This is a genomic window from Streptomyces sp. NPDC007896, from assembly GCF_042959425.1.
In the GTDB taxonomy this organism is placed as follows: domain Bacteria; phylum Actinomycetota; class Actinomycetes; order Streptomycetales; family Streptomycetaceae; genus Streptomyces.
Genome location: NZ_JBIBKX010000008.1, coordinates 401,357 through 459,027, shown reverse-complemented (window position 1 = coordinate 459,027; position 57,671 = coordinate 401,357). Strand labels below are relative to the sequence as shown.

Here is a 57,671-nt window from a genome sequence, read left to right as displayed (position 1 = left end):
GGCCATCTGCCGCAGCACGGCACGGCGCCGCCCCAGGTGGACGGGCTGATACTGTGCGACCCGGCCCCCGAGGACCCGGTGGTCCGGCACCTGATGAACACCGGGCTGCCGGTCGTGACGGCCGAGCGGTACGCCGGTGACCAGCAGCCGACCGGGGTGGTCCGCTCCGACCACGAGGCGTCGACGACCGAACTGCTGGACCATCTGCGCGACTCCGGTGCCCGGCGGCCCGCGCTCATCGCCTCCGGAGCCACCTCCGACTGGTCCCTCACCCTCCAACGGACCCACGCCCGCTGGTGCGCCGACCACGGCGTCCCCCTCGTCCTGCGCAAGGCACCCGTCGGCGCCACCCCCGAGGTGCTGCGGGGTATCGCGCGGGACCTGCTCGCCCAGGAACCCGGGACCGACGCCGTCGTGTGCGCTCCCGACGGCGCCGCCGCGGCCGTGCTGCCCGAACTGCGTGCGGCAGGCCGCACCGTGGGCGGGGACCTGCTGCTGGCATCCTGCGTGGACTGCTCGGCGATGCGGACGGCGGAGCCGCCGATCACCGCGATCGACCTGCGCCCCCGCTCGATGGGAGCCGAATGCGCCCGCCTGCTCTGCGAGATCCTGTCCGGCCAGACGCCACCGGGAACCGTGCGCACCCTGCCCGTCGAACTGAAGGTGCGGGCGTCGACCCGCGCTTAGCGATGCGGTGGCAGCGACGAGGGCCGCGCCGCTGCCACCGATACCAGTACTCCTGAGCTTCCCGCAGGGGCGCTCAGCGATCCTGGGAGAGGGCCAGCAGTTCGGCGAACAGACCCCCGGCGCCGGCGAGCTCCTCGTACGTCCCGTGTTCGGTGATCCGGCCGTTTTCCATCACGATGATCCGGTCCGCGATCTTCGTGTTGGCCAGTTGGTGGGTGACCACGAGGGTGATGCGGTCGGCGGCGATGGCCTTGATCTGTTCGAGGATGGCGTGCTCGCCGCGGGCGTCCATCTGGGAGGTCGGCTCGTCCAGGATCAGCAGGTCCGGCCGCCGGTACAAGGCGCGCGAGCACACCAGGCGCTGCCACTGCCCGCCGGACAGCTCGGTCCCGCCGAACAGTTCACGAGCCAGCAGCGTGTCCAGCCCGTGCGGAAGCCCTTCGACCGGCTCCCGCATGCCGACGGCGTCCAGGGCCTGCCAGACCAGGGTGTCGTCGAGGGCGCGCGGCTGGCCCAGCGTGACGTTCTCGCGGACCCGGAGCGGCCACTCGGCGAACTTCTGCGGCACCAGACCACAGCGCTGCCACACCTGGTCGGGATCCAGTCCGGCGAGGCCGGCGCCGTTCCAGGCGACGTGCCCCGCGTCGGGGAGGAAGATCCCGCACAACAGCCGGGTGAGCGTGGACTTCCCGGATCCGTTCTCCCCGACCACGGCCCAGATCTCGCCCCTGCGCAGGGTCAGCGAGACTCCGTCGAGGGCCGGAGCGGTCCTGCCCGGATAGCGGTAGACGACCTCGTCGAGACGGATCTCCTCGAGCGGCCCCCCGATCACCGACACACCGCGCTTCGGGGCCCGTTCGGCGGCATGGGTGAGGAAGGTGTCCATGTCCGCCAGATACAGAGCCGTGTGGAACATCGCGGCACCGTGGATGACCAGCTGACTCAGAGCGGCGAGCGTGCTCTGTACGGCGACCACCGCGGTCGCCGCGACGGCCGGCTCGACCTGGCCGGTGGCGGCCAGCCATGCCAGCACGGCCCAGGTCGCCACGAGGAACACACCGCCGATCGCCGAACTCGCCAGCACGATCCGCAGCATCCGCGGCGCCGCGTCGAGCACACGCCGGTCGATGCGCTCGGAGATCGCCCGGTACCAGAACAGCAGATACCCGGTCATGCTGTTGGCGCGGATCTCGTCCGTGTACTTCGGGGTCGTGGACCAATAACGCATCATCTGCCGGACATTGCGGTCGCCGACGTTGGCGTAGTGCGTCTCGTACGTGACCTTCGCGTGCAGCACCGCTCCCACCGCGGCCGGCACCACGGCCAGCAGGAGCAGCGGCAGCATCAGCGGGTGCAGTACGGACAGTACGCCGCCGGCGGTGACCATACGGACCGCGGCGGCGGTCAGCCGGGTGGCGTCCTGCACCATCACATGGCTGCGGACCACCCCCATCTCGGCGGCCTCCTGCCGGTCCGCGAACCCGTCGTGCGCCCGCGCCGCCGCTTCGACCCGGCAGACCGCCTCGACCAGCGCGCTGTCGGCGGCCGTGGTCAGTCGGGGAGTGATCAACCCGTCCGCATACGAGGCGAGCGCACTCGCCACCCGCCCGGCACCGAACGCGACGGCGATGACCACGAGCGCGGGCAGCGCCTGCTGCAACCGCTCCGACACCGCCCCTTCGGCCAGGATCGGACGCATGGCTCGCGCCGTGTTGGCCAGCAGTACGGCGGCAGCCGCACCGGTCAGCAACTGGCAGGCCAGCAGGAGAAGGACAGCCCGGCGGTCGATGGCCCACGCCATCCGGGCGGTCTGCGCCAGCACCCGCGGCAACCTGGCGCACATCGCGCCGAAGGCCACCTCGTCGAGCGGGTTCCTGGCGTGCCGGCCCCCGTAACGGAGTTCGGCGGGCGGTGGGGGCGACGGCCTTCCGGTGGCCGTGACGGGGGACGGCACGGTCTCGGGGGGAGTGCCCTGCGGAGGTACGGTGCCATCTTTCACGGCGCACCCCCGCCCGCGGGGGTGCCCCGCATGAGGTATCCGCGACGGAGACGGCCACGGCGTCAACACCGTGCACAGTGGGCGTCACCACGGTCCGGGGCGCGGCGCCGGGCTGTTCGAAAGCGGGCTGGGCAAGGGCGGGAGCGGGGATGGGATTCACGGTTCCTCCTACAGTGACGGCGATGAGGGGGTGCCTCAAGAACGCACCTGATCAAGAAGCCGTCACGGGTGTAGGAGGGCGAATCTTCAGACGAATGTTCGAGCGACTGTGCTGGGCCTAGGGGGCGTTGGGTGATGCGGTCGTGATGTGGTGTTCGATCCACCCGCCCGAGGTGAGTCACCCGACCGAGGGATTGCCCCGGTCGGGAACGTCACTTGTCGCTCGTGACCCGGGCGAGCCAGTCGATCAGGATGCGGTTGACGTCCTCGGGCCGTTCCTGCTGGATCCAGTGGCCGCAGTCGTCGAGGAGGTGGGAGGAGAGCAGACCGGGCAGGGTGGTGGGGTAGGCCGCGATCGCGTCGGCCAGCCAGGTGGTGGAGGCGTCCCGACCGCCGCCGATGAACAGCGAGGGCTGGGCGATGGGCGCACCGTCGTGGTCGGCCAGGTCCTCCCAGTCCCGGTCCATGTTCCGGTAGCGGTTCAGGGCCCCGGTCATGCCGGTCCGCTCGAACTCTCCCGCGTAGAGGTCGAGGTCGTGCTCGTCGAGCCAGTGGGGGAGCCGCCCCCTGGGAAAGCGGTCGCGCTGGGCGCCCCCGGGGCTCACGAAGTGCGGGTCCGGAGCGCCGGGTGCGGGCATGGTGTCGGCGGACAGCGCCGCGTACAGGCCCGCGAGCCAGCCGCGGACGTCGGGCTCGATCTCGGCTTCGGCCCGGCCGGGCTCCTGGAAGTAGGAGACGTAGAACTCCTCGTCCCCGCCCATCTGCGCGAAGATCTCACTGGGACGCGGACCGCCGCGCGGGGCGTAGGGCACGCTGAGCAGTCCGACCGCGCGGAACATGTCGGGGCGGACGAGGGCGGAGACGCCGGCGATGTTCGCACCCCAGTCGTGTCCGACGACGATCGCGGACTCCTCACCCAGGGCTTCCACCACGGCGACGTTGTCCTCCACCAGCTCGAGGATCCGGTACGCGGTCGGCGCCTCGGGCCTGGAGGAGCGGCCGTAGCCGCGGACGTCGATGGCGACCGCCCGGTAGCCGGCCGCGGCGAGTGCCGGAAGCTGGTGGCGCCAGGAGTACCAGGACTCCGGAAAACCGTGAACGAGCAGGACCAGCGGGCCGGTTCCCTGCTCCACCAGATGGGTCCGCCCGGCGGGCGAGGGGACAAGACGGTGGATGCGGTCTGTTGTGGACGGCGGCACGGATCCTCCCAGAGGGCTCAACGCGTGGCCGGTGCGGTGAGCGGGCCGAAGCGGCCCGCTCACCTGCGGCCTCCGGTACTACCGTCGATCTTGCGGCGGTCGGCGCGGCGCGTGCCAAGCCTGTTGCCGATTCGGCAAAACCGACCCCGTGCTCACGTGGTCACGAGGCGCGTCGGTGATCGACCGAACGCGCCCTAGGAGCCCTGCGCGGCGGCGCGCCGCTGCCGTTTGCCGAGTGGGGCCTGGGACAGATCCTCGGCTTTCGACCTGAGGTTCTTGTATCCGTAGCCACGCTCGGTCAGCCACGCCTCCGCGGCGGCCTCGGCGCGCTCGGTCGCCTCCAGGATGTCCTCCTCCGCCTCTCCCGAGTCCAGGAACCGGAAGGTGAAGGCGGGCCGGGCGGTGAGGTCGTAGCTGAGGTGGCCCTCGGGGGTGAAGGCGGCACGCAGCACGTCGTGCTCGGACGCGCGGGCCAGGAGCTCGGCGCGTTGCTGCGCGCCGAGCCCGTCGAAGACGCCACGGACGGTGACGCGGAAGGTACGTGTGCTCATCCGGCGACCCTAACCAGCGGGTTCGGTGGGGCACCACCGCGTTTTCCGCGAGGCGGCCCTCAGCCGAACATCACGCTGTGCGCAATGGGCTCGCCGAAAGCGCGCGGCTCGCAGGGTGCTGGCCTGGTCACTCGCCACCGCCGCTTCGGCGCCGAGGTCACGTGGCGTCGTGGAAGACCAGGCCCAATGTATGACGCTGCCCGGAACGGACGGTGCTCACGCCGTGCCGCATCGGTCCGGTCGACCAGCCGCGCCGGGAGGCGACGGGCCGGTCGCGGGTGGTGAAGATCAGCCCGTGCCCCTGCGGGAGGGTCGTGGACGATCCCCGCGACTGTGCCCGGGGCCGCTGCTCGGTCATGATGAACTCGCCGCCGGTGAAGTCGACTCCGGGGGCGTCGAGGCCGATGACGACCTGGAGCGGAAACACCATCGTGCCGAACACATCGCGGTGCAGCGCGTTCCAGTCGCCGGGCCCGTAACGCAGCAGGATCTGAGCGGACTTGGACTGCCCGGCCGTGTGGCACATCGCCAGCCACTCCTCCAGGTCCTCGGGCCAGGGGGCGGGCTGCCGGAGCTTGTCGGCCCAGTCCCGGGCGACGGGCAGCAGCCGCGGATAGAACGCCTCGCGCAACTCCCGTACTACTTCCGGTAGTTCATGGGTGAAGTAGCGGTACTGGCCGGAACCGAAGCGATGGCGGGCCATGTCGACGGTGGTGCGGAAGCGGTCGGTCTCGTCGTAGAGCGCCCTGATCCCGTGGCATTCGTCGGCGGTCAGCAGCGGAGCGGTCAGCGCGTGTCCGTGCTCGTTCAGCTCGTCGGTCAGTGCGGTCCAGTCGTCGGCCGCGACGCGGTCGGCGACCGGACCCGCCAGGTGGGTGGTGTCGAGCGTGTTCATGATGGCGACGTTCCTCAGGTGGCCGGGCGTGCGTGCTCCAGGTCCAGGAGCTGCTGCTTGCGCTCCAGACCGGCGGCGTACCCCGTGAGGGAGCCACTGGCGCCGATCACGCGATGGCAGGGGCGCACGAGCAGCAGCGGGTTCGCGCCGATCGCTGTGCCCACGGCGCGCACGGCGGCCCGCGACGCGCCGATCCGCGCGGCGATCTCTCCGTAGCTGACGGTCGTGCCGTACGGGACGGTCTCCACCGCCTTCCACACCCGCTGCTGAAAGTCGCTGCCCGCGCCGCTCGCGTATTCGATGTCGAAGTTGGTCAGCACCCCGTCGAAGTACGCGCGCAGCTGCGAGACGATCTCGGCGAACGCCTTCTCGTCCCTGGTCCAGCCGTCCTGGACGACGGCGCCGGACTTCTGACCGGGCATGGACAGCGAGACCAGCGCCGTGCCGCCCTTCGCGGTGACCGACTCCTCGCCCACCAGCAGCAGCACGCCCAGAGGGCTGTCGATCGTTGTGTACACCGGCATCGGTCATGTCCTTTCGAAGTGTGTCTCCGCTGTCCACTCTGCGCCATGGCCGCCACCACGGCTGGCGGAAATCGGACGCGGCGCACGGAACGAAGGCACACGGAACGAAGGCGCACGGGTCCGGCGCACGAGAACGAAGAGGACCCGTGGACCGTTCACGCACGGTCCACGGGTCCTGTCGCTCAGCTCGTCCCCGGGGCGGGGATCAGTGCCGTACGAGTCGTACGGACAGCCCGTCCACCGAGTACACGGGCACGGCCCGGTATCCGTCGGCCTGGACCGTGATCCGGGCGAACTGGCCTCGCAGCGACGACGTCCGGAGCACCGGGACGGTGGTGCCGGGGACCGGCGGGCGGTCGGCGTCCAGCCGGAGCGCGAGCGCGCTGTCCCGGCTCAGTACCACCCGTCGCTCCACCGTCAGCGCGGGCACGCGGCCCGCACGGAGCGTCGCCTCCAGGCTCGCGCCGGACGCCTGCGTGTAGCTGCCGCGCACGTGAACGGACGACGCAGCACTCACCCGCAGGGTCCCGCCGTCCACCCGCACGTCGCCGCAGCCCAGCGCACCCGACGAACCGGCCGTCAGTACGCCCTCCTCCAGCACGGTGCCGCCCGTGTGGGCGTTGTGGCCCGTCAGGGTCAGCGCACCGGTGCCGCGCTTGACCAGCCGGCCGCACCCGGAGATGTCGTTGCGCCAGGTGTCGGCCGCGCTGAAGCCCCCGTCGGCGCCGTTCATCGTCACGTTCACGTCGGACTCGAAGGCCCCGTACCCGTCCGCGGCGGCGAACAGGTTCAGCCGGCCCCACTGCTCGAAGCCGTCGAGCAGCACGTACCCGGAAGGCAGGGCGGTCGTGCGGAGCACCTCGCGGCGCTGGGCGGCGTCGAGGTAGGGCAGCCGCGTCTCCAGCAGGACCTCGGCGCCCTTGGGCACGGTCATGCCCTCGGAGCGGCCGTGCCGGGTGAGGACATAGGTGAGCCGGGGCGTGAGTGCGCGGGCGTTGGCGGCCCGGTCGGCGTACGGGTCGGTGGCGACGCCCGCCGAGTGCGCGTAGGCGTACAGGGTGTCCGCCGTCGAACCGGTCTGCTGCTGGAAGTACGCGGCGGCCTGGGCGCGCGCCGCGGCCTTGAGGGCGGCGTTGGCAGGGTCGGCCAGCGTGGCGGCGGCCAGGGCCGTGGCCATGATCCGGCCGCCGATGACGTCGACGGTGGAGTGCATGCCCGCCATGATCCGGGTGTGGCTGAGCTCGTAGGCGCGCGCCACCAGCTCCTGGAAGCGCTCGGGCACCGCGTACGCGTACGCGAGCCCCGCCAGGTGGAAGGCGTTGGTGTGGCCGCTGGGGAAGCCGCCGTCGTCGACCGCGGTCGTGCCGCGCTGCCACAGCAGTTGCGGGGCGACGATCACGTCGGAGTCGTAGACCGGGAAGCCGAGCGCGTCGACCTTCCCCGTGTCGACGACCTCGCTGTTCTCGTTCATGCGCCACGGACGCGGGTACTGGAAGGCGTACTTGGCCGGGTTGCCGGAAGCGTATGGGCCGCGCACCGTGTCCACCAGCTCGGCGACCTTGCCTAGCGCCGAGTCGTGCGAACCGGCGCCCTGCGCGGAGCCCGCCGGAGCGTCGGCCGGCACGGCGTCGCTGATCTTGCCGGAAGGAGTGCCGTCAGGAGCGCTCGTGATGGAGGTGACCGCCTTGGCGCCCGCCCTGTACAGGTCGGCCAGCGGGCCCAGGCCGGCGATCATCGCGTAACTCTGGTGCTGCCGGTCGTAGATGAACGCCTCCTTCGCCTGCGCGTCGGTGCGGGCGTGCGTGATGCGGGCGCAGTAACGCATGTTGGCGCGCAGCACCTCGGGCATGAGCGGCGTGCCCGTGTTCCAGGCACCACCGGTCTTCCACACCTTGCTCATGCCACCGAGGATCCGGACCACCGCGTTGGTCTCGGGCGTCAGGTTGGTGAGGAGGTTGGTGGTGTAGTCGTCCACGAAGGCGGCGGGGCTCGTCGCGGCCTTCGCGTCCGCGGCGGCGAGCCAGGTGACGACGGTCGGAGCGGCCAGCAGTCCCGCCGAAGCGCCGAGCGAGTTCCGCAGGAACACCCGTCGGTTCAGGGCGCGTTCACGGACGGGGACCGAGGTGACGGACTGCTGCCCGGCTGGTGACGGCATGGATGTGCCTCTCCTGAGTGGAATGGGGTCCTCCGACAGCCGGGTGAAGTCGTGAAGCGACTGTGCCCCTGTGGTGAGGACGAGTCATACGAGCGAAGATCTACGGCTGATTCATGTCACGCTTGCGAAGCGCGGGGGGCGGCGAAGTGTCGTACGGACGAATGCGCCGACCCTGTGAGCCCGCTGTACGGGCGAACGCGGCTTCGGCGCACACTACTTGTCCGGCGCTGACACCGCGGCAACGCGCGCTGCCCCGCGGGGTGTCGGTCGCCCGCGAGCAACGCGCCACCTCGTCCCCTCATATGAGGGCACGGGCCAACGCCACGGCGCCCTCGACCGGCGCCGCCCGCAGCGGCCTGGGCCGTGCCCCGGGTACGGACTCGGTGAGTGATGTCGTGAAGGAGGTGTACAGGGCGGGTTGGGAGAGCACGGTGCTGCCGGCGACCACCACGTCGTCGACGGCGACTCCGCGCTCGGCGAGCCGCACGACGAGCGCGGCGAGGGACCTGCCCCCGTCCGCGATCACCGACCGCGCGATCCGGGAACCCCGCTCCGCGGCCGCGAACACGACGGGCGCGTGCCGACCCCACTCGGCCGACACATCCGTGGCGCTCTCCAGGGCGGCGCCCAGGGCGGGCACCTCACTCACCCCGAACGCGGCGATGAGCCCCTGGGCGAGTTCGTCCGGGGCTTCACCACGGTCGTGCGCCGCCCACGCGGCGCGCGCCGCTTCCCGTACGAGACCGGCGGAGCCGCCCTCGTCACCGAGTGCCGCACCCCAGCCGCCGACCTGTACGGCGCTGCCGTCGGCCAGTCGCCCCACCGCCACCGAACCGGTGCCGGCCACGAGACCGACACCCTTGTCCAGCCCCGCGGCGGGAACGAGGAGTTCGGCGTCGCCCACCACCAGGATCGGTATGTCGAGGACCTCTCGCAGCGCGGCGGCGATGGCGGCGCACTGGCGGGGGGTCTCACAGGCGTGCCCGCCGACGGCCAGTGCGGCTGGGCGGGTGTCGACGGGCAGGGCCTCGTGGACCAGTGCCGTCAGCCAGCGGGCGGCGGCGGCCGGTTCGTGCGGCCGCCAGCCGCTGCTCGGCCGGACGTGATCGGCGACCGGTTCCGCGCCGACGAGGGCGCGGAGATGGGTCTTGGTGCCACCCACGTCGATACCGACTATGAGCGGGGAAGAAGGAGTGTCCTGCACGGATCCTCTTTCGTCGTCTGGGCGAAGAGCGCCGAAGCACATGGCGCTGTGCTGAGACGGCGGGCGAACCGTGTCTGGTCGAACAGGAGTTGAGCGAGTCGGGAAGCCCCGGGACGGGCTTCTTACGGAGCACGGCAGGCGAGTACCGGACTTCGTTAGGAAGTTAACTAACCAAGTACAGTGCGTCAAGAGTTGTCGCGCAGTCGATCAACGGGACGCCGCCGGAGGGCGGGACCGCGCGGCACGAGGGCATCGCATCGCCGCATTCCGTCACCCGGGGAGCGCGGCCCCTGACCCATGGGGGAACTGTGGAACACGTCGTGACTGAAGCCCCCCGCCTCACCGAGAGCGCCAGCGCGGTGTTCGCCGTCCTGGCCCAGGCCGGCAGCGCCACCCGGCCGCAGCTGGCGAGCCTCGCGGGGCTGTCCAAGCCGACGGTCTCCGCCGCCGTCGCGGAACTGGAGAGCGCCCGGCTGGCCACCCACTCCGGCACCGCGTCCAGCGGCACCGGCCGCTCCGCCGCCGTATACGGCCTGGGGCCCGCCTCCGGCTCGGTCCTCGCCGTCGACTTGGGCCCGGCCCGCACCCGGGTGCGCGGCTGCGCCCTGGACGGCACCCTGCTCGCCGAGGCGGACACCCCGCGGGCCCGGGCCGCCGACGCCGTCCGCGAGGCGCTGGCCGCGCTGCCCGCCGGCGCCCCGCTGCGGGCCATCGTGGTCGCCGTCGGTGACGTCACCGAGACCGACCGTGCGGGCACCGGCATGCGCCCGGCGACCGCCAAGGCCGGGCCCGTCTTCGACGCCGTGTCCGTCGCGCTGCCGCCGGGCGTGCCCGTCCACCTGGAGAACAACGTCAACTGCGCGGCCCTCGCCGAACTGCAGGAGGGCGCCGCGCGGGGCCGTCGTACCTTCGGCTATCTGCGGATCGGCGTCGGTGTCGGTCTCGGCATCGTCATCGGTGGCCAGGTGCTGCGCGGCGCCAACGGCGCGGCCGGTGAGCTGGCCCGGCTGCCGTATCCCTGGGACGACGACCGGGAGCCGCATCAGGAGGCTCTGGAGGCCTATGTCGGCTCGCACGCCCTGCTGCGCCGGGCTGCCCGGGCCTGGCGGGCCGGTGACGGCCCGCGCCCCCGTACCGCCGAGCGGCTTTTCGCGCTGGCCGCCGAGGGCCGGGAACCCGCCCGTGGGCTCGTCGCCCGGCACGCCGTCGACGTGGGCCGGCTGGCCGCCGCCGTGACCGCCGTACTGGACCCTGGGCTGATCGTGCTGGGCGGCAGCACGGGCGCCGATCCGCAGCTCCTGCCGGGCGTGCGGGCCGAACTGGGCCGGCTCAGCTGGCCCACCGAGGTGGTCAGCAGCCAGATCGGGGATCTCGGTACCGTCGTGGGTGCCGCCCGGCTCGCCGTGGCCAAGGGAGTCCGAAACGTGACCGAAGGCGCGCAGGCGAAGGATTGACGGCTTCCTTATCGGTCTGCCAATGTCCGGACAAGCGCTTTCTAAGTCGGCCGGGACGTCGGCTTGGGGTGAGCGTCCCGGCCGTACGCAGACGTACGGCAGCCCGGCGAGGGCGTGCTCGCGGGCGGCGGCCGTCGAGGCCGGGGACCCCACCCGTCAAGGCGACACGGCCGGGCGAGGCCGTGCCCCCGGAAAGCGAAATCTCCCGCGAAATGCACCCGTGCCGCCTCGGCTGGCGCCGTGCTTCTTCCGCTACGACGAAAAGGGATTGAAGATGACCAGTGTGGGTGTGCGGCGCTCTCGCCGACTCGGCCGCGGCGGCATGCGTCGCCTGGTTCCTCTCGCTGCCGTGGCCACGGCAGGAGCCCTGCTGCTCTCCGCCTGCGGGTCGGGGTCCGGCTCGGGCGGGACCTCCAAGTCGCTGACGTTCTGGATCTCCACGGTTCCGGGGCAGGACGCGGGCTGGAAGAAGCTGGTGGCGCAGTACAAGAAGGAAACCGGCGTCAACGTCAAGCTCGTCAACATCCCCTACGACGGCTACCCGACAAAGCTGCACAACGCCGCGCAGGCGAACTCTCTGCCCGACGTGGCGGACGTGCCGGCGCTGGACCCGATCTGGTCGAGCAAGCTGATCGACCTCAGCTCCATCGCCAAGAACAAGACGAACAACATCAACGCCAACTTCCTCGCCAAGGACTCGTCCGGGAAGGTGCTGTCCATCCCCTCGGACGTCACCGCGTCCGGCCTGTACATCAACGAGACGCTGTTCAAGAAGGCCGGCGTCGCCGTCCCGACCTCGCCCCAGAACACCTGGACCTGGACCGACTTCATCAAGGCGGCGAACAAGGTCCGGGAGAAGACCGGCGCCAAGTACTCCCTCACGTTCGACCAGTCGCCGTCCCGGCTGCGCGCCATGGTGTACGAGATGGGCGGGCAGTACGTCCACGCGGACTCCTCCGGCAAGTTCTCGGTGGACGCCGCGACCAAGAAGGCCGTGAACTACTTCGTCGGACTCAACGACGACAAGACCATGCCGAAGTCGGTGTGGACCAGCGGCGCCGACCCGTCGGCCATGTTCCAGAGCGGTGATGTGGTCGCCTACTGGTCCGGCGTGTGGCAGGTGCCCGCCTTCGCGACGAGCATCAAGAAGTTCGACTGGGCGAGCGTCCCGACTCCCGCCGAGCCGGTGCAGGCCAGCGACGTCAACAGCGGCGGCATGATGGTGGGCTTCAACAACAACGGCGCCGCGGCCACCGCCGCGCAGAAGTTCCTGTCCTGGGTGTACGAGCCGGACCACTACCGCGAGCTGTGCGAGGCGTCCGGGTTCCTGCCCGTCGAGAGCGGTCTGAACCCGAAGTACCCCTTTACCTCCGAGGCAGCGCAGGCGGCGTTCAAGCTGTACAACGAGGAGATCCCGCTCTACGCCCCGATCTCGGGTTACTTCAACGGCGCGCAGACCAACTGGGTGCTGAAGGGCAAGAGCCTCACCACCGACCCGACCAAGACGGAGCTCGGCAAGGCGATCAATGGCCAGCAGTCGGTCGACAAGGCCCTGGAGAACATCGTGGCCGGCTACAACCAGCAGGTCGGCGGCGGATCGTAGGCCAGAGGGCCGGGCGGCGGGATCGAGACACCGCCGCCCGGCCCTGGGCGCTCACGTGATGCCGGGCCCATGAAGTGAGCCCGCAGCAATCCATTCCACCAGCACGGAAGTCAGGAAGATGACAAAACGCGCCGCGGACGTGTCCGTGAGCCCGCCCAGGCGACGACGCAGCACCTACACCCTCGCGCCGCTCGTCCTCATCGCGGCCAATGTCGTGCTCTTCGCGCTGTTCTTCGTGTGGCCGGCGGTGATCGGGCTCGTCTACTCCTTCACGAACTACACGGGCGTGGGGGTGTTCCAGTTCATCGGACTGGACAACTACCACAACCTGTTCGGGGACTCCGCCTTCTACGACGCGCTGACCCGGACGCTGCTGTACACCGTCCTCTTCGTTCCGCTGAACTTCGCGCTGTCGCTGCTCGCCGCCAACCTGCTGGTGAGCAAGCACGCCAAGGGCGCGTCCGTCGCCCGTGTCATCTTCTTCATTCCGTGGCTGCTGTCGCCCATCGTCGTGGGTGTCCTGTGGCGGTGGCTGTTCGGTGAGAACTTCGGACTGGTCAACTACGTCATCGAGAAGTTCGGCGGGTCCGCCGTTCCGTGGCAGTCGAACGCGGACCTGTCGCTGGTGGTGGTAGTGGTGGCGGCGTCCTGGGCCTGGACGGGCTTCTCGATGCTGCTGTTCATCGCGGCGATCAAGAACGTACCGGTGTCGTACTACGAGGCGGCCTCGCTCGACGGCGCCGGTCCATGGCGCCAGTTCATCAGCATCACGCTGCCGAGCATCGCGCCCACCTCGTTCATCGTGATCCTGCTCAACACGATCAACGCGATGAAGGAATACCCGCTGTTCGTCTCCCTCAACAACGGCGGACCCGGAACGTCGAACAACCTGCTTGTCCAGTACATCTATCAGACCGGCTTCCAACGGGGCCAGATCGGCTACGCGAGCGCCGCGTCGTTCGTGCTCATGCTCATCCTGATGGCCGTCGCGATCATCCAGCTGGTCGTCAACCGGCGGGTGGAGAACCGATGACAACCACAGACATGCCACGCAAGGTCGACGCCGGTCCCGGACGGTCCGTCTCCAAAAAGCGGCCCCGCGGTGCGAGCAGCGGTGGGCTCCGGCGGGCGGTACCCGCGACGACACTTCTGTGGATCCTGGCGTGCCTCTACGGGTTGCCGGTGCTGTGGTTCATCCTCAGCTCCTTCAAACCCGCCGGGGATCTGTTCTCCTATCCGCTGACGCTGGTTCCGCACCACCCCACGCTGTCGGGTTACTTCGAGGCTTGGCGCAGTGCCAACTTCTCGCAGTACTTCATCAACACGACCATCGTGTGTGTGATCACGACGATCCTCACGGTGGGAGCCAGTTGCTGCACCGGGTACGCGCTGGCCAAGTACGACAACAAATGGCTCAAGGCGTTCTTCCTCTGCATCCTGGCCACCACGATGCTGCCGGGCGAGGTCATGCTCGCCCCCGAGTTCCTGGTGGTCCGCAACCTCGGCCTCTACAACTCGTTCGCCGGCATCATCCTCCCGGCCGTGCTCACCGCGACCGGATGTTTCATGTTCCGTCAGTTCTTCCTGACGGTTCCCGACGAACTCGTGGAAGCCGCACGCATCGACGGCGCCCGCGAACTGTCGATCTTCCTGCGGATCATGGTGCCGCTCTCCCGGCCCATCATGCTGACCCTCGCCATCCTGTCCTTCCAGTGGCGGTGGAACGACTACATCTGGCCGCTTCTGATGCTGAACGACCCCAACAAGTTCACCGTGCAGATCGGCATCCAGAGCATCGTCGGCGCGCAGAACATCAACTGGTCGGTCCTGCTCGGCGCATCGGTCATCTCCATGATCCCCCTGATCGTCATCTTCCTGGTCTTCCAGCGCTATGTCATGGGAGCCGACATCAACGCCGGACTGAAGGACTGACCGTGCCCACCCCGCTCGACCACGAGTTCGTCCGCGCGGTGGCCGGCGCGGCCGACCGGCTGGCCGCCCCGCTGGCGGCCGGCCCCGACGAGGAACCCGCCGGTGTGACCCACCGCGCTCTGGCACGCCGGGTGAAGACCCTGGTCGCGGCGTACCGTTCCACGGACTCGGCACTGCACGGCAGCAGGCAGGTCGTCGCCGCCACGATGGCCCACCTCGGCGCCCTCCGGGCCGCGCAGACCACCACCGGCCTCTTCGCCGGCGGCGACAACGTGCAGTCACCGCCGGACTCCGCGTTCACCGTCAACGACGTGTGCGACGCGCACGTCCTCGCCGCGGGCGCGGGGCCGCAACTGCGCGACGTCACGGCCGCGCTCGCCGAGATCGCCGGTGCCGCCTCCGGCAGTCTCCTGACCGGTGGGGTGCACACCCCGAACCACCGCTGGGAGCTGTGCGCGGCGCTGGCCCGGCTGCACCGGTCGTTCCCGGACAGCCGGCTGCTCGACCGTGTCGACGCGTGGCTCGCCGAGGGCGTCGACATCGATGCGGAGGGCCTGTACTCGGAGCGGAGCGCCAACTACGCGGCCCACGTGTCCAACCCGTCGCTGCTGCTCCTGGCCGCCGTCCTCGGCCGCACCGACCTGTGGGACGCCGTCGAACGCAACCTCACCGCGACCCTGGACCTCATCAGACCGGACGGCACGGTGGAGACCGTCCATTCGCGACGGCAGGACCAGAACCACCCGTTCCCGCTGGCGCCCTACCTGCCGCACTACCGGCTGCTCGCGATCCGCACCGGCCGACGAGACTTCAGCCGGGCGGCGCGGCTGGCGGCCGCCGGCGGCATCGACGACCCCGACCTGCTCGCCCAGACCCTCCTCACCCCCGACCTGTGCCGTGTGCTGCCGAAACCGGCGCCGGAACCCCTTCCCCGCGACCGGTACATCACCACGGCGCGCCTTGCCGCACGTGCCTCCGCCACCGCGCACAGCGTCCTGTATGGCGGCTCGGACGTGCCCGAGCACCGGCGCATCCGCTCGGGCCTCGCCTGCAATCCCACCTTCCTGCGCCTTTTCGCCGGCGACGCCGTCCTCGACGCGGTCCGCCTCTCACGGGGATTCTTCGACCTGGGCCCGTTCCGCGCCGCCGACATGCAACAGCTCGCCGACAACCGGTTCAGGCTCACCGAAACCCTCACGGCCGCCTACTACCAGCCGTTCCCGCCGGAACGGCGACGGGACGACGGCGCCTACCGTATGGCGGACGAGGGACGCTTCTCGGCCGCGATGGCCTTTCCGGACCGGCCTCGGGACGAGGTCTCCCACACGACCCGCGTCGAAGCGGATCTGCGGGAGGACGGTGTCGACCTGCGGATCGACATCAGCGGACCAACGGTGCCCTGGGCCCTCGAACTGACCTTCCGGCCGGGCGGCGTGCCAGAGGGCGCCGTACCGATCGGCGACGGACACTGGTGCTTGACGACCGGGCCGATGACCTACCGGGTCGGTGACGACGAGATCCGGGTCGAGGCCGACGTCGAGGCAGGCGAACCGCTCGCCGGGCCGGACCGGGGCGACGTACTACGGTACGACCCGGGTCAGGACCACACCGTGGTGGGCGGCACCGACGCGACGACCGGGCCCCGCGTCTACATCGGTGGGCACGGCCCTCACACACTGACCGTCGCACTGCGCGCCCGCCGTCCCTCGCCTGTCGTCTGACCCGACACACCACACCAGGCCCACCTCCGGCATGAAGGGCTGATCCACCCGTGCACCTCCTCCGCCGGCTCGGCCCGCCGCACGACCTGCCGGACACGCCCGAGGGCAATCTGCGGGCACGTACTACCTGCCCACCGCGCTCAACCGTCAGCACGGCTTTGGAGGATCTGCACGTCTTCGCCGTGCGCTACGGCTCCCCGGGCCCCTTCGCCCCCGTTTTCGAACACGGACCGGCGGGCCTGACGATCCGTACCGAGGCGTTCACCGCACTGATCGGGAGTCCCGCGGGTGATGCCCGAGCGGAACCCGCGCTGGAACTCCGGCGGCGGTGACCTCCGCGCCGACGACCAGGTCGGCACGGTCCCGTGTCGCGGCGACCAGACCGGCGTTGCGCTGGTCCGTGTCGAGCACCCAGGCCACCGCTGTGTCGTGGTCCTTGCCGAACTCCTCATGGCGGGCGACGAGCCGACGTACGCGCTCTTCCTCGTCGAGCTCGCAGAACCACACCTCGTCCAGTCGCGACCGTACGCGCGCCCACGCCCCGTCCCCCAAGAGGAGGTAGTTGCCCTCGGTGATGATCAGGCGGGCGCTGCGGAAGACCGGGACGGCGCCCGCGATCGGCTGCTCCAACGTCCGTTCGAAGCCCGGCGCGTAGACGATGTCGTCCTCCTCGTCGCGCAGCCTGCCCAACAGCGCCGCGTACCCCGCCGCGTCGAAGGTGTCGGGAGCGCCCTTGCGGTCCCGGAGGCCCAGCCGGTCAAGCTCGACGTCCGCGAGATGGAACCCGTCCATCGGCACATGCGCGACCCGGCCGGGCGTGTCGCCGTTCAGCTTCCGGACGAGGCGCTCGGCCAGCGTCGTCTTGCCCGCGCCGGGGCTCCCCGTGATCCCGAGAATCGCGCGCCGGCCGGGGCGCATCAGCGCCGCGGCCCGCTCCACGAGGTCGTCGAAGGTCATGAGCGGGACCTACGGACGACCGCCGTCCCGCCGTCCAGGTCGATCGTCGTACGGTGCGGGGGTGCCCCGTCCTCCTCGTCGTCCCGCAGCACCAGGGCTGACTGCCGCTCCTTGAGCTCGTTCTGCTTGCCCGGCGAGAGACTCGCGTGCAACTGTTCGAATCCGGTCGCGGATATCTGTCCCTGCCGCACCCCGTTCCGCCACGGCAGAAGACCGGCGCGTCCGGCGCGCAGCAGCACCTGGTCCGCGAAGGCCGCTAGGGTCAGCAGGATGACCAGTCCCGGCAGGGTCATGAAGACGGCGAATCCCATGCCACCAGTATCAGGGTGCGAGAGTGGGATTCGGCCAGGCTCCGGCGACCTCGGGTCGGGACCGGTCATTGCGCTTATGCTCGTCAAGCTGTTGAATATTGGTCAATAACGGGCGCCGCAGCCGCCGTCCACGGGGAGAACGTCATGTCGCAGCAACGCCCTACCCTCGCCCCCCACAGCTACCGGGCGTACTGCGACCACCTGCTCGCCTGCCGGAAGTGCAGTGAGCCCCCGCGGCGATGCGACGACGGCAGCGCCCTGTACCGGATCTATCGGTCCGATCTCAAGAAGTCATGAGCCTGGCCGAGGGGCAGATCCCCGCCCTGGCGGAGGGGTGCGGCCGGACGGGTGGGTCCGGCCGCACCTTCGCGCGTCAGTCGCGGGCGATGCCCGGTGCGATGTCCTCGTAGCGCTCCACGGAGGTCGCCGCGGAGGTCGCCGCGGAGGTCGCGCTGCGCAGCTTCGCGGTCGTCGGCTTGCCGCAGAACGCGGATTCCAGCGTGCGGGCCATCGTGTTCAGCACGTTCACGTTGTTCGAGGTGTTGGCGAGCGCGGTGACGCTGCGCTTGCCGTCCTTCGAGGCGAAGGCGTACGTGTAATAGCCCTGCACGGTGCCCGTGTGCCCGTACACCGAGATACCGCAGGACAGGTCACGGCGGCGCAGGCCGAGGCCGTACCCCTGGGTGCTGTTGACCGTCGTCCACTGCTGCATCTGCGCGAGCTGTGCGGCGGACATGAGCTGCCCGCTCATCAGCGCGGAGAAGAACGTGTCCAGGTCCCGGGTGCTGGAGATGATCGCGCCCGCGCTCTGCGCCCAGGACACCGTCTGCTCGGTGGAGTCGACCAGGGCTCCACCGGCCTCGTCCGGCGTGAGGTAACCGTTGGCGTGCGTGCCCGGGATGGCGGTGTCGGGGTGCACATAGAAGGTGTCGGTCAGGTTCAGCGGCGTGAAGATGCGGTTCTGGTACTCCGTGGCCACGGGGTGGCCGGTGAGCTTCTCGATGAGCATGCCCGCGACGACGAAGTTCGTGTTCGAGTACGAATAGGCCGCGCCCGGGGCGTTGGTGACCGCGTGCTTCAGGGACAGGGTGACCAGGTCCTGGTAGCTGAAGACCTTGTTGCGGACGGACTCGAAGCCAGGGACCGTCTGCGCGAACATGTCGTTGGTGTAGTCGTACAGCCCACTGCGGTGGCTCATCACCTCGCGCACGGTGATCCGGTTGTCGGGCAGCAGCCCGGGCAGATAGGTGTTCACCGAAGCGTCCAGGTCGAGCTTGCCCTCGTCCACCAGTTGCAGCAGGACCACGGCGGAGAAGCTCTTGGTGACACTGCCGACGCGGAACCGGTCGGTCGTGGTGATCGCACGCCCGGTGGCCCGGTCGGCGACTCCCTCCGACAGTCGGTGGACCGTGCCGTTGTCGTCGACCCGCACCATCGCGCCGGGGGCTCCCTGGGACAGAGCCGTGTGCAGCACAGCCTGCAGTCCGGCGTCGTCGGGTACCGGCAGATCCGCGGCCGCTGCGGTGCCGGCCTGTGCGGGGACTGCGAGGAGGGCCAACAGCGCCGCTCCCAGCGCCGTACCTCTGCCCACCATTGCTGAGACCATCTGATTCTTCTCCCGAGTTCCCTCTGTGTACCGCGCCGCGGATGCGAACGTCGGCACCATCTGTACGCGCAGGAAGGGCAGATGGGTTGCATGTCACGCGAGGGAAAGCGGAAAAGATCCTTCAGTGGCCGAAAAGCTGCGTCCAGTACGTGCCCGCGGTGCCGCCGCCCGCGAGGCCGATGCCTATGTGGGTGAAGTCGGGCTTGAGGATGTTGGCACGGTGGCCCGGGCTGTTCATCCAGCCGCGGACGACCTCGGCGGGGGAGCGCTGGCCGCAGGCGATGTTCTCCCCGATGGTGCGGCGATCGGAGCCCGCGGCGGCGGCTCGGTCCCACGGTTGGCGGCCGTCGGGGGAGGTGTGGGAGTAGAAGGTGCGGGCCACCATGTCGTCGCTGTGCGCCTGGGCCGCGTCGGTGAGCAGGGTGTCGACGGCGAGCGGCGGCAGGCCGTCCGCGGCTCGCTCGGTATTGGTCAGCGCGACCACCTCACCCGCCGTCTGCCGCAGGCCTTTGCGGCTGAAGGGCCGGGCCCACAGCGCCGTCCAGTACATGTCGCCGGAGCGCCGGTCGGGGACGTACGCCAGCCCCGCCTGGCTGTACGCCGGGTTGTACAGCGTGTCGCGGGACTGCTCGGTGGTGAGGCAGTACTCCACGAACTCGCCCGGGGTGCGCGGGCCGGACACGAGGTGCTCGCCGACGGTCAGATACGCGTATCCGGCGGACGTGATGCGCTGGTAGACGGAGATCCCGTGGGCGCTCTCGGAGCTCAGGAGTCCGCGTGACGCCATGTCGGAGGCGTGGGCCCGGGCCGCGGTCGCGAGGCGCGCGTCGAGGGAGACGGGTGGAGAACCGGCCGCGCGGCGCACGGAGTTGACCAGGTCGAGGAAGCCGTCCGGGTCGGGAGCCGCAACCGGTGTCGGGTTGTCCCCGGTGGCGTCCTCGGCGACCTCGACCCCGAAGTCCCGCGCGATGCCGGCCAGTCCGTCCGCGTATCCCTGGCCCAGTGCGCGCAGCTTCCACCCCGTGCCGCGTCGGTAGATCTCGGCGAGCAGCAGCACGGTCTCGCGCTGTGGGCGCTGTGGTGTGAATCGGGCGAGGGTGTGGCCGCCCGGACCGCTGACGTGCAGGGTGGGAGTGGGCAGCAGGCCCAGCGGCGTACCGGGATCGGCCGGACTGACGACCACGGTGACGCGGCTCGCGCCGGACCGCAGGCGCGGCGGGTCGATGGTGAGGTGCTCCCCGGCGAGTCGGGCGCCGGGCACCGTCGGCTGGTTGTAGAACACGAAGTCGGCGTCGCCGCGCACCTTGCCGCTGTCGTCGGTGATGAGCGCGGACACGTCGAAGGGACCCGGCACCCGGATCGTCAGGGTGCCGCCAGGCAGGGGCACGTTGCCCCCGGGAACCAGCTCGGTCATGGTGCCGCCCGTCGAAGCGATGGTCCTCGCGGACCACCGACACGGGCGCACCCGCTCCCGCTTCCCGCCCGCTCACCCCGTCAACGTCCCGTTCGCTCCCGAGGGTTCCCGCGCTCCTCGACACCGCGTGCGTCGATCGCCTCGGGCGGGCGCAACGACCGCAGCGCGAGCAGGAGTACGCCGATGTCGTCCAGGTAGATCGGGTCGGGGAGCAGGTCGGTGGGCAGCAGGAGATAGGCGACGGCACCCCAGAAGACCCAGCGGGACCCCGTCGGAAGCCCGGCGCGCCTGAGGTCGCGGCGGGTGCGCACGAGCCGCACCAGTACCGCGATCGCCACCCCGAGCGCGGCGGCACCCAGGATCGCGACGATGAGGACCACCGTCCATGTCGTGGAGTCCATGAGTTCCGTCCTGAGCTCTCGTAGGGCAGTTCCTCCCCTTCGTGTTCCCGCTCGCCCGGTTCGTATCGCCCCCGAACCACCGGCCGATTCAGGCCGAGCCGGCGGCGACGCAGAACTCGTTGCCCTCCGGGTCGGCCATCACCACGTGGTGCCCGTCGAACTCCTCCAGGACGGAGCCGCCCGCCTTCACGAGCCGCTCGGACTCCGTTCTGATCCGCGCCCACCGCTCTTCGGGACCGCCGTGTCCCGGCACGCGGACGTCGATGTGAAGGCGGTTCTTCGCCGTCTTCGGCTCGGGAACCCTGAGGATGGACAACCGGGGGCCGACGCCGTCGGGATCGCAGAGCCACGCGCCGTCGTCCGCGGAGTCGTCCTCCGGAAGGTCGAACTGCGCGAGCCACTGTTCGCGGGTGGTGAAGGGAGCGGGCGGAGGTTCGTCGATGTACCCCAGTGCCGTCTTCCAGAACTCTGCGAGGAGTTTCGCGTCCGCGCAATCAAGGGTCAGATCGATTCGGGCTGCCATGACAGGACCGTACTGCGCGCCTCTGACAATCCGGCCGTACGCCTCTCACTCGCCCGCGGAGACGTCACGGCGGCAGAGAACGAAGTCGTCGAAGACATGCCGTCCAGGGCGGTCGCCGACGGTCTCTATCGCCGCGCGGATGTCGCGCAACTGGTCCGTCGTCATCTGCAGGGGCGGCTCGTCGGGCTGGTAGGTGGTGCGGACGGGATAGTCCAGGCCCGGCTGCCGGGTCATCTCGATGTGGCAGCCGAGCACATGGGTGACCGGCCGCTCGGCACAGAAGTCGATCAGACGGTCGACAGTGCGGGTGAACGCGGCCCAGTCGTCGATGTACAGACGGCCGGGATAGACCGTGTCACCGGTGAGGAGGAAGCCGGTCCAGGGATCGAATTACGTCACCGCGGCCGCGTGGTGGCCCGGCGTGGCCAGGCACTCCAGGACCCGGCCCCCGAGATCGACACGGGCGACGCCCTCGGGGTCGCCGTCGAAGCCGAAGAACGGCCAGGCGGTGTCGAGAGCCGCGTCCACGACCGTGGTGCCGGGACGGTCGGCGAACTGTCCGTCCCCCGCGACGTGGTCGCCGTGGGGGTGGGTGTGCAGCACCAACAGCTCGTAACCCTCCCGGGGATGGGCGGTCAGCCAGGTCTCCATCAGCTCGTCCACCACCCGCCGCAGCGGGAAGTGGGCGGCCGAGGCCGTGGCACCGGTGTCGATCAGCACGGCCCGTGCCTCGCCGAACAGCAGGAAAAGGAGCGGCGCCTCGTAGTCGACGGCCATGTTCTGCCGCAGGATCACCGTGTGCGCGTCGTGGGCGTGGACCTGGATGTCGGGATCGGTGTTGTGCTTGGCCGACGGCGATCCGTGGATCCACCGCACGTCCAGCGCCCGCGCGCCCGCGGCCTTCTCCGCTGCCTCAGCGGTCTGTTCGGTCCTCTGCCTCTGGGTGTCCACGACGTCTCCAGGTGATGATCCTGCCGGGACCACCACCTGGACCCGGGACCTCAGTTTCGCGCGGGGTGGTGGTCGACGAGCGCCTGGGTGACCGCTCGGACGCTCCGGGCGATGTGGTTGAGCTGCAGCACTTCGGCGGCGTACATCTTGATGGTGTGCTCGATGACCGATTCGTGCAGGCCGAGAGCGGGGAGTTCGGCCCGGGCGGTCTGCAGGGCGGTCCGGGCGACCCGGATCTCGTGCTGCACCTGGATCTGGGCGTGACGGGCGAGCAGTACGGGGTGCTTCATGAGCACCGGGTAGCTCGCGTAGCGGGACGGCACCAGATCGCGCAGCCACTTGGTCGCGGAGCGCTCCCAGTCGAAGCTGCCGGGGGTCTTGACCTGGCACGGCCAGTCCGAGGTGATCGGTGAGTACGTCGTCAGGGCCATGTTCATCGCTTCCGGGTTACGTCGGCGGCAAGGGTCAGCGGGTTATGGGGCGGCCCCGGTCTAGGGGATGGCCGGGGCCGCCACCACGGGCGCCCGCTCACGCGGGGCCCGTCCGAACATCCGGGGCCCCATGCGGGTAGGAGCGGACGGCCCCGGATGGCCGTAGGACGTGACCCGGAGGCCTCCTGGTCGCATCCGCGAGAAGTATTTATATATACCGCCGGATACGCAAGGACATGAAAAAATTCATCCGCGATATGGGCGAATGATCCCGTGATGCCGTGATGCAGGGGGCGTACGGGGTGCAGGCGGAGGGGGAAGCGTGCGGGGTCAGTCCTTGAGGAAGAACTGGTGTTGCTCCGCGATCTGCTCGTACTCCTCCAGCCGGGCCTGCGTCCGCTCCGGATCGGCGTCGGACATGGCCTGGAGGAGGGCGGCCGACATCATCACGGGCGCGGCGTAGGAGTCGAAGACGAGGCGGGCCCCGGTGCCTACGGTGAAGGTGGCGTCGGCCTCGTCCGCGAGTGGTCCGAGCCCCAGGTCGGTGATCAGGGCGACCTTCAGCCCCGCGCTGCGCGCGACCCGCACCGCGGTCAGCGTCTCCTGGGCGTGCCGGGGCATTCCGAAGGCGAGCAGCCAGGTGCCGCCCGCCTCGCGCGACTGGAGCAGCGCGTCGTAGGCGACGCTCCCGCCGCGCGTCACCAGCCGCACATCGGGGTGGATGCGGCGGGCGGCGTACGCGAAGTACTCGGCCAGCGACACCGAGATGCGCAGGCCGAGAACGGTGAGCGGGGTCGACTGCGACAGCGCGCGGCCGATGGTGATCACCTGGTCCGGATCGGCGAAGTCGCGGCGCAGGTTCTCCAGGTTCTCGATCTCGGCGTCCACCGCCTGCTGCAGCTCGTTGCCGTGGTCCTCCGCAGGCGCGCCCGGGGTGCTGGAGAGTGTGCTGAGCGCGATGGCCTGCAGTTTCTCCCGCAGCGCGGGGTAGCCGCTGAAGCCGACCGCCGCGGCGAAACGGGTCACCGACGGCTGGCTGACCCCGACGCGCTCCGCGAGATCGGTGATCGACAAAAACGCCGCCTCGGTGATGTGCTCGATCAGGTACTGGGCGATACGGCGCTGTCCGGGCGAGAGCCGGGGGCCGTCGAACAACTCCCTGAGCTGGGACGTGGGTGCCGCGCCCACCTCCGGAGCCGTCTTCCCCGAGGTGATCGCAGACGCCTGAGCGCGTGCCTGCTGCGGCGATGGCACCGATGTGCCTCCTTCGTGTCCCACGAGAACTCAACATAGCTCACGGACCGTGCTGACCAGGGCATGGATGACCACACGCCGTAGTTCGGCGGGCGTGGAACGTGAGGCCGGGCGCCCGGTGGGCGGCATGGCCCGGTGTGAGCGGGAAAGCGTATGGTCGGCGTTCTGCCCCATGAAGATCGCATCAGAATATGAACCTGGTCTGATTCGCGACAAGTTGACGACGGGCCATGGACACCGGCTGAGACGGGTGTTGAGGATGGGAGTCCCCATCCGTAGGAGTTGTTCATATGCGTAGACGACGCCTGCTGACCGGTGGAGCCGCCCTCGCGGCCGCCGCCTCGCTCCAGCCCGCCCTCACGGAAACCGCGCAAGCCGCTCCGCCCGCCGCGCCTATGCCCTCCCGCGGCGCGGTCGTCGCCGTCCTGCGGCGCGTGGCCGACCAGTGGATCGGCGCGCACACGGACCCCGGCGACAACGGCTGGGCCAACGCCACCTTCTTCAGCGGACTGCTCGCCCTCCAGCGCCTGACCGGCAGCCCGCGCTATCTGGCCTACGCCAAGAACTGGGCCGAGAAGCACGCCTACGGCATCAACGGCGGGGTCACCACGCGCCATGCCGACAACCACAACGTCGGGCAGGCCTACCTCGACCTGTACGAGATCGAGCCGGAGGAGAGCAAGATCTCCGCCATCGAGGAGTCGCTCCACCGCATGGTCTACACCGACCAGCCGGACAAGAACGACGACTGGTGGTGGGACGACGCCCTGCACATGGCGATGCCTCCGTTCGCCAGGATCGGAGTGCTCCGCGGCGACCCGCAGTACTGGCAGAAGCTGTACGCCCTCTACGACCACACCAAGCGTGTGGAGGGCGGACCCGGCCTGTACGACGCCGACACGGGGCTCTGGTACCGCGACAAGCGGTTCCTCCCCGGGATCCCCGGCGGGATCCTCTCGCCCGCGGGCAAGCCGGTGGTCTGGTCGCGCGGCAACGGCTGGGTGGCGGGCGGACATGCCAAGACGCTCAAGGCGCTGCCGCCCGGCGAGCGGCACACCGGTGAGTACCGCGACACCCTCGTACGCCTGGTGACGGCCGTCGCCGGGATCCAGCGCACCGACGGCTTCTGGAACGTCAACCTCGCCGACGCCACCCATCTGCCCGGCCCCGAGACCAGCGGCACCTCCTTCTTCCTCTACGGCATCTCCTACGCGATCCGGGCCGGCCTCGTCGACCGGCGCGCCCACCTCCCGGTCGTGGCCCGCGCCTGGAACGGCCTCGTCACCACGGCCGTACACCCCGACGGCTTCCTCGGCTACGTCCAGAACGTCGGGGACCGCCCGGAATCCAGCCAGCCCGTCACCTACGACAGCACCGCGAACTTCGGCGTGGGCGCCTTCCTGCTCGCCGGCGCCGAACTCGCCCGACTGGCCGGACCCTGACGCGACGCACCGGTGCCCCCGCCGTATGCGGCGGGGGCACCGGTCTGTCGCCGTCAGGACTGCGCGGTGAGCGTGAAGCTCTGGGCCGCGGAGCCGTCGCAGGTGCGCTGGGTGAGCTGGACGCTGTTCGTCGAGGCGCTCGCCGCGGTCAGGCACTTGCCGCTGTGGCGAGCCGTGAAGTGGTAGCGACCGGTGCTCTCCTTCACCGGCAGCCACTGCTGGTTCTGTCCGCCCGAGTAACTCCACAACTGGAGCGGTGCGTTGTCGGCCGTCGACACACCGGTCACGTCGATGACCTGCTGTGGATTGACACGGATGGCGGCCTGCCGGTACCCGCTGTCGGTCGAGCGGAACTGGAACTGCTGGGCCTGGGTGCCGTTGCAGGCGTACTGCTGGATCACGGTCCCGTTCGCCGTGGCGGCCGAACGGGCGTCCACGCAGGTGCCGTTGCCGGCATTCGTCAGCGAGTACCAGGCGGTCTCGGAGGGGGAGTCGGCCGGGGGTGTGCCGGTGTCTGCTCCTCCCAGCCACTTCAGACCGTCCAGCAGGAACTGATTCTGTGTGGCGCTCGCGAACGTCGAGGACAGACGCGTGTTGGTCGTGTAGTTCATCGCGTTGTGACCGAAGTTCGCGTACAGCATCTTGTACTGCGTGTTGGTCCACAGGATCGGGTAATAGCCGCTGTACCAGGACTGGTTGGGATCCGTTCCGACCGGGAAGCTGCTGGGGTCGATCGAGGCCAGGATCTTGATGTTCGGGTTCTGCCGCAGATCGTTGGACCAGCTGTACCACTCACTGACCGACGAGGTGAACGTGGCCGGCAGATTCTTGGTGGCCGGCTGCGTACGGTCCTCGACCTTCAGGGTCACCGATGTCGGACCCCAGGTGTTCGACTGGAAGTTCCCGGAGCCGAGGAACTGGTTGTGGTACCAGGACCAGCTCGCCGCATTCGTCGTGAAGGCGGAGACGTGGAAGCCCATCCAGGCGCCACCACCCCGCATGTATGCCTCGAAACCGGATCGTTGGGCGGACGTCTGCGGCAAGTCGTCCAGGAACAGGACGACTTGGTAGGCGTTGACCCCGCCGTTGGCGAGCAGGTCCCAGTTGGTGCTGGCCGTGTAGGTGAAGCCGTTCGCCGCGGCCTGTTGCGGAAACCAGACGTTGGCCTCCTTGTCGAAGTCGATGTGCGCCGCGTCGTAGGTGCCGCTGTAGAGCGCGAGCACCTTGAACGGGGTCGCAGCGGTGCTCGCGTGGGCGGCGGGCGGTGCGGCGAGGCCGAGCAGCGCCGCCAGGAGCAGGAGGATCCGCAGGGTGGTGCGCGCGGAACCGGATCTGATGGTGTGCATCTGCTGATCGATCCTTTCCGTGCGGTTTACGGGTAGTTGGTGAGGTAGGCGACGTTGGTGCTGGAGTTGGACGGTCCTCCGGTGCTGTTGATGATGTGGCTGATCGTGCCGACACCGCCCAGCGAGACGGTCACCATGTCGTGGAACTTGACCCCGGACACGCTCGGCACCTCGAAGGCGTGATCGGCGACCACGCTCGAGTTGGCGCTGAAGTAGCAGTAGCTGCCCAGACCCCACGCTTCGTGGCTGGTCACGGAGGAGGCGACCTTGTAGGCGGGATAGCCCTTTCCGGTGCCGTTCATCCAGGAGGCCTGGTTCGGCGGGTCGTAGGGCATCTCGTTCTGGAAGAAGTACGTTCTGCCGCCGTTTCCGTTCCAGGTGACCTGGGTCTTCTGGTAGTGCTCGACGAACAGGCCGTACGCGGTCACGTTGCTGCCGTTGACGGTCAGGCCGTTGTCCGCCGTGTTGGTCGTCCAGCCGACCGTGCCGGAGTTGCCGTGGTCGGCCCGCCAGATCCAGGTGTGGTCGATGATCGTGTTGGCGCTGTTGATCACCAGCGAGTTGGTCGCCTTGCCGACGGTGGCGCCGCCGATCCGGATGAAGACGTCGGACAGCTGCGTCGGGTCGGCCGCGTGGGTGGCGGACGAACCGGAGGGGCCGATCTGCATCAGAGTCGAGGAGTTGGTGGTGCCCGCGTCGATGAGCAGGCCCGCCAGCTGGATGCCGTCCACGTCGGCGGTGGTGACGGCGGTGATCCCGCCGTCCGGCACGAACGTGGCCAGGCCCATGCCCAGCACCACCGTGTCGGGGCGCGTGATGTTGATCGTCTGGTTGAGGTGGTAGACGCCAGGGGTGACCAGCAGGTTCTTGCCCGCCGCGAGGGCCGTGTTCATGTCGGCCGCGGTGGCGCCGGGCTTGACGATGTAGAACTGGTCGATCGGCAGGGACTTGCCCGCCGGGGTCTTACCGCTCCACGTGGTGCCGACGGCGTTGGACTGCAGCCCGGGCACGAACACCTGATAGGCGCCCGCGCTGTCGACGTACAGGAACGGCTTCTCACGGATCGTCGGTGAGCTGGCGACGTTGGTGTACGTCGGGAAGGACTGGGCGGGCGCGCCCTGGTCGCCGACGAAGACCATGTTCCAGTTGGAGCCGGACCAACTGCCCATCTGCGAGTTGCGGGTGAGGAACTGCTGCTGGGTGCCGGACTGGATCTGCCCGTCGACCTTGGTGTCGGAGATGAACCCGCCGCTGGACCAACCGCCGTCGTCCAGCGCGAGGTTGCCGCGCACGTGCATGCGCCGGTACGGAGCGGCCTGCGAGACGGCCCAACGGTCCGTGCCACCGGTCGGGTTGACCGACAGGTTCTCGGCGTCGCGCCAGAAGTTCTGGGTGGCGTTGCCCTGGAACCAGTCGGCCTCCGCGTGCACGGCGCCGTTGATGGTCACGTCGTCCGGCGAGAAGCCGAGGCCTGCGACCTGGGTGTAGAAGCCCACGTTGGCGTTCGCGCTGTAGGTGCCGGGCTTGAACAGCAGGGCCTGGCGGGCCGAGCCGAACTGGTTGGTCTCCTGCTGGGAGAAGACCGAGTCCAGCTTGGACTGGATGCTGGACGCCGACATCGACGGGTCGAACACCGTCACGTTGGGACCGAAGTCAGGGGTGCCCGGCGGGTTCGTCGTGCCGCCGCCCAGAGTGAAGGACTGCGCGGCGGTGCCGTTGCAGGTGTACTGCGCGAGCTGCACGCTGTCCGCGGTGGAGGCGCTGGGGACGTCCAGGCACTTCCCGCTGTTGCGGTTGACGAAGTGGTAGGCGCCGTCGGACTCGGCGACGGGCAGCCACTGCTGGTTGTTGCCGCTGGAGTACGTCCACAGCTGGACGGGCGCGGAGTCGGCGGTGGAAACGTCGGTGACGTCCCAGGCCTTTGTGGCGTCCAGGTTGCTGTTCACGCGGTAGTAGCCGCCGCTGGTGGCCACCAGCTGCCAGTTCTGGGCGGTGCTGCCGTTGCATGCGTACTGCTGGACGGCGGTGCCGTCGGCACTCGCGGCCGAGCGGGCGTCGACGCACTTGCCGCTGCCCTTGTTGACCACGGTGGTGTAGCCGGTCGGTATGGCGGCGGCGGCCGCGGTCTGCGCGCTCGCCGAGTCCTGCGAGGCGAACGCGATGCCGGACACGGTGGTCGCCACGAGCGCGACCACGGTCAGCACTCGCGGTATCCGGTGGCGACCGGACAGTCGCTTCCCTCTGGGTACGGATCTGGACACGGAGCTGGACACGGATTTCTCCTGTGGTGATGGGGGGTGGAAGGGGGGAAGCGCGTCCGTCAGCCGGTGTACTTGGCGAAGATGCTGGTGAACTGCCAGGCGTTCTGGGCCACACCCGAGCAGGTGTCGTCGTTCGGGTAGCTGCCCGGGCAGGGACGGTCACGGTTGGCCGACCAGAACGTCAGCCGCGCGAGGTGGTGCTGCTGCGCGTAGCCGAGGATGGTCTGGAAGTCGGCTGTGGTGACGGTTTCGTTGTTGTCGGTGATGCCGTTCATGGAGGAGATGCCCATGTCCCGGTACGCCTGGTCGTCGCTGTAGCCGTACGCGTTCTTCAGCGCGGTCTTGAGACCCTCCGCGGCCCGCTGGGTGAGCGTGCCCATGTTCTGGCCCGCGCCGCCGAAGTCGAACGGCATGATTGTCCAGGCGTCCACGGTCAGTCCGGACGCCGCGGCCCGGTTGATCAGGCTGGTGTCGGGGCCGCTCTGCCCGGTGCCGATCGTGACGTACACCTTGATGCCCGGGTTGTTGGCCTTGACGGTCTTGAGCGCGTCCACGGTGCGCTGCTGGACCGTCGTGTTGCTGTAGGCGTCGGCCTCGATGTCGATGTCGATCGCCTTGAGCCCGTACGCGTTGATGACCTTCTGGTACGCGGCGGCCAGCTCCCCGGCGCTGGAGCAGGAGCTCTCCAGCTTGTTGCCGCTGTAGCCGCCGAAGGAGGGGACGACGTCGCCGCCGGCCGAGCGCACGGTGTTGATGGTCTGCTGGTCGACGCCGCCGGTCAGCCCGCGGCCGCCGTCCCACTGCGGGTTGCAGTAACCGTTGCTGAGGACGAAGGCCAGCGTGAACCACTTGACGCCGGTGGCGTTCATGACGGTGGTGGGGCTCGGCGGGTTGCCCCAGCCGTTGTAGAGGTAGGGGGCGACGGCCATCGGCGCGGAGGGGGGCGTTCCTCCGCCGTCGGCGGCGGGCGCGGTCCACTTCTGGTTGGCGGCGCCGGTGCAGGTCCAGATCTGGATCGGCGTGCCGTTGGCCGAGGTGTTGCCGGTGACGTCGGCACACTTGTTCGCCTGCGGATTGACGAGGTCGCGGGCGGCGGAGACCGTCCACTTCTGGTTGGCGCCGCCCGAACAGTCCCACAGCTGGAGCTTGGCCCCGTCCGCGGTCGAGTTGCCGGTGACGTCAAGACACTTGCCGAGGGCCCGTACGGTCCCGTCGGAGCCGACGGTCCACTGCTGGGCGGCGGTGCCGTTGCAGTCGTAGAGCTGAACGGCCGTGCCGTTCGCGGAGTTCGCGCCGGCCACGTCGAGGCACTTGCCCGCGAGTCCGGTGATGGTTCCGGTGGCGGCGGAGGCGGGGGAGACGCTCAGGGCGCCGGCGGAGAGAGCGAACACCGCCGTGGTCAGAGTGACGCGCAGCGCGGTGGAGCGCGCGAGGGATTGTCTTGGCATCAGAGGGTCACAGCCCTTCGGGGAGGCTGAAAGTGGGGGGCGTTCATGTCCGTGAATGTTGAGTGCATTCATGGAGCTGTAGTGATCGGTGAACCTAAAGGTCTGAACCAAACTCGTCAAGAGATGAAGCAAAGCGGGCTTCGAATTGACTTGGGTTCACAAGGAGTTGAACGCGCCGACCATCCCGGTGAGGTTCAACAGGGCGCGATGCGACGGGCTTTGAGGTGGACGCCTGTACTCTGACCGCTCGTCGTCCCGTACACGCCAACAAGCGTTCCTCACACCCCTGGTGCCCTCCTGATGATCAACCGTGTCCCGCGCCTTCCCCGCCGCGACGCCATGATGGATCCCGATCGACTTGTCACTTTCGGCGACGCGGTGATCGCGATCGCCATCACGCTGCTCGCGCTCGACATCACCGTTCCCGAGGGACTGGCCGACGGCGAGGTCGGAGCCGCGCTGAGGGACGCCCTGCCCAAGTTCGGGGCGTATCTGCTGAGCTTCGCCGTCATCGGCGCCCTGTGGCTGGGCCAGCACGCGCTCTTCCGGCAGATCAACGCGCTCGACAGCTGGCTGCTCCGCCTCTATCTCGCTCTGCTCGCCGTCGTGGCCGCGCTCCCGTTCCCCACGCGCCTCATCAGCGAGTACGGCGGCACCGCCGTGGCCACCTCGGTCTACGCGGCGACGATCGTCCTCGCCGTCGGGCTGCTCACAGCCATGTCCGCCCGCCTGTGGGCCAGTCCGGCCCTTGCCAAGCCGACCGTGCCCCTCGCGCAGATCGGGCAGTCGGTCCTGAGGGGCCTCCTGACCGTCCTCGTCTTCGCCACCTCGATTCCGGTGTCGCTCGCCTCGCCGACGGCCGCCAAGTACTGGTGGCTCCTCACCGTTCCCGCGCGTCTGCTGTTCCGCGACACGCGCACGCCCGAGGGCGAGCAACTGACCGCTGCCGCTGAGTGAGACCACCGAGCTTCGGACGACCGGACATCAGGGCAAGAGCCGGTTGAGGAGGGCCGTGCCGAACAGCCGGTGAGGATCGAGCCGGTTCAGGACGGCGGCCGTCTCGTCCCAGCCCGGGCCCGCACCGTCCCGGAAGGAGGCGGGCACCGCGGTGCCCAGCACCTCCTCGTCGGACCAGGCGGCCTCGTCCGTATAGCCCCAGCCCTTGGACCACTCGACGCGGGTGAGCGCGTACTCGCCGTCGTACGTCGTGAGCAGGAAGCGCTCCAACTCCCGGTAGAAAGCCTCCGCGTCGGGCGTCCCGGGCAGTGTCAGCACGTCCAGCCAGACGGCCGTGTCCCATTCGGGGTGGTCGGCGCGGGGACGCAGCGCGGACAGCAGTGGTGCACGGGCGCCCGCCGAGTCGGCGTCGGACGGGTGGTCGAGGCCGGTCACCCGGATCTCCACCTGGCCGTTGATGGGGTAGCGGCCCTGGGCGGCGTAGGCGGAGAGCCGCTCGCGGAAGAAGGCCGTGAACTCGGCGATGACGCGCTGCACTTCGGCACGCGAGGTGAGCACCGCGTACCCGTTGGCGGTCACCCGCAGCGTCGTGGGTCTGATGTAGAGCAGTGTGTTCTTCGACGGTCCCCAGATGTCCGCCGACAGGGTGGCGGTCAGTCCCACGGCCGCCGCGGTGAACTGCGCGGTGCCCAGGAGCGGGGCCAGATACCAGGCCGCGTCGGCCACCATGCGCCCGGCGAGATCAGCGACGACGGTGGGGACGTTGTCCGAGAAGGGGTAGTTGTACGGCGACCCCACGCGGCGGGAGGCCGGCGGCCGGGTGGGGGCGACACTCCAGACCTTCAGCCAGGGGTGCTCGGTGAACGCGAACCAGATCGCCTCCGCACGCCCCGACTCGTCCAGGAAGCTCGCGAAGGTCCGTCCGCCCCTGCGGTCGCCCGGCGCCGCGAAGAGTTCGGCGGCGGGGATGTCGGTACGGCTGACGCAGCGCAGATTGGTGTTCGCGCCCACGCGCAGCGTCACCTCGGTGACCAGGGCGCGGCCGAGATGCGCGAGGAGCGCCGCACCGTCGGGATCGTCCCTTTCGTACGTCCGCAGAACGTAGGCGTCGCTGCCCGCGTCCCACACCACCGCCGTGAGGGACAGGACGAGATTGCTGAGCGAGCCGTAGGTGTGCCCGGGCAGTCTGCTCTCGCCATGGGCCGGAACGGCCGTGCCGTGCGCGTCGATGGCCAGGGCGCCGCCGAGCGTCAGGTCGCCGGGCGCGGGCGTCGCCGTGAGGCCGAGGCCATGGTCCTCCAGATGACCGAGCAGCGCTTCCAGCGTGACGCCGGCACCGGCTCGTACGACGGCGGGGGCGGTGGACTCCAGGGACAGACCGGTGAGATGCCGGGCGGTGTCGACGAGCAGCACGGGAGCGCCCGCCTCGGTACCCGAGGCGATCGTCAGCGGGGACCAGCCATGGGAACTGCCCCGGGCGCGCACCGACCAGCCCTGCTTCCAGGCCCAGTTGACCACGGCGACCACCTGGTCCTGGTCGGCCGGAGCGCAGGCCCACAGCCCCGTGGCGGTGATCTCGCCGACCCAGTTGCGGTACGCCGAGCGGTAGACGTCGACGCCCTCGGGGAAGCCGGGAAGCTCCTCCGCCGCGGCGGCGCGGTCCGGCAGCGCGAGTGGCAGCAGCGCGGTGAGCGAGGCCGCGCTCAGCAGGAACCCCCGACGGGACCAGGGGGTGCGCCCTTCACTTTCTAAATGGTCGGTCACGCGGTTCACGGTAGGTGACAGTTGACACGCATCACCTGTCCGTCAAAACGATTCATCCATGTGGGTGAATGACGCGCTGTTGCGTCCGCACGGGGGGCGCGGGCGGGCACGGGCGGGGCGGGCGTCCTGCGCGGGCGGGTGGAGATGTCAGACTGACGGCATGGACGAGCGTGAATTCGGCAGGTCAGGCCAGAAGGCATCGGTCATCGGTCTCGGTACGTGGCAGCTCGGCGCCGACTGGGGTGACGTGAGCGCTGCGGACGCCGAGGCGGTACTGGAGACGGCGGCGGAGTCGGGGGTGACGTTCTTCGACACCGCGGACGTGTACGGCGACGGGCGCAGTGAGCAGGCGATCGCGTCCTTCCTCAGTGCCCGCCCCGACCTGCACGTGATGGTGGCGACGAAGATGGGCCGCCGGGTCGAGCAGATTCCGCAGAACTACGTCCTCGACAACTTCCGCGCGTGGAACGACCGTTCCCGGCGCAACCTCGGCGTCGACCGCATCGACCTGGTGCAGCTGCACTGCCCGCCGACCCCCGTCTACTCCTCGGACGAGGTGTTCGACGCGCTGGACACGCTGGTCGAGGAGGAGCGGATCGCCGCGTACGGGGTGAGTGTCGAGACCTGTGACGAGGCGCTGACCGCGATCGCCCGGCCGAACGTGGCGAGCGTGCAGATCATCCTGAACCCGTTCCGCATGAAGCCCCTGCGGCAGGTCCTGCCGGCGGCACGGGAGGCGGGCGTCGCGATCATCGCCCGCGTTCCGCTGGCCTCCGGACTGCTCTCGGGCAAGTACACGAAGGACACGGTGTTCGCGGCGGACGACCACCGGACGTACAACCGGCATGGGGAGTCCTTCGACCAGGGCGAGACCTTCTCCGGCGTCGACTTCGTGACCGGCGTGGAGGCGGCGGCCGAGTTCTCCGCGCTCGCCCCCGAGGGCGTCACCCCGGCCCAGCTGGCGCTGCGCTGGATCATCCAGCAGCCCGGCGTGACCACGGTGATCCCGGGCGCACGCTCGCCCGAACAGGCCCACGCCAACGCGACCGCCGCGAAGCTGTCGGCGCTGCCGGCGGAGACGCTGGACGCGATCGGGGAACTCTACGACCGACGGATCAAGGAGCAGGTGGAGGGCCGCTGGTAGCACCCCTCCGGGGGCCGGCCGCGCGACGGCTGCCGTCGGTGGCCCCGGCTCGTCGGGTCGGTGGTCTGGCTCGTCGGGTCGGTGGCCCGGCTCGTCGGGCCGGCCTCGGGGGAGTACCGTCCGCATCTGGGCCCCGCACCCGTGACTTTCTGGGTGGGTGCCGTTTGTGGCCTCGGCTTTGCGGGAGGCCAGGGGGCGTCGGGCAGTCGCGGCTCTCTCCCTGGGCCCTGTGGGCCTCCGCGTGGGCGAGGTCCGGGGCGCGGCTGCCATCGGATCGGGCCCGCGTGAGCCCGGTCCGTGGCCCTCGGCCACCCGCGCCCACCTCGGTGCCGTGCGGGCGGCAACAGTAAGCAGTGACCGCCTTCCCCCGGACACCGCTGGACTGCGGTCGGCTGCGAAGCCCGCCGCGCGCCGCCGCCCGCGAGAGCGATTTGCTGTTCGGCGGCCTTCCGGCCACCCGCACCTTGTCCTGGCGACGCCGCCCGCCACAGGGCCTCCGGCCCGGCTGCCCGAATCTGATCCCCGGTGGGGCGCTCGCCATCTGGCCTCCCATGCGGCTGCCGGTCGCCGGTTCTCCAGCGGGCCTGTCCGCCCTCCCGGTCCGCCCTCCCGGTCCGCCCTCCCGGTCCGCCCTCCCGCACGCAGAACACCCAGGCCCTGACCGAACGAACATGGTCGCGAAGTACTTGTTCGCAACGAACATGTTCGCTACCTTCGAGGGGTGACAGCGGCCCGCGTCACCCATTCCGAAGGAGCGACACCTTGTCCACTCACCACCCCATCGCCGTCGTCGGCGCCGGTCTCGGCGGCCTCACCCTCGCCCGCGTACTGCACCTGAACGGCATCGAGTCCGCCGTCTTCGATCTCGACGCCTCACCCACCGCCCGCACGCAGGGCGGCATGCTGGACATACACGAGGACTCCGGTCAGGCCGCCCTGCGGGCCGCCGGTCTCCACGACGAGTTCCGGGCGGTCATCCACCGCGGCGGCGAGGCCATGCGCATCCTCGACCAGGAGGCCACCGTCCGGATGGCAGAAGACGGCGAGGGCGGCACACGGCCCGAGGTGGACCGGGGAGTGCTGCGCGACCTCCTCCTCGGCTCCCTGCCCGACGGCACCGTCCGCTGGGGCGCCAAGGTCACCGGCGTACGGACGCTCGAGGACGGCCGCCACGAGGTGACGTTCGCCGACGGGCGGACGATCACCGTCGATCTGCTGATCGGTGCCGACGGCGCATGGTCGAAGGTGCGGCCGCTCGTCTCGGACGCCACCCCTGCCTACCTCGACCTCTCCTTCGTCGAGGCGCACCTTCTCGACGCCGACACCCGGCACCCGGAGAGCGCCGCCGTCGTGGGCAACGGCATGATGTTCGCGCTCGCCGAGGGTCACGGATTTCTCGCCCACCGCACCCCCGACGGCTCGCTGCACGTCTACGCCGCGCTGCGCACGCCCGCCGACTGGGCCACGTCCGGCCCCATCGACTTCACGGACGTCGAAGCGGCCAAGGCGAGTCTCCTGGAGCACTTCGACGGCTGGGACGAGCGGCTGCGGGCGCTGATCGCCGACGCGGACGGGGCGCTCGTCGCCCGCCCGGTCCACGCCCTGCCGGTCGGGCACCGCTGGGACCGCGTTTTGGGCGTCACCCTGCTCGGAGACGCCGCGCACCTGATGTCTCCGTTCGCCGGCGAGGGCGCCAACCTCGCCATGCTCGACGGTGCCGAACTCGCGACGGCCATCGCCGCCCACCCGGACGACATCGAGAAGGCCCTGACCACGTACGAGCAGGCGCTCTTCCCGCGCAGCGAGGCCGCGGCGGCCGCATCGGCGGAGAACCTCGACCTCTGCTTCGCCCCGCACGCACCCCAGCCGCTCGTCGACCAGATGGCCTTCTACCGTGCGGCGGCCGAGACGGCGATGGCGAACGCGACCGACTGAGACCCCCCTGCGGGCCCTGCACGCCCGAGCTCCGCATCCCCGTCCCGCCCACACCCTTCACCACCCCGTAACCAGCAGTCCGCACACGCCACTTCCGGCTCTCCCGGCCGCCTTCTATCCTCGCGCCCGGACCGGTGCCCGAGGCGGCCAGTCGTCGGGGACAGCCCGGTCCGACCCGTCATCGCACCTCCTCGTCCCACGGAAGGTGACACCACGTATGCGCCCCCAATGGCTGCGCACAGCAAGACGGTTCGGCAGTCGCACCGCGAGCAGGTCCGCCGCCGCGGTCGTGACCACCGCGGTCGTCCTCGCCCTTCCCGCCCCGGTGGACGCGGCCGGCCTCCCGCCCCAGCGGCCGGTCTCCGCCGTGGACCCGCTGATCGGATCGGCGAACGGCGGCAACACCTACCCCGGCGCCACCCTCCCGTACGGGATGATCGCCTGGTCCCCGACCAGCACCACAGGCGATCAGACCAGCACGGGGGCCGCCAACGGCTACCAGTACGACACCACCCGCATCCGGGGTCTGAGCCTCACCCACGTCAACGGCGCCGGCTGCAACCCGGGCGCCGCCGGGGACGTACCGATCATGCCGTTCGTCGGTGACGTGACGTCGTCGCCCTCGGCGGACACCAAGGACGCGGTCTACGCCGCCGACTTCACGCACGCCGAGGAGAAGGCCGTACCCGGGCGTTACACCCTCGGTCTCAAGACGGGTGCCACCGCCGACCTGGCCGTCAGCGAGCGTGCCGGTGTCGCCGACTTCGGTTTCCCGAGCGACCGACCCGCCAACCTGCTCTTCCGCGTCTCCAACTCCCTCAACGGCAGTGAGGACGCGCACGTCGACATCGACGCCGCGCACCGCAAGGTGACCGGCTGGGTCCTCACCGGTGCCTTCTGCGGACGCCGCGCCAACGGCGGCACGAACAACCGCAAGAGCTACTACAAGCTGTACTTCAGCGCCTCCTTCGACCGTGCCTTCTCCGACTTCGGCACGTGGAAGGACGGCACCCTGTCGGCGGGTTCGACCGCCGCCTCGGGAGGCGAGGGGTACGCCACCGGGGCGGCCCGCGCCGGCCGCGGTTCCGGCGGATACGTCGGCTTCGACACCAGCTCTGACAACGATGTCCACATGCGCATCGGGATTTCGTACGTCAGTCTCGACGGCGCTGAGGCCAACCTCCGCGGGGAGATCCCGTCGCACGCGAGCGTCGCCCAGGTGGCCGACGCGGGTGCCCGCGCCTGGGACCGCGAACTGAGCACCGTACGCGTCGGGGGCGGCACCTCCGCCCAGCGCACCACCTTCTACACCGCGCTCTACCACGCGCTGATGCAACCCGACCTGATCAGCGACGCCGACGGCCGGTACTACGGCATGGACGGCGCGGTGCACCGCCTCGATCGCGGCCAGCGTGCCCAGTACAGCAACTTCTCGGGCTGGGACCAGTACCGCGCCCAGATACAACTGCTCGCCCTGCTGAAACCGAGGATCGCGGGCGACTTCGCCCAGTCCCTCTACAACTTCGCGCAGCAGAACAACGGCGTCTGGGACCGCTGGGTGCACATCAGCGGCGCCACCCACGTCATGACCGGCGATCCCTCGGCGGCCACCCTGGCCACCTTCTACGCCATGGGCGTCCGCAACTTCGACTACGAGGGCGCCTTCGACTCGCTGGTCCGGCAGGCCACCGTGCCGAAGGCCGACGGTCTCTCGGACGCGGGCTGTCCCGGCCAGTGCGTGGGTCAACGGCCCAATCTCGCCCAGTACTTGAACTCGCACTACGCCGCGCAGGACGTCTGCCACTGCTGGGGCGGTGCCGCCGAGACCCTGGAGGACGCCGTCGCCGACTCCGCGCTCGCGCGGTGGGCGAAGCTGCTCGGCCATGACCAGGAGGCCGCCGATTTCGCCGAGCGCGGCGCCTACTGGCGCAATGTCTTCAACCCCGCCGCCACCGCCGACGCGGGCTACATCCAGGCCCGCAGGCTCGACGGCTCCTGGGTGGGCCCGTTCAACGCGGGCAGCGACCTCGGCTTCGCCCAGGGCACCAGCGCCACATACACCTGGATGGTGCCGCAGGACGTGCAGGGGCTGGCGGCCGCGATGGGCGGCCGGGAGAAGGCCGCCGCCCGCCTCGACGGGTTCTTCCACACGGCGGACGGCTCCTGGTCGGTGCGCGGCGGCGACCCGCTGCGCTACGACCCGACCAACGAGCCAGGCATCCACGCGCCCTGGCTGTACAACGCCCTCGGGCAGCCCTGGAAGACGCAGGCGACGGTACGGCGGATCCTCAACACCGTGTACGGCACCGGGCCTTCGGGGCTGCCCGGCAACGACGACCTCGGCACCATGTCCGCCTGGTACGTCTTCTCCGCCCTCGGTCTGTATCCCCAGACCCCGGGCAGCGCCTCCATGCTGCTGGGCGCCCCGCTTTTCCCGAGCGCGGTCGTGGACCGTCCGGGCAACACCGATCTCACCATCGGCGCGCCCGGCGCGGACGCCGCTCACCCCTACATCGACGCCGTACGCGTCAACGGGCACCCCACGCAACGCTCCTGGACGGATGCCGGCCTGACGACGAAGGGCGGCAGGATCGCCTTCCGGCTCGCCGAGCAGCCCAACACCCAGTGGGCGACCGACCCGGCAGGTCTTCCCCGGTGAAACCGGTGCTCTCCCGGGAACGGGCTGTTCCCGGGAGACCACCGGCGCGGCTCACTGGCGGGGAGCCGCGCTCCGAAGTGCCGTGATGCAGGAGCCGATCGCCTGCTGGAGCTCCTCCAGGCGCTGCACCATGTCGTCCTCGTAGATGTCGTCGGCGTCGTCGAAGGTCAGCTCCTCGAAGACCTTCGTGGCCTTCTGCAGGCTGCTGTAGAACTTCGTGCGGCGCTCCTGGACGCGCAGTTCGGGGTCCGCCTCGACGGTCTCGACGACGAGGTTCTTCATGGTGTCGTACGCCTCGGTCGCCCACTCGCCGGTGTCCTCGCCCTCGTCCAGCTCGTCGAGGAGGGAGAGGTGGCGCTCGGCCTCGGAGCGCAGTTCGGCCGGGGCGTCGAGGGTCTGTCCGGCCGGTGTCCTGATCTGGCCCTTCTCCGCGATCTGGCGGACGTAGCCGATCCGGTCGGCAGCCCTGGTCTCGGTGGCGACCGCCTTCTTCAGCTCGTCGGTGCGGGCGATGTCACGGGCCAACTCGGCCTGCAGCGCCGGGTCCTCCTTCACCCGGTCGAGGAGCGCGGCCCGGGCCGCCTGGGCCGTGGAGGGGTCGGCGAGGATCGCCGCCCGCAGCGCGGTGGGGTTCTCGGCGACCTCCAGGGCCTTGGTGGGGCGGATGCCCTCGGCCGCGGCGGCCTCGGTGATGGCGCTGCCGCGCTCGGAGGAGGCGCTGGAGCGGGACACGTAGTACGTCTGCCACGCCTCCGCGTCCGGCAGCTCGATGTCCTGGCCCGGGACGAGGACTTCGAAGTGCGGGACGAGACCGTCGTCGGCGGCCCTGTCCCAGGCCTTGTAATAGCGCATCACCCGTTCGGAGGAACATCCGGCCAGCTCGGCGAACTCCTTCGCGGACACCTTCGGCGTCTCGTCGGCGGACTGCCCACCCGGGCGCACACTGCGCGCCACCTTCAGGGCGAAGGTCCAGCCGCCGGTTCGCGCATATGCCCCGAAGTCGCGTGCGTCACACGAGATGGGGTCCAACACGCCCTGGATCGGGGCGGATTGGGCACTCGGATCGAGAACTACGGTCACCGGGAACTCTCCTGGGTAAGACGGCGTCTAGATTACAGAGAATGAAGCCTTGGCCGAAGCTTTCGGCCTGGGTCAAGCAGACAATCAAGCACACACACGTGCAATACGGAAACAAGTAAGCCTGAAACGACGCGATGTGATGCCCTTCACCCCGATGTGGCGGAAAGTGATGAATTCCTTACGGTCGCGACACGTAGGGAAGGGGGCAGAACATTCGTGAGATGGCGGGAGGATCTTTCGTGCGACCGTTCACCCTCAACTACGCCTTGCCCACGGGGCATTCGGCCGCAATACCCCCGTACCACTTCGACGTGTCCCTGCAACTGAACGTGCTGCCGGACGGCCGCCCGGCCGTCAGCGACCACGCCCTCCTCATGGCCGCCGGCACGACCACCTCCACCGCCGGTTCCCAGACGCACTTCGACGACTGACGGTCCCTCACTCACATGACGGTACTCATTCTCACGGCGGAGCAGGACGTCACCGCCGACATGGTCGTGGCCAGGCTGCACGAACAGGGCGTGCCCATGGTGCGCCTGGACCCGGCCGACCTGCCGGGCAAGGCGGTGCTGTCCGCGGACTACGCGCACGGCGACTTCGACGGCTATCTCTCGGTCAACGGCCATGTGCTCAGCATGGGCGGCCTGCGCTCCGTGTGGGTACGCCGTCCGGGTGAACCCGCGGCGCACGCGGCGGAGCCCTCGCCGTGGCTGACCGCGGAGACCAGGCAGGCCCTGTTCGGCATGCTCTACTCCGCCTCCACCCGCTGGATGAACCACCCGCGCCGGGCCGAGCAGGCCCGGCACAAACCCTGGCAGCTGCGGGTCGCCCACAGCAGTGGCTTCGCGGTCCCACCGACCGTGATCACCACCGCTCCCCGGGTGGCCCAGCAGTTCGTGGAGGAGTACCGGCAGGTGGTGGTGAAGTCCGCCTCAGGGCCGCCACCCGGCGAACCCCCGGTGGCCCTGCCGACCACGCTGATCGGCCCCGACGCGGACTTCTCCGGGGTCGCGGCCGGTCCCGCACTGCTTCAGCAGTACATCCCCAAGCGGGCCGACATCCGGCTCACCTGTATCGGCAACCAACTGTTCGCCGCACGGAAGGTCGCGGAGGCGGGGCAGGTCGACGGGCGCTTCGGCGAGACCGGACACGGCTGGGAGCCCACCCCGGTGCCCGGCCGTATCTCCCGCTCGGTCCAGGAGTACACCGCGTTCACCGGACTCGCGTACGCCGCCTTCGACTTCGCCGAGGACGAGGACGGCGTCTGGTGGTTCCTGGAAGGCAACCAAGGCGGGCAGTTCGGCTTCATCGAACTCGAAACCGGCCAGCCCATCTCGGAGGCGGTCGCCCTGTGGCTCTCCCAGCGAAGACCAGCCGCCAAGGGCCATTGACGCGCCTCGACCCGACCTCAAGGGAGGCCGACCGTACCCGTTTGGCGTGAATGGCGCTGTTGCTCCCGGGCTTTGAGATGAGTAAGCGTTCTCTGTCATGGAACGCGACCGGAGTCCCGAAGCCTTCCCCACCTCCCGTCCCTCCCCGCTTTCCCCGCCTTCTTCGCTCCCCCCGCTCTCTCGTCTCTCCCGTCGTCAACTCCTCGCCGCGACAGGCGTCGCGGGTGTCGTGGGCGTCTCCTCCACCGCCCTCGTCCCCGCTCCGGCCGCGGCGCGCAGCCGCGCAGCGCCCTCCCTGTCGTTCTCGGAGGCCACCAACGGCGCGGCCACGCTCTCGCCGGCCGGTGACCGGCTGATCGTCGAGATCCAGCAGGTGCTGTGGTCGCTCCCGCGCAGCGGCGGCCGCGCCGTGCCCCTCACCCCGGCCGGCCTCGAACCCAACCGGCCCACGCACTCCCCGGACGGCAAGCTCATCGCGTTCTGCGCGTACCAGGGCGGCGGCTACCACCTGTGGACCATGCGCTCCGACGGCTCGGACGTACGGCAGCGCACCGACGGCCCCTGGGACGACCGCGCCCCGGCCTGGTCCCCGGACGGCACCCGGATCGCCTTCGCCTCCGAGCGTGGCGGCGACCCGGTCGAGGGCAGCCCGTACCGCATCCACGTCCTGGACCTGGCAAGCGGCGAACTGACCCGCGTCACCGGGCTCACCGCTCAGGACGGCCCTTGGCAGGACGGCCCCTGGGAGGACTTCGACCCCACCTGGTCTCCGGACGGCAAGCGCGTCCTGTTCGTCCGCGCGAAGGCCGTCACCCTGCCCACAGGGCCCGGCCTCGAAGCCCGCACCATCGCCGCGGTACCGGCCGGCGCCGCGGTACCGGCCGGCGCCGCGGTACCGGCCGGCGCCGCGGGCCCGGTCGTCGTCGAGCACACGGAAACCACGGCCGCGCAGGTCATGACCCCGGCCCTGGCTCCCGACGGCCGCCGCCTCGCGTACCTGCGCGTCACCGCTGCCCCGAACGCCTCCTGCACCCTCGTCGTCGACGGCACGCCCGTCGCGCTCGCCGGAGACCTCGCACCCGTGCCGCCACGCTGGACCGCGGCGGGGGAACTGCTCCTCACCGTGGACGGCCGCTTCACCCTCGTACGACCTGAGAAGCCGGCGCGGACCGAGCCGATCCCCTTCGAGGGCGAACTGCCGGTGGACCGGCCGCGGTACCGGATCAAGCAGTACGACCTCGGCGAGGCTCAGGTGCGCCCGGTGCGGGGCATCCATCTGCCCGCGCTGTCCCCCGACGGACGGCGGATCGCCTTCGCCGCCCTCAACTCGCTCTGGCTGGCCAAAACGTCGGGCGGGCGCCCGCCCGAGCGACTGCGGAAGTCGGGGCCCACCCGCTATCTGCTCGCACCGGTCTGGGCGCGCGACGGACGGTCACTCCTGTACGCCGACGACCGCGACGGACTGCTCGGCGTGTACCGGCGCGATCTCGCCACCGGCGAGGAGACCGTGGTCGCCACGGGCGGGCGGGTCCATCCCGCGCTCTCGCCGGACGGGAAGAGACTCGCCTGTCTCGACATGACCGGAAGGCTCGTCCTGCGCGATCTGGGCAGCGGTGAGGAACGCGCCCTGGTGACGCCGCTCGGCGGCGGCGGGCTGCCCGGTCGCCCCAGTTGGTCACCCGACGGCAGATACCTCGCGCTGTGCGACCGTAACCGCCTGAACCTCCGCTTCCGCGAGGGCTACAACGTCATCCGGATCGTCGACACCACCACAGGCACCGACCGCCTCCACGCCGTCGCGCCCCACGTCTGCATCGCCGACCGCTACGACTCCGGACCCGTCTGGTCGCCCGACGGACGCTGGATGGCGGTCGTCGTCGAGTCCGCGCTGTGCCTGCTGCCCGTCGCCCCCGACGGCACCCCGACCGGTGCCCCGCGCACCCTCGCCACCGAACCCGCCGACCACCCCTCCTGGTCCGGCGACTCGAAGACCCTCCTGTACCTCTCGGCGGGCCGCCTGCGGCTCATCGGCATCGACGGGGGCGAGAGCCGCACCGTCCGGGTCCCCCTCGACCAGCACAGGACCGCCCCCGCCGACACGGTGGTGCACGCCGGGCGCCTGTGGGACGGTACCGGCGAGTCGGTCAGGGACGATGTGGACATCGTCGTACGCGGCGGACGCGTCGCCGAAGTCGCGCCGCACCGGGCCCGCGGCCGTGGCGCCCTCACCAGGATCGACGCCTCGAACCGCACCGTGATCCCCGGGCTGTGGGACACCCACACCCACCCCTGGCAGAGCACCTACGGAGGCCGCCAGACCGTCGGACAACTGACGTACGGGATCACCACGGCCGTCTCCCTGGGCGGATTCGCCTACGAGCAGGCCCGCATCCGCGAGGCGGTGGCCGTCGGACAGCTCGCCGGACCCCGGATTTTGACGACCGGCGAACTGCTCGACGGCTCGCGGGTCGCCTACAGCATGGGGCGCGCCCACCGCACGAAGGACGGTCTGCGCAGGTCGCTGGAGCGGGGTGCCGCCCTCGACTGGGACTTCGTCAAGACCTATGTGCGGGCGCCCAGTTGGGTGATGGAAGAGGCCGCGCGGTTCGCGCACGAACGGCTCGGGGTGCGTTCGGGGAGCCATCTCCTGTCACCCGGCGTTCAGTGCGGACAGGATCTGACGAGCCATCTGTTGGCCACTCAGCGCGGGGAGTTCGGACACGCGCTGACCGCCACCGGACGGGCGTACGAGGACGTCGTGGAGATCTACACCGGGCAGGGCGTCAACTTCGCCCTCGTCGCCACACCGTTCACCTCCGCGCCGCTGCTCGGCGCCGATCCGGGGCTCGCCGACGACCCACGCGTCACCGTCGTCATGCCCCCGTGGGACTCCGCCGCCGTACGGCAATCCGCGGGTGTGTCGCCCACCGCGGCCCAACTGGCCACCCTGCGCACCGAGACGGACGTCTACCGGCGGGTGCTGGCCGCGGGCGGTCTCGTCGCGCTCGGCACGGACCAGCCCCTCGTACCGGTCGGGCTCTCCCTCCACCTGGGCCTGCGCGCCCTTCACCGCGGTGGACTGTCCCCGGCCGGGGCGCTGCGCACCGCGACCGTGCTGCCGGCCCGCCTCTTCGGTCTCGACGGCGACCTCGGCACCGTACAGCCGGGGAAACTCGCCGATCTCACGGTGGTGGACGGCGATCCCTTCGAGGACTTCGACACCCTCGTCCGCACCGTGTCGGTGCTGAGGGGCGGAACGCCGTACGTGACGCAGGACCTGGTGGCCGATTTCGAGCCGTCGTCGAAGGTCTCGGTATCGGCATCGGAGCGCTGGCGCGCCGTGACCGAGGACGACTGGCTCGAAGTGGGGCGGCTGATGCGCAGGGACGGCTGTTGCGGCACGGGTTCACTGTGATCCGCCCCTGAAGGTCCGCAGGAAGGTGGCCAGGGCCGCCTGGTCGGCGGCGGTGTCCCAGTCGGCGGCCGGGGTCGTCCACCTGAGGGAGAAGCCCTCGTGGTCACCGATGAGGAAGCCACGCCCGAACGTGCGCTCACGGACCCCGTCGTTCGTCGACAGCCACTCCATGTCGGCGCCCCTGTAGCCCTGGTAGGTGACGGCGCGGATGTCACCCAGCCGCTCGTAGGCGATGGAGTCGCCGCGCAGCGAGGTGTCCACCTCGCGCCAGACCGCGACGGGGTCCGAGGTGAGCTGGGTGCTGTAGGTGACGACCAGCGTGCGCGGGTCCCCGCTCGCGCCGAGCGTGACCCGGTAGGAGCCGTCGGCGGAGTTCTCGGTCCGCACCGGCTTCCAGCCCCTGGGCAGCTCGACGGAGAAGCCCTGGGGCGCGGTGTAGCGGAAGAAACCGGCCGGCGGATCCTGGGTGACGGTGTGGGACGGCGAAGGGGAGGCGGAAGCGGACGTGGAAGAAGAAGGGGAGGGGGACGTCGACGGGGCCTGCTGGGGAACAGAGCTGCTGGGCGAGGCGCTCGGCGTGGGGGAGGGTTTGGCGGAAACCGTGGGTGACGGCGCGGGGCCGGACGCGGAGGCGCCGCGCTCGGACAGTCCGCCGGCCGCGGTGAGCCCGGCGAAGCAGACGACTGTCACGGCCAGCGCCCCGCCCAGCAGCACCGGGCGGCTGAGGGGTACCTTGCCCCACACCCGCCCCGCCGGCGGTGCGTCGAGGTCCCGGAAGACCGGCAGGATCTCGGTGGGCATCGAGTCGTCGTCGAGTTCCGCCTTGAGAATGCGCGTGAGCGCCTCCCGCACGACCGACTCGGGCACCCGCTCCACCGGATCCCTGCGCAGGAGCCCCTGAATGGCCGGACTGAGCGGCCCGGCGCTCAACGGGGCCCGGATGGGCAGCCGTTGCACGGCGCGGAACGTCGCTTCGAGCCCTCCCCGGTCCCGGATGGCCGGCCGGCCCTCGACCATCTCGTACATGATCGCGCCCAGCGCCCACAGGTCCGTGGCCGGTCCACCGCCCTCGCCACGGGCCTGCTCGGGGGAGGCGTACGACGGTGCCGTGACGCGCGGGGACGCGCTGGCCCCCATCAGCCCGAAGCCGGCCACCGTGACCCCGCCCCGCTCCGACACCCACACCTGGCCGGGGCTGAGGTCGCCGTGTGTGATCCCTTCCTGATGGGCCGCGCCCAGGATGTCGAGGACGCCGAGCCCGATGTGGGCCGCGCGGACATAGTCCACCGGGCCGTGCCCGAGGAGTGCGCTCAGCGGAACGCCCTCCGGCCGTGCGGTGACCGTCCACAGGAAATCGTGGTCCTCGACGACGTCGACGACGACGGAGACCCGCCCGGGGCAGACCAGCCCCAGAGCCTCGGACTCCCGGGTGATCCGGACCGCGGTGCGCAGCTCCGCCTCCTCACGGAGATGGGCCGGGAGCCGGGAGCGCGTCAGGGTGACCGGCCGCTCGGACTCGACGTCCTGACCGTGCCAGCCCTCACGCCCCTCCTCGTGGTGGACACCCTCCAGCAGTCGGTATCTTCCGGCGACCAACTCATCCGTGGAGACTTGCACCTTGACCATGGTCATCCCTCGCTGCGCACCGGACTCTCACCTTTCCCGGTTGTACGGCGGGTGTGACGTTGTGTGTTCAAAGGCGGGCGATTCCGGGGCCCCGTTTTCCGGAATTCTTTGCGCGTAGCGCACTCGTGCGAAGAATTCAGGCCGCGGTTCATCTCACGGTGTCGTCGTGGACATCGGGCCGGTGTCCTTGCCGATGTACGACTCGGCGAAGGTGGCCGCCGCCGCGGGTGAGCCGAGGATCCGTCGCAGGCGGGCTCGCGCGGCACCCGCCCGGAACGGATCGCCCGAGGACGGTCCGTGCAGCAACTCCGCGAACCACTGGGAGAATTCCTGGTACTCCCACACCCGCCGCAGACAGGCTGCCGAGTAGCCGCGCAGTCCGTCGGCGTCCCCCCTCAGGTAGTAGGCGACGAGCGCGTCGGCCAGTGACAGGGCGTCGTGCAGCGCGAGGTTCATGCCCTTCGCGGCGATCGGTGCGACGAGGTGCGCGGAATCGCCGGCCAGGAACAGCCGCCCGTACGTCATCGGCTCCACGACGTAGCTGTGCATGTCGAGGACGCGTTTCTCGATCAGCGGTCCCTCGGTGAGCGGTGGGGCTCCGGCGACCGACAGCCGGGCGTGGAGCTCCGACCACACGCGGTCGTGCGACCAGTTCTCCGGGTCCTCGCCGGGCGCCACCTCAAGGTAGTAGCGGGTGACTTCGGGGCTGCGGGCCATGTGGGCGCCGAATCCGCGCGGGTGGACACCGAAGACGACACAGTCGCTGGACGGCGGTGCCTCGGCGAGCAGCGCCAGCCAGCCGACCCCGTAGTCGTACCGGGCCACCGTGCCCCTGTCCGGGGTCACATGGGTGCGGGTCACTCCGCGCGCGCCGTCGCAGCCGGCGACGATGTCGCAGTCGATCCGCCGGCGCTCTCCCGTCTCCGGATCGGTGTAGAGCACCGCCGGCCGGTCGCCGTCGATGCCGTGGAGGGCCACGTCACGCACGCCGAAGAGGATCTCGCCGCCGTTCACGTCGGCGTACTCGTGCAGCAGGTCCGTCACCAGCAGTGGCTGAGGATAGACGAAGTGCCGGTCCCCGGTCAGCGCGGCGTACCGGAAGCGGTGGCGCTCGCCGTCGATCCGGAACTCGCATTCGCTGTGCGCCTGCGCCCGCTCCACCAGCCGGTCGGTCAGCCCCCGTTGACGCAGCGCCCGCACCGCCCACTCCTCGATGAAGCCGGCGCGGGGCCGCTGTTCGACGAACTCCCGGGTCTCGGTCTCCAGGACCAGGCAGTCGACGGACGCGGCCCGCAGGATGTTGGCGACGGTGAGCCCGGCCGGTCCCGCGCCGATGATGACGACGGGGACGCGCGGTGCCGGCGCGGATGTGGGGGAGGGGTTGATCATTCCGGCATTATGGCGGCGACCCGACAAGCCCTCACACCGCCTGCGCAACCCTCTGACACGGCTCGCACAACCCCTCCGTCCCTGCCCGCGCCGATGTCCCGCGGCGTCCCCGGGCGTGACTTCAGACGCGCGCCACGAACTCCCAACTCCCGTGCGGTACCGCGTACACGACGAATCCCGGCTCCGAGCGCAGCCACCTCGCACCGTCCGGCGACGCGACGGCCGAGCGGTCGGCCGCCGGCACGTGCACCTCCGCCGTCGCCCCGACCGGCACTTCCACCGACAGCCGGGTCGTCCCGTCCACGACGGACCACGCGGCCGCCGCCCGGCCGCGCACGGTCCGCACCGAGGTACGGGCCCAGTCCACGCCCGTACGGCCGTCCGGGCGGACCGTGAAGGTGCGGTAGCCCGCGTCGCCGGGGCGCAGGCCCGCCACGTTCTCGTACAGCCACTGCACCACGGTGCCCAGGAAGTAGTGGTCCCGGGAGCGGGAGTCGAGCGGCCACATCTCCCACATGGTGTCGGCACCGTTGTCGAACCAGTACCCCCAACCGGGGTAGGTGCGCTGGGTGGCGAGGGCGTGGGCCACCTCGGGATGCCCCTGGGCCGAGAGCTCGCGCAGCAGCACGCTGGTGCCCAGCGCCCCCGTGTTCAGGTGGTTGCCACGCCGTGCGATGTCGGCCAGGAGCGAGTCGACCACGCTCGCCCGGGAGCCGGCCGGGACGAGCCCGAAGGCCAGCGGGACGCAGTTGCTGGTCTGGCGGTAGTCGGGGTCCTTCGCCGTGTGGTAGTGGCCGTCCGCGCCGAGGAACGCCGTGTTGAACGCCTCCTTGAGCGCGTCGGCCGTCTTGCGGTAGCGGCCCGCCACCTCGGTGTCGCGCAGCAGATCGGCCAGTTCCGCGGTTCCGGTGAGCGCGCGGTGCAGATAGGCGGTGGCGGTCAGCCTGGTGTCCTCGGGCGGGTTGCCGCCGTAGCCCGGCGGCAGCCAGTCGCCGAGGGCGGTCACCGCCAGCCCGTCCTGGAGACGCCCGATCTCCCAGTCCAGGTAGCGGATGAGCGGCGCCCAGTGGTCACGGGCGAGCCGCTCGTCCCCGTACACGCGGTACATCTCCCGCAGCAGGAAGGGGTACACCGTCGTCCACTCCGGAGCGGGGGCCAGATCGTGGTAGCCCCAGCCTCCGCTCGGCACGATCACCGGCAGCTGCCCTTCGGCGTCCTGACTGTCCCTCAGGTCACCCAGCCACTTCGTCAGAAAGCGGTGCACACCGAAGGCATACGCCATCACAGGCGCCCCGAGCTGCGCGTCGCCGGTCCAGCCGTTCTTCTCGTACACGGGAGTGTCCGTCGGAATGCCGTGGAGGTTGTTGAGGACGGTGCGGCGCATCGCCCCGTCCAACTTCTCGTAGAACGGCTCGGAACAGGAGAACGTGCTCGTCGACGCCACCCGCGTGTGCACGACCCGGCCGAGCACCTGCTCGGGCCCCGGCTTCGCGGGCAGCCCGCTGACCTGGACGTAACGGAAGCCCTTGTACGAGAACCTGGGCTCCCACACCTCGTCCGCGCCGCCGCCCGCACACACGTACTCGTCCGTCTGGCAGCGGCCCGGCACCAGGTCGTTGCGGGCGATCACACTGCCGTCGGAGTTCAGCCGCTCCCCGTGGGCCAGCCGGACGGTCGTCCCCGCCTCGGCGCGCACGGTCAGCCGGGTCCAGCCCGCGAGCGTCCGCCCCATGTCGACGACGTACACGCCCTGGCTCAACTCGCTGATGTCCACCGGGCGTACGGTCTGAGCCACCTCGATCGGGTCGTGCCCCTGAGCGTGCAGGGTGCCCTGGGGCGCGGTCTGCCGCTGGGCCTCCTGCCAGGAGCGGTCGTCGAAGCCGGGGCGTGACCAGCCCCGGGGTGCCTTGCGGGCGTCGTAGGTCTCGCCCGCGTAGAGGGAGTTGGAGAGGGTCGGTCCGTCGGTGATCCGCCAGGTGCCGTCCGTGGCGGCGGTGGTGCGCGAGCCGTCCGGATGGTCGATCTCCAGCTGCGCCAGCAGCCGGGGTTCACCGTGCCAGGGTGCTCGGTTCCAGTTCCACGCGGTGGGGGTGGTCAGGCCGAAGAAGCCGCGCCCGAGCGTCACCCCGATCGCGTTGGCACCGCGCCGGACGCGGTCCGTGACGTCGTGCACCGCGTAGAGCACCGTCTCCTCGTAGTCCGTGAAGCCGGGGTCGAGGACCTGACGGCCGACGCGGACGCCGTTGATCTCGGCCTCGTAGTAGGCGAGTCCGCTGATGTGGAGGCGGGCGCGCACGACGTCCTTCGGGACGCTGAACGTCCGGCGCAGCAGGGGAGCGGGCTGTTCGGGGACGGCGATGGAGACGCCGGTGCCCCAGGGGCCCTGTTCCCAGGGCGCCAGCACGGCGGCCCCGGACCAGCCCGTGTCGTCGAAGTCGGGCCGCTGCCAGCCCTGTTGCTCACTGTCGGCGCAGCGCCAGCCGTCACCGGTGACGAGCTCGACCGTGTCGCCGGACGTGGTCTCCACGATCAGGCGGAGCAGGAGCCCGCCCGGATTGGCGGACCCGTTGTCACGGTTGGTCGCGACGGCGGCGACCACGATCCGCCCGCCGCTCGCCCCGCGCACCTGTTCGGTGACCTCGGCGAGCTGCCCGGTGCGCCAGGCGTCCGTCTGCTGGGGCTGATACAGGACCTGCTGTCCGTCGACGTAGAGCGTGAAGTCGTCGTCGGCCGTGGCCACCAGTCTCGCCCTGCGCACCTCAGCGCCGGTGGGGAGGGTGGTCGAGGTACGGAACCAACGGGGTCCGACGGGGGCGGAACCGGTGGTCGAGCCGGGCGACCAGATCCAGGACGCCCCGTCGAAGCCGGGCGGTTCGGGCAGCGCCGCCGCCCCGATCCAGAACCCCTGCCAGCCGTCCTTCGGCAACGTTGTCTCCCACCAGCGCGGGGTGCTCCACGCCGATGGGCGGCCGTCGCCGTCCCAGACCCTGACCTGCCAGTGGTAACGGGTACGGGGCCGCAGCGCGGGCCCCGCGTAGGCGATGCCGACGGTACGGTCCGACTCGACGCGCCCCGAGTCCCAGACCAGGCGCCGACCCTCGCGCAGGTCCTTCTCGGTGAGCGCCACCCGTACCCGGTACGCGGACTGCCTCGCGCCCCGGCCCGGGGCGGCCAACTCCCAGGTGAGCCTGGGGTGTTCGACCTCGGTGCCCAGAAGCGTCTCGGCGTACTCGACGGTGGTGCGGTCGATGCGCAGCCCGCCCTCCCGCGGGGCGTCGGCGCTCGCTCCGGGGGTTGCGGAGGCGGTGTGGGCGCCCCCGGACCCGAGTGCGACGGTGGCGCCCGGTCCGACGACGGAGCTGCGCAGGAAGACGCGGCGGTTCCAATCCTTGGCCATGTGTCGCCCCTCGATGGTGAAGTCGATGGTGAAGCGATGAATTGAAACGTTTCATTCCGATGGTAACGATCCTACGCATCACGTCACTTCAGCCTCAAGAGTCCTGCATGCACCTCGTGGACAGACAGTGTCCGCCGACGGAAAGATGTCAAATGCCCATAGTGCCCCGCTCCATCACCGCCCCAGCCGCCCGGAGGCAGCCTTCATGAGCTCCCGTCCCCTGCCCGCCAGCACCCCCGCCGCCGAGGGGGTGGACGCCGCGGGCATTCATGCCTTCCTCGACGCCGTCGAGGCGGCGCCGGACATCGAACCGCACAGTCTGATGATCCTGCGCCACGGGCACCTCGTGGCCTGCGGCTGGTGGGCGCCGTACACACCCGACCGTCGCCACCTGCTCTACTCGCTCAGCAAGAGCTTCACGTCCACGGCCGCCGGATTCGCCGTCGCCGAAGGCCTGTTGCGCCTGGACGACCCCGTGATCTCGTACTTTCCCGAGTTCGAGGCCGACATCACGGATCCGCGCAGCCGCGCCATGCTCGTACGCCACGTGGCCGCCATGGCCAGCGGCCACCTCGAAGAGACCTACGCGACCTCGATCCGACGCGACCGCGACGAGATCGTGCGGGGGTTCCTGCTCTTCCCGCCGGACCGGGACCCCGGGACCGTCTTCGCCTACAACCAGCCCTGCACGTACACGCTCGCCGCGATCATCCAGCGCCTGACCGGCCAGTCGTTGACGGAGTATCTGCGGCCCCGGCTGTTCGACCCGCTGGGCATCGGCGAGACGGCCTGGCTCCAGCGGCCGCCCGGGCGTGACCTCGGCTTCAGCGGTCTGCACGCCACGACGGACGCGATCGCCCGGCTCGGCCAGTTCTATTTGCAGGACGGTGTCTGGGAGGGGCGGCGGCTGCTTCCGTCCTCATGGATCGAGGAAGCGACCCGCGCGCACATCTCCACCGCGGACGGTACGCAGGAGGGCGCGCTGTCGGACTGGCAGCAGGGGTACGGCTACCAGTTCTGGAGGAGCAGGCACGGGTACCGCGGCGACGGCGCGTACGGGCAGTTCTGTCTCGTCCTGCCCGAGCACGACGCCGTGATCGCGACGACCGCGGCGGCCGAGGACATGCAGGGTCTGCTGAACCTGGTGTGGCGCCACCTCCTCCCGGCGTTCGGTGCCGAACCGCTCCCGGGCACGGCCGACGAGGGCGTGCGCCGCCGCCTCGCGGAGCTGGCTCTACCCCCGGTCGAGGCGAGCCCCGAGCCGCCCGCGCGGGGCGACGACTGGAGGAGCGCGGTGTTCGCGCCGGAGGACGGTGAGTGCCCGCAGCAGCGGACCTTGACGGGCGTCACGGTCACGGCCGACCCGGACGGGAAGGGCTGGGACGTGTCGCTCGCGGAGGACGACGAGCTCATCGAGTTGCGGCTCGGCGCGACCGGTTGGACCGTCGACGCGGGCGGCCCGCCCACGGCCGTCAGCGGAGGCTGGACGGACCAGGACACCCTGCGCCTCGACGTGCTGTTCCTGGAGACCCCGCACCGACTGACCGTGACCTGTTCGCTGCCGGAGGGGACCTTCACCGTGCGCTGGCACACGACACCGATCCATGGCGGTCGGCTGCGCTCGCTCCGGGCGCCCGCGGGGGATCGGGTGTGACAGCCCAGGCGGCTGGGTTTCCGCCCGGGGCGGGCAGTCGGGTGCCCTTGTCCGACAGGTCGTGGGCGGTGGGGTGACGGGCGGTCGAGGGGAGTGGTGTGCCGCTCGCCTCGGCGCCGAGGAGGGGGCGTTTCGGCAGCGGGCGTCACGGGACGCCGTGGCCGCGGTCCGCCGTGAACGCGCGGCTCGCGAGTGGCGGCCCGCACGGGGGCCTGTCCGGCGGATCATGGCGGAGACGCGGGGTCCGGCACGCCCATCTGCGCTCATGAGGCGCCGGTGCGTCCCTTTGACCTGATCCGCCGGACAGGCCCTGACCGGAGGACGTCCCCACCGCGCTCCGCGGCCGCTCCACCGGCACCGGCAGCCCGCTCGTCCCGGTGGCGCCGCCGCCGCGCACGCGGTGGACGGCGAACTCGCCGAGCGTCCTGCTGTGACCTGAAGTAGCGTGAGGTTACCCGCGCCCGTCCGTCCGTGGCCTGCCGAGGCTCGGCAGGCGGATCCCGCCCGGCCGTCGGCCGACACCGCCACCGCAGTGGAGCAAGCCGGTGGGGTTCGTGTGCCTTCCGCTGCGGCCCGCGTGCCTGCCACCGGCCCCCGTGACCACCTGCGGGCGGAGCGCTTCGAGCTCAGACCGACTCTCCAAGGCAGGGATCCGGATGACTACCTATCACGTCGCACAGGTGACCGCCCCCGGCGGTTCGTTCGAGGTCGTCGAGCGTGAGGTGCCGCAGCCGGGCCCCGGACATGTACGGGTCACCGTCGACGCCTGCGGGGTGTGCCACAGCGACACCCTCTTCGTGAACGCCGGCGTGCCCGGCGTGACGTTCCCGGTGGTCCCCGGGCACGAGGTCGCCGGGCGGGTCGCGGAGCTCGGCGAGGGGACGCAGGACTGGGGCTGGCAGGTGGGCGACCGGGTGGCGGTGGGCTGGTTCGGCGGCGCGTGCGGCCACTGCACACCCTGTCGGCAGGGCGACTTCATCGTGTGCGAGAACCTGCAGGTCCCCGGATGGGCGTACGACGGTGGCTACGCCGAGACGGTGGTCGTGCCCGTGGACGCGCTGGCCCGGATCCCCGACGGGCTGGGGGCCACCGACGCGGGGCCCCTGGCCTGCGCGGGCGTGACCGTGTACAACGGCATGCGGCGCAGCTCGGCGCGGCCGGGTGACCTGGTCGCCGTTCTCGGCATCGGCGGCCTGGGACACCTGGGGGTGAAGTACGCGGCCGCGATGGGTTTCGAGACCGTGGCCATCGCCCGGGGTGCCGACAAGGCCGACTTCGCCAAGCAGCTCGGCGCGCACCACTACATCGACAGCACGGCCGGCACTCCGGTCGCCGAGGCGCTTCAGTCCCTCGGGGGCGCGCAGGTCGTCCTGGCCACCGCGTCGAACTCCGCCGCGATCACCGCGACCGTGGACGGTCTGCGTGCCCGCGGTGAGCTGGTGGTCGTCGGCGTGGACGTGGAGCCGCTCGGCATCAGCCCGGTCCAGCTGCTGATGGCGGGCAAGGCCGTCAGCGGCCACCCCAGCGGCACCTCGCAGGACATCCAGGACACCATGGAGTTCAGCGCCCTGCACGGCATCCGTCCGATGACCGAGGTCGTGACGCTGGGCGAGACCGAGGAGGCGTACCAGAAGATGCTCTCCGGTGCCGCCCGCTTCCGGATGGTGCTCACCATGAGCTGACACGGCGGCTCGGCAGCCCGGGTGGCGTTCGGCGAAGTGGTCCGGGTCGCCCGGGGAGTGCCGCGGCAGGCCGTCCCGTACGGCGAGGGCGGTGGCCTCGGCGCGGGAGGCGGCGCACGTCCTGTGAAGAGGGCGCTTGTAGTAGAAACGCGTCCCGTACGACGGCGGACGTGCGGCCGGGCCGGCGCGACGCGCGCGGTACCAGTCGCGCTCCACCAGCCACAGCCGCATGCCGCCCGCGGTGTCGAGCGCCCGCGGCAGCACACGGAACCGGTCGTACCGCGGCGAGGGCGGGCATGACCGGGGTCGGCGGGTGAGATCGGCAAGTGGCGGGCCTCGGTGTCGTGCGCGTCGGCGCGTTCCGTCCTCACCGCCTGGACCTAGCCGACAGTCGTCATGTACGTCAACTCCCTTTGCCTGGCTGGCAATTAATCGACCGCGCATTGGTCCCGTCGTCGGGCGTGGCCTAGCATCGGGCTCATTCCATACCCCTGGGGGTATATCCCGAGGATTGCGAGGAGCCCGCCATGCCCTCCACCCACTCCGCCTCCGGCGCCGCCCGCGACCACTTCCAGGTGTTGATCATCGGGGGTGGAACCGCGGGCATCACCGTCGCGGCCCGCCTGCGGCGCGCCGGCGTCCGCGACGTCGCGGTGCTCGAACCGGCCGACGTCCACTGGTATCAGCCGCTGTGGACCCTGGTCGGCGGCGGCCGGGCCCCACTCGGTGTCACCCGCCGCCCCGAAGCCTCGGTCATGCCCAGGCAGGTGCACTGGATCCGCGAGGCCGCCACCGCCGTCGACCCCGAGGCGCGGACCGTCACCACCGCCGCGCACCGCACCATCGGCTACGACCACCTCGTGATGGCCCCCGGTCTCCAACTGGACTGGGACGCGATCCCCGGCCTCGACACCGCCGTCGGGCACGGTGCCGTATCCAGCAACTACGCTTTCGAGCACGCCCCGTACACCTGGGAACTCATCCGTGGCCTGCGCTCGGGCACCGCGGTCTTCACGCAGCCGAGCGGCCCGGTCAAATGCGGTGGCGCCCCGCAGAAGATCGCCTATCTGGCCGCCGATCACTGGCGCAGGCAGGGGGTCCTGGACCGTATCCGGGTGGTTCTTGTGCTGCCCGCCGACTCCATGTTCGGCGTACCGGTCTGGCGCCGTGCCCTTGAGCGCGTCGCCGAGCGTTACGGCATCGAGGTCCGCCTGAACTCGGAGATGACTGCCGTCGACGGCGCGGCCCGGCGGCTGACCGTGGCCGACCACTCCACCGGCGCCGAGGAAAGCCTCGCGTTCGACCTGCTCCACGCCGTACCGCCGCAGAGTGCCCCCGACTGGGTCGAGCGCGGCCCGCTGGCCGATCCCGCGAGCCCCTACGGCTACGTCGAAGCGGACAAGCACACCCTGCAACACCCGCGGCACCGCGATGTCTTCGCCCTCGGCGACGTCGCCAACCTGCCCACCTCCAAGACCGGCGCCGCCGTCCGCAAGCAGGCCCCCGTCCTGGTGGCCAACCTGCTGGCCGAGATCAACGGCGAGCACCGTGAGCGGCGCCGCTACGACGGTTACACGTCCTGCCCACTGGTCACGGCCCGCGACAAGGTGCTGCTCGCCGAGTTCGACTACGACCAGCGCCCCGCCCCCAGCATCCCCCTGCTGGACACCACCAAGGAGCGCCGCGACATGTGGCTGCTCAAGCGGTACGGCCTGCCGGCCCTGTACTGGCGCGGCATGCTCAAGGGCCTAGTTTAGGGCGCCCGCGGCGTCACTCGCGGTCGCCCGTCGCCCGTCGCCCGTCGCCCGTCGCCCGTCACCGGCCGGTGGCCGGTGGCCGCATCTGAATCACCTCCGCGCATCCCTCTGGATACCCCCCCGGGTATTTCTGTTACGGTGGATGTCAGATACCCCCCGGGGTACTTTCATCCGGAAGGAGCCGAACCCGTGTTCTTCGTCGACACCCTGGAGTTCGAGGGCCTGGGCAACCGCAGCTACCTGGCCGGCGGCCCTGGCGAGGCGGTCGTGGTCGATCCCCCGCGGGACATCGATCAGGTCATCGCCCTGGCTGCCCGGCGAGGCGTGCGGATCGCGTACGTGGTCGAGACGCACCTGCACAACGACTACGTGAGCGGCGGGCTCGAACTGGCCCGGGTCACCGGTGCCCGCTATCTGGTCCCGGCCGGGGCCTCGGTGGCCTTCGCCCGCACCCCGGTCGCCGACGGCGACACCGTCACGGTCGACCGGGGCCTGGCCCTGAGGGCACTGGCCACCCCGGGCCACACCCCGCACCACACGTCCTACGTTCTGGAAGAGGACGGGCGCGGGGTGGCCGCCTTCACCGGCGGATCACTGCTGATCGGTACGGTGGGGCGGCCGGACCTGGTCGAACCGCGGCTGACCGAGCAGCTGGCCCGTGCCCAGCACGCCTCCGCCCACCGTCTGGCCGAGGAGCTGGACGACGAGGTGCCGGTGTTGCCCACGCACGGTTTCGGCAGTTTCTGCTCCGGATCCCAGGCCGAGGGGGACTCCTCCACGATCGGGCGGGAACGCAAGACCAACGAGGCCCTCACCCGCGACGTGGACACCTTCGTCGCCGACCTGCTCGCCGGTCTGGACGACGTCCCGGCGTACTACGCGCACATGGGCCCGGCCAACGCCGCGGGCCCCGCTCCCGTCGACCTCACCCCGCCACGTCCCGCCGACGCCGCACAGATCGCCCAGCGGCTGGCGGCCGGTGAATGGGTGGTCGACCTGCGCAACCGTGTCGCGTTCGCCCAGGGGCACCTGGCCGGCTCCCTCAACTTCGAGGGTGACGGCAAGCCGGCCACCTACCTGGCCTGGCTGATCCCGTGGGGCAAGCCCGTCACGCTGCTCGCCGACACACCCGAACAGATCGCCGCGGCACAGCGGGAACTGGCCCGGGTCGGCATCGACCGGCCGGTCGCGGCCGCCACCGGCGGCCCGCGCGACTGGGTGCCCGGGGGCGTGGAGCCGCGGTCCTTCCCGCGCGCCACCTTCGCCGACCTCGCCGCCCGCCGTGGTCGCGGCGAGGACGTGGTGGTGCTGGACGTGCGGCGCGACTCCGAGCGCGCGGGCGGCTTTGTGGCGGGCTCGGTGCACATCCCCATCCATGAGCTGCCCGGTCGTC

The 57,671-nt window shown here is 70.6% G+C and carries 44 protein-coding genes (2 of these 44 running past the window's edge); 19 read left to right on the top strand and 25 right to left on the bottom strand.

What is annotated here, in order from left to right; genetic code table 11:
• Positions 1–687, top strand: the 3' portion of a protein-coding gene (locus tag ACFZDJ_RS27295) for a substrate-binding domain-containing protein (protein ID WP_391062417.1). The gene continues 345 nt to the left of window position 1, outside the view; the window shows 687 of its 1,032 coding nt (coding positions 346–1,032); its start codon lies off the left edge, out of view; it ends in the stop codon at positions 685–687.
• Between the two features lie 73 nt (positions 688–760).
• Here the strand turns inward: ACFZDJ_RS27295 and ACFZDJ_RS27290 are convergent, their stop codons facing one another.
• From ACFZDJ_RS27290 to ACFZDJ_RS27260, 7 genes are all read right to left on the bottom strand, one after another.
• Positions 761–2,641, bottom strand: a complete 1,881-nt coding sequence (locus tag ACFZDJ_RS27290) for an ATP-binding cassette domain-containing protein (protein WP_391062538.1) — start codon at positions 2,639–2,641, stop codon at positions 761–763.
• A 416-nt stretch (positions 2,642–3,057) separates the two neighbouring features.
• A complete protein-coding gene (locus ACFZDJ_RS27285) occupies positions 3,058–4,044 on the bottom strand; it encodes an alpha/beta fold hydrolase (protein WP_390935509.1) in 987 nt (328 codons plus the stop codon).
• A 194-nt stretch (positions 4,045–4,238) separates the two neighbouring features.
• A complete protein-coding gene (locus ACFZDJ_RS27280) occupies positions 4,239–4,595 on the bottom strand; it encodes a DUF6204 family protein (protein WP_384916655.1) in 357 nt (118 codons plus the stop codon).
• A gap of 157 nt (positions 4,596–4,752) precedes the next feature.
• Positions 4,753–5,490: a 2OG-Fe(II) oxygenase gene (locus tag ACFZDJ_RS27275; protein ID WP_391062415.1), complete on the bottom strand. Its 738-nt coding sequence runs from the start codon at positions 5,488–5,490 to the stop codon at positions 4,753–4,755.
• Between the two features lie 14 nt (positions 5,491–5,504).
• Positions 5,505–6,014, bottom strand: coding sequence for a methylated-DNA--[protein]-cysteine S-methyltransferase (locus tag ACFZDJ_RS27270; RefSeq protein WP_391062412.1), 510 nt, complete (start codon positions 6,012–6,014; stop codon positions 5,505–5,507).
• Positions 6,015–6,219: 205 nt separating this feature from the next.
• Complete coding sequence (locus ACFZDJ_RS27265) at positions 6,220–8,169, bottom strand: phosphatase PAP2 family protein (protein ID WP_391062411.1); 1,950 nt, start codon at positions 8,167–8,169, stop codon at positions 6,220–6,222.
• Between the two features lie 298 nt (positions 8,170–8,467).
• Positions 8,468–9,373, bottom strand: a complete 906-nt coding sequence (locus ACFZDJ_RS27260; protein WP_391062408.1) for a BadF/BadG/BcrA/BcrD ATPase family protein — start codon at positions 9,371–9,373, stop codon at positions 8,468–8,470.
• Positions 9,374–9,693: 320 nt separating this feature from the next.
• Here ACFZDJ_RS27260 and ACFZDJ_RS27255 point away from each other — a divergent pair, with 320 nt between their 5' ends.
• From ACFZDJ_RS27255 to ACFZDJ_RS27235, 5 genes are all read left to right on the top strand, one after another.
• Entirely contained in the window at positions 9,694–10,827 is a 1,134-nt protein-coding gene (locus ACFZDJ_RS27255; RefSeq protein ID WP_390935519.1) for an ROK family protein, read from the top strand.
• Positions 10,828–11,101: 274 nt separating this feature from the next.
• A complete protein-coding gene (locus tag ACFZDJ_RS27250) occupies positions 11,102–12,430 on the top strand; it encodes an extracellular solute-binding protein (RefSeq protein WP_390935521.1) in 1,329 nt (442 codons plus the stop codon).
• Between the two features lie 118 nt (positions 12,431–12,548).
• Positions 12,549–13,463 (top strand): carbohydrate ABC transporter permease, encoded by a 915-nt coding sequence (locus tag ACFZDJ_RS27245; RefSeq protein WP_168514669.1) that lies wholly within the window; start codon positions 12,549–12,551, stop codon positions 13,461–13,463.
• Complete coding sequence (locus ACFZDJ_RS27240; protein WP_391062405.1) at positions 13,460–14,362, top strand: ABC transporter permease subunit; 903 nt, start codon at positions 13,460–13,462, stop codon at positions 14,360–14,362. Before ACFZDJ_RS27245 ends, ACFZDJ_RS27240 begins: the two co-directional genes overlap by 4 nt.
• Positions 14,363–14,364: 2 nt before the next feature.
• Positions 14,365–16,083, top strand: a complete 1,719-nt coding sequence (locus ACFZDJ_RS27235; RefSeq protein WP_391062402.1) for a hypothetical protein — start codon at positions 14,365–14,367, stop codon at positions 16,081–16,083.
• Positions 16,084–16,344: 261 nt separating this feature from the next.
• Here the strand turns inward: ACFZDJ_RS27235 and ACFZDJ_RS27230 are convergent, their stop codons facing one another.
• Positions 16,345–17,040 carry a nucleoside/nucleotide kinase family protein gene (locus ACFZDJ_RS27230; RefSeq protein WP_391062399.1) on the bottom strand — a complete coding sequence of 232 codons (696 nt, stop codon included), beginning with the start codon at positions 17,038–17,040 and terminating at the stop codon, positions 16,345–16,347.
• The gene (locus ACFZDJ_RS27225; protein ID WP_391062396.1) at positions 17,037–17,351 is read right to left on the bottom strand and encodes a DUF6191 domain-containing protein; all 315 of its coding nucleotides are present in this window, start codon (positions 17,349–17,351) and stop codon (positions 17,037–17,039) included. Before ACFZDJ_RS27225 ends, ACFZDJ_RS27230 begins: the two co-directional genes overlap by 4 nt.
• A 144-nt stretch (positions 17,352–17,495) precedes the next feature.
• Here ACFZDJ_RS27225 and ACFZDJ_RS27220 point away from each other — a divergent pair, with 144 nt between their 5' ends.
• Positions 17,496–17,648, top strand: a complete 153-nt coding sequence (locus ACFZDJ_RS27220) for a hypothetical protein (protein ID WP_385369023.1) — start codon at positions 17,496–17,498, stop codon at positions 17,646–17,648.
• A gap of 76 nt (positions 17,649–17,724) precedes the next feature.
• Here ACFZDJ_RS27220 and ACFZDJ_RS27215 read toward each other — a convergent pair whose 3' ends face one another.
• The 8 genes from ACFZDJ_RS27215 to ACFZDJ_RS27180 all read right to left on the bottom strand — a co-directional run bounded on the left by ACFZDJ_RS27215 (position 17,725) and on the right by ACFZDJ_RS27180 (position 23,931).
• Positions 17,725–18,957: a serine hydrolase gene (locus ACFZDJ_RS27215; protein WP_391062393.1), complete on the bottom strand. Its 1,233-nt coding sequence runs from the start codon at positions 18,955–18,957 to the stop codon at positions 17,725–17,727.
• A 121-nt stretch (positions 18,958–19,078) separates the two neighbouring features.
• Positions 19,079–20,371 (bottom strand): CAP domain-containing protein, encoded by a 1,293-nt coding sequence (locus ACFZDJ_RS27210; RefSeq protein WP_391062390.1) that lies wholly within the window; start codon positions 20,369–20,371, stop codon positions 19,079–19,081.
• A gap of 80 nt (positions 20,372–20,451) precedes the next feature.
• On the bottom strand, positions 20,452–20,772 hold the full coding sequence (locus tag ACFZDJ_RS27205) for a DUF1232 domain-containing protein (RefSeq protein WP_391062387.1): 321 nt from the start codon (positions 20,770–20,772) through the stop codon (positions 20,452–20,454).
• An 88-nt stretch (positions 20,773–20,860) separates the two neighbouring features.
• Positions 20,861–21,295 carry a VOC family protein gene (locus ACFZDJ_RS27200; RefSeq protein WP_391062385.1) on the bottom strand — a complete coding sequence of 145 codons (435 nt, stop codon included), beginning with the start codon at positions 21,293–21,295 and terminating at the stop codon, positions 20,861–20,863.
• A gap of 45 nt (positions 21,296–21,340) precedes the next feature.
• Positions 21,341–21,529: a hypothetical protein gene (locus tag ACFZDJ_RS27195; RefSeq protein WP_391062382.1), complete on the bottom strand. Its 189-nt coding sequence runs from the start codon at positions 21,527–21,529 to the stop codon at positions 21,341–21,343.
• Positions 21,530–21,685: 156 nt separating this feature from the next.
• Positions 21,686–22,246, bottom strand: a complete 561-nt coding sequence (locus tag ACFZDJ_RS27190; protein ID WP_391062379.1) for an MBL fold metallo-hydrolase — start codon at positions 22,244–22,246, stop codon at positions 21,686–21,688.
• A gap of 50 nt (positions 22,247–22,296) precedes the next feature.
• A complete protein-coding gene (locus tag ACFZDJ_RS27185) occupies positions 22,297–22,677 on the bottom strand; it encodes a hypothetical protein (protein ID WP_101402851.1) in 381 nt (126 codons plus the stop codon).
• 330 nt (positions 22,678–23,007) lie between these two features.
• A complete protein-coding gene (locus ACFZDJ_RS27180; RefSeq protein WP_101402852.1) occupies positions 23,008–23,931 on the bottom strand; it encodes a MurR/RpiR family transcriptional regulator in 924 nt (307 codons plus the stop codon).
• Positions 23,932–24,221: 290 nt separating this feature from the next.
• Between ACFZDJ_RS27180 and ACFZDJ_RS27175 the strand changes: the two genes are divergently transcribed.
• Positions 24,222–25,373 (top strand): glycoside hydrolase family 88 protein, encoded by a 1,152-nt coding sequence (locus tag ACFZDJ_RS27175; protein ID WP_391062376.1) that lies wholly within the window; start codon positions 24,222–24,224, stop codon positions 25,371–25,373.
• A gap of 53 nt (positions 25,374–25,426) precedes the next feature.
• On the opposite strand, the gene ACFZDJ_RS27170 is transcribed toward ACFZDJ_RS27175, so the two are convergent.
• Genes ACFZDJ_RS27170 through ACFZDJ_RS27160 form a run of 3 tightly spaced genes read right to left on the bottom strand, consistent with a single transcriptional unit; the run spans position 25,427 to position 30,428 of the window.
• The gene (locus ACFZDJ_RS27170) at positions 25,427–26,719 is read right to left on the bottom strand and encodes an RICIN domain-containing protein (RefSeq protein WP_390935546.1); all 1,293 of its coding nucleotides are present in this window, start codon (positions 26,717–26,719) and stop codon (positions 25,427–25,429) included.
• Between the two features lie 26 nt (positions 26,720–26,745).
• Positions 26,746–28,992, bottom strand: a complete 2,247-nt coding sequence (locus ACFZDJ_RS27165; RefSeq protein ID WP_391062373.1) for an RICIN domain-containing protein — start codon at positions 28,990–28,992, stop codon at positions 26,746–26,748.
• Positions 28,993–29,039: 47 nt separating this feature from the next.
• Positions 29,040–30,428, bottom strand: coding sequence for a ricin-type beta-trefoil lectin domain protein (locus tag ACFZDJ_RS27160; RefSeq protein WP_391062370.1), 1,389 nt, complete (start codon positions 30,426–30,428; stop codon positions 29,040–29,042).
• 300 nt (positions 30,429–30,728) lie between these two features.
• Between ACFZDJ_RS27160 and ACFZDJ_RS27155 the strand changes: the two genes are divergently transcribed.
• Positions 30,729–31,385, top strand: coding sequence for a TMEM175 family protein (locus ACFZDJ_RS27155; protein WP_391062367.1), 657 nt, complete (start codon positions 30,729–30,731; stop codon positions 31,383–31,385).
• 27 nt (positions 31,386–31,412) lie between these two features.
• Here ACFZDJ_RS27155 and ACFZDJ_RS27150 read toward each other — a convergent pair whose 3' ends face one another.
• Positions 31,413–33,149 carry a cholesterol oxidase substrate-binding domain-containing protein gene (locus tag ACFZDJ_RS27150; protein WP_391062364.1) on the bottom strand — a complete coding sequence of 579 codons (1,737 nt, stop codon included), beginning with the start codon at positions 33,147–33,149 and terminating at the stop codon, positions 31,413–31,415.
• Between the two features lie 160 nt (positions 33,150–33,309).
• Between ACFZDJ_RS27150 and ACFZDJ_RS27145 the strand changes: the two genes are divergently transcribed.
• The 3 genes from ACFZDJ_RS27145 (at position 33,310) to ACFZDJ_RS27135 (ending at position 38,887) form a co-directional block, all read left to right on the top strand.
• Positions 33,310–34,293 (top strand): aldo/keto reductase, encoded by a 984-nt coding sequence (locus ACFZDJ_RS27145; protein ID WP_168514691.1) that lies wholly within the window; start codon positions 33,310–33,312, stop codon positions 34,291–34,293.
• A 762-nt stretch (positions 34,294–35,055) separates the two neighbouring features.
• Positions 35,056–36,228, top strand: a complete 1,173-nt coding sequence (locus ACFZDJ_RS27140; RefSeq protein ID WP_391062360.1) for an FAD-dependent monooxygenase — start codon at positions 35,056–35,058, stop codon at positions 36,226–36,228.
• Positions 36,229–36,445: 217 nt separating this feature from the next.
• Positions 36,446–38,887 carry a GH92 family glycosyl hydrolase gene (locus tag ACFZDJ_RS27135; RefSeq protein ID WP_391062357.1) on the top strand — a complete coding sequence of 814 codons (2,442 nt, stop codon included), beginning with the start codon at positions 36,446–36,448 and terminating at the stop codon, positions 38,885–38,887.
• Positions 38,888–38,938: 51 nt separating this feature from the next.
• Here ACFZDJ_RS27135 and ACFZDJ_RS27130 read toward each other — a convergent pair whose 3' ends face one another.
• Positions 38,939–39,967, bottom strand: a complete 1,029-nt coding sequence (locus tag ACFZDJ_RS27130; RefSeq protein ID WP_248297311.1) for a hypothetical protein — start codon at positions 39,965–39,967, stop codon at positions 38,939–38,941.
• Positions 39,968–40,206: 239 nt separating this feature from the next.
• Here ACFZDJ_RS27130 and tgmA point away from each other — a divergent pair, with 239 nt between their 5' ends.
• From tgmA to ACFZDJ_RS27115, 3 genes are all read left to right on the top strand, one after another.
• Positions 40,207–40,398 (top strand): putative ATP-grasp-modified RiPP, encoded by a 192-nt coding sequence (tgmA, locus tag ACFZDJ_RS27125; protein ID WP_101402862.1) that lies wholly within the window; start codon positions 40,207–40,209, stop codon positions 40,396–40,398.
• A gap of 15 nt (positions 40,399–40,413) precedes the next feature.
• A complete protein-coding gene (gene tgmB / locus ACFZDJ_RS27120; protein WP_390935561.1) occupies positions 40,414–41,358 on the top strand; it encodes an ATP-grasp ribosomal peptide maturase in 945 nt (314 codons plus the stop codon).
• A gap of 97 nt (positions 41,359–41,455) precedes the next feature.
• The gene (locus tag ACFZDJ_RS27115; RefSeq protein WP_391062355.1) at positions 41,456–44,773 is read left to right on the top strand and encodes an amidohydrolase family protein; all 3,318 of its coding nucleotides are present in this window, start codon (positions 41,456–41,458) and stop codon (positions 44,771–44,773) included.
• Here ACFZDJ_RS27115 and ACFZDJ_RS27110 read toward each other — a convergent pair.
• The 3 genes from ACFZDJ_RS27110 to ACFZDJ_RS27100 all read right to left on the bottom strand — a co-directional run bounded on the left by ACFZDJ_RS27110 (position 44,765) and on the right by ACFZDJ_RS27100 (position 51,185).
• The gene (locus ACFZDJ_RS27110; RefSeq protein WP_391062352.1) at positions 44,765–46,399 is read right to left on the bottom strand and encodes a serine/threonine protein kinase; all 1,635 of its coding nucleotides are present in this window, start codon (positions 46,397–46,399) and stop codon (positions 44,765–44,767) included. The two genes, ACFZDJ_RS27115 and ACFZDJ_RS27110, sit on opposite strands and share 9 nt — an antisense overlap.
• A gap of 153 nt (positions 46,400–46,552) precedes the next feature.
• The gene (locus ACFZDJ_RS27105) at positions 46,553–47,788 is read right to left on the bottom strand and encodes a 4-hydroxybenzoate 3-monooxygenase (protein ID WP_391062350.1); all 1,236 of its coding nucleotides are present in this window, start codon (positions 47,786–47,788) and stop codon (positions 46,553–46,555) included.
• A 121-nt stretch (positions 47,789–47,909) separates the two neighbouring features.
• The gene (locus tag ACFZDJ_RS27100; RefSeq protein ID WP_391062347.1) at positions 47,910–51,185 is read right to left on the bottom strand and encodes a family 78 glycoside hydrolase catalytic domain; all 3,276 of its coding nucleotides are present in this window, start codon (positions 51,183–51,185) and stop codon (positions 47,910–47,912) included.
• Between the two features lie 205 nt (positions 51,186–51,390).
• Here ACFZDJ_RS27100 and ACFZDJ_RS27095 point away from each other — a divergent pair, with 205 nt between their 5' ends.
• The 4 genes from ACFZDJ_RS27095 to ACFZDJ_RS27080 all read left to right on the top strand — a co-directional run.
• Positions 51,391–52,839 carry a serine hydrolase gene (locus ACFZDJ_RS27095; RefSeq protein WP_391062344.1) on the top strand — a complete coding sequence of 483 codons (1,449 nt, stop codon included), beginning with the start codon at positions 51,391–51,393 and terminating at the stop codon, positions 52,837–52,839.
• Between the two features lie 656 nt (positions 52,840–53,495).
• Positions 53,496–54,521 carry an alcohol dehydrogenase gene (locus ACFZDJ_RS27090; RefSeq protein WP_384916741.1) on the top strand — a complete coding sequence of 342 codons (1,026 nt, stop codon included), beginning with the start codon at positions 53,496–53,498 and terminating at the stop codon, positions 54,519–54,521.
• A gap of 527 nt (positions 54,522–55,048) precedes the next feature.
• Positions 55,049–56,278 carry an FAD-dependent oxidoreductase gene (locus tag ACFZDJ_RS27085; protein ID WP_391062343.1) on the top strand — a complete coding sequence of 410 codons (1,230 nt, stop codon included), beginning with the start codon at positions 55,049–55,051 and terminating at the stop codon, positions 56,276–56,278.
• A gap of 189 nt (positions 56,279–56,467) precedes the next feature.
• On the top strand, positions 56,468–57,671 hold the 5' portion of the coding sequence (locus ACFZDJ_RS27080) for a rhodanese-like domain-containing protein (RefSeq protein ID WP_391062339.1). The gene runs 170 nt beyond the window's last position; only the first 1,204 of its 1,374 coding nucleotides appear in the window; it begins with the start codon at positions 56,468–56,470; its stop codon lies off the right edge, out of view.

Coding starts and splice junctions, on each gene's coding strand:
- ACFZDJ_RS27185 (WP_101402851.1), bottom strand. CDS start 22,677: ATGGCCCTGACGACGTACTCACCGATCACCTCGGACTGGCCGTGCCAG.
- ACFZDJ_RS27155 (WP_391062367.1), top strand. CDS start 30,729: ATGATCAACCGTGTCCCGCGCCTTCCCCGCCGCGACGCCATGATGGAT.
- ACFZDJ_RS27230 (WP_391062399.1), bottom strand. CDS start 17,040: ATGACCTTCGACGACCTCGTGGAGCGGGCCGCGGCGCTGATGCGCCCC.
- ACFZDJ_RS27145 (WP_168514691.1), top strand. CDS start 33,310: ATGGACGAGCGTGAATTCGGCAGGTCAGGCCAGAAGGCATCGGTCATC.
- ACFZDJ_RS27105 (WP_391062350.1), bottom strand. CDS start 47,788: ATGATCAACCCCTCCCCCACATCCGCGCCGGCACCGCGCGTCCCCGTC.
- ACFZDJ_RS27085 (WP_391062343.1), top strand. CDS start 55,049: ATGCCCTCCACCCACTCCGCCTCCGGCGCCGCCCGCGACCACTTCCAG.
- ACFZDJ_RS27195 (WP_391062382.1), bottom strand. CDS start 21,529: ATGACCCGGCAGCCGGGCCTGGACTATCCCGTCCGCACCACCTACCAG.
- ACFZDJ_RS27175 (WP_391062376.1), top strand. CDS start 24,222: ATGCGTAGACGACGCCTGCTGACCGGTGGAGCCGCCCTCGCGGCCGCC.
- tgmB (WP_390935561.1), top strand. CDS start 40,414: ATGACGGTACTCATTCTCACGGCGGAGCAGGACGTCACCGCCGACATG.
- ACFZDJ_RS27170 (WP_390935546.1), bottom strand. CDS start 26,719: ATGCACACCATCAGATCCGGTTCCGCGCGCACCACCCTGCGGATCCTC.
- ACFZDJ_RS27100 (WP_391062347.1), bottom strand. CDS start 51,185: ATGGCCAAGGATTGGAACCGCCGCGTCTTCCTGCGCAGCTCCGTCGTC.
- ACFZDJ_RS27225 (WP_391062396.1), bottom strand. CDS start 17,351: ATGGGATTCGCCGTCTTCATGACCCTGCCGGGACTGGTCATCCTGCTG.
- ACFZDJ_RS27280 (WP_384916655.1), bottom strand. CDS start 4,595: ATGAGCACACGTACCTTCCGCGTCACCGTCCGTGGCGTCTTCGACGGG.
- ACFZDJ_RS27275 (WP_391062415.1), bottom strand. CDS start 5,490: ATGAACACGCTCGACACCACCCACCTGGCGGGTCCGGTCGCCGACCGC.
- ACFZDJ_RS27245 (WP_168514669.1), top strand. CDS start 12,549: ATGACAAAACGCGCCGCGGACGTGTCCGTGAGCCCGCCCAGGCGACGA.
- ACFZDJ_RS27210 (WP_391062390.1), bottom strand. CDS start 20,371: ATGACCGAGCTGGTTCCCGGGGGCAACGTGCCCCTGCCTGGCGGCACC.
- ACFZDJ_RS27205 (WP_391062387.1), bottom strand. CDS start 20,772: ATGGACTCCACGACATGGACGGTGGTCCTCATCGTCGCGATCCTGGGT.
- ACFZDJ_RS27135 (WP_391062357.1), top strand. CDS start 36,446: ATGCGCCCCCAATGGCTGCGCACAGCAAGACGGTTCGGCAGTCGCACC.
- ACFZDJ_RS27160 (WP_391062370.1), bottom strand. CDS start 30,428: ATGCCAAGACAATCCCTCGCGCGCTCCACCGCGCTGCGCGTCACTCTG.
- ACFZDJ_RS27115 (WP_391062355.1), top strand. CDS start 41,456: ATGGAACGCGACCGGAGTCCCGAAGCCTTCCCCACCTCCCGTCCCTCC.
- ACFZDJ_RS27110 (WP_391062352.1), bottom strand. CDS start 46,399: ATGGTCAAGGTGCAAGTCTCCACGGATGAGTTGGTCGCCGGAAGATAC.
- ACFZDJ_RS27200 (WP_391062385.1), bottom strand. CDS start 21,295: ATGGCAGCCCGAATCGATCTGACCCTTGATTGCGCGGACGCGAAACTC.
- ACFZDJ_RS27095 (WP_391062344.1), top strand. CDS start 51,391: ATGAGCTCCCGTCCCCTGCCCGCCAGCACCCCCGCCGCCGAGGGGGTG.
- ACFZDJ_RS27215 (WP_391062393.1), bottom strand. CDS start 18,957: ATGGTCTCAGCAATGGTGGGCAGAGGTACGGCGCTGGGAGCGGCGCTG.
- ACFZDJ_RS27240 (WP_391062405.1), top strand. CDS start 13,460: ATGACAACCACAGACATGCCACGCAAGGTCGACGCCGGTCCCGGACGG.
- ACFZDJ_RS27270 (WP_391062412.1), bottom strand. CDS start 6,014: ATGCCGGTGTACACAACGATCGACAGCCCTCTGGGCGTGCTGCTGCTG.
- ACFZDJ_RS27090 (WP_384916741.1), top strand. CDS start 53,496: ATGACTACCTATCACGTCGCACAGGTGACCGCCCCCGGCGGTTCGTTC.
- ACFZDJ_RS27250 (WP_390935521.1), top strand. CDS start 11,102: ATGACCAGTGTGGGTGTGCGGCGCTCTCGCCGACTCGGCCGCGGCGGC.
- ACFZDJ_RS27220 (WP_385369023.1), top strand. CDS start 17,496: ATGTCGCAGCAACGCCCTACCCTCGCCCCCCACAGCTACCGGGCGTAC.
- ACFZDJ_RS27265 (WP_391062411.1), bottom strand. CDS start 8,169: ATGCCGTCACCAGCCGGGCAGCAGTCCGTCACCTCGGTCCCCGTCCGT.